This window comes from Pyrococcus kukulkanii (assembly GCF_041647995.1).
GTDB lineage: Archaea > Methanobacteriota_B > Thermococci > Thermococcales > Thermococcaceae > Pyrococcus.
Genome location: NZ_JARRIB010000004.1, coordinates 114529 through 165434, shown reverse-complemented (window position 1 = coordinate 165434; position 50906 = coordinate 114529). Strand labels below are relative to the sequence as shown.

At 44.7% G+C, this 50906-nt stretch carries 73 protein-coding genes, 1 tRNA gene and 2 pseudogenes (2 of these 76 only partly in view); 35 read left to right on the top strand and 41 right to left on the bottom strand.

The window, feature by feature from the left end; translation table 11 throughout:
• Positions 1-495 carry the 3' portion of a DMT family transporter gene (locus tag P8X24_RS09385; protein ID WP_372915628.1) on the top strand. It extends 309 nt beyond the left edge of the window, so the window shows 495 of its 804 coding nt (coding positions 310-804); the start codon falls outside the window, past its left edge; the stop codon is at positions 493-495.
• 2 nt (positions 496-497) lie between these two features.
• Here P8X24_RS09385 and P8X24_RS09380 read toward each other — a convergent pair whose 3' ends face one another.
• Together P8X24_RS09380 and P8X24_RS09375 are read right to left on the bottom strand one after the other, a co-directional pair.
• The gene (locus tag P8X24_RS09380; protein WP_372915626.1) at positions 498-644 is read right to left on the bottom strand and encodes a hypothetical protein; all 147 of its coding nucleotides are present in this window, start codon (positions 642-644) and stop codon (positions 498-500) included.
• Between the two features lie 302 nt (positions 645-946).
• Positions 947-1249: a hypothetical protein gene (locus tag P8X24_RS09375; protein WP_372915624.1), complete on the bottom strand. Its 303-nt coding sequence runs from the start codon at positions 1247-1249 to the stop codon at positions 947-949.
• Positions 1250-1405: 156 nt separating this feature from the next.
• On the opposite strand from P8X24_RS09375, the gene P8X24_RS09370 reads away from it, so the two are divergent.
• Genes P8X24_RS09370 through P8X24_RS09350 form a run of 5 tightly spaced genes read left to right on the top strand, consistent with a single transcriptional unit; the run spans position 1406 to position 4170 of the window.
• Complete coding sequence (locus P8X24_RS09370) at positions 1406-2464, top strand: DEAD/DEAH box helicase (RefSeq protein ID WP_372915622.1); 1059 nt, start codon at positions 1406-1408, stop codon at positions 2462-2464.
• Positions 2461-2589, top strand: coding sequence for a hypothetical protein (locus P8X24_RS09365; protein WP_372915793.1), 129 nt, complete (start codon positions 2461-2463; stop codon positions 2587-2589). The genes P8X24_RS09370 and P8X24_RS09365 overlap by 4 nt, the downstream gene beginning before the upstream one ends.
• A gap of 10 nt (positions 2590-2599) precedes the next feature.
• Complete coding sequence (locus tag P8X24_RS09360; protein ID WP_372915620.1) at positions 2600-3595, top strand: hypothetical protein; 996 nt, start codon at positions 2600-2602, stop codon at positions 3593-3595.
• A 39-nt stretch (positions 3596-3634) separates the two neighbouring features.
• On the top strand, positions 3635-3853 hold the full coding sequence (locus P8X24_RS09355) for a hypothetical protein (protein WP_372915618.1): 219 nt from the start codon (positions 3635-3637) through the stop codon (positions 3851-3853).
• Positions 3841-4170, top strand: coding sequence for a DNA-binding protein (locus tag P8X24_RS09350; RefSeq protein WP_372915617.1), 330 nt, complete (start codon positions 3841-3843; stop codon positions 4168-4170). Before P8X24_RS09355 ends, P8X24_RS09350 begins: the two co-directional genes overlap by 13 nt.
• A 2-nt stretch (positions 4171-4172) precedes the next feature.
• Here the strand turns inward: P8X24_RS09350 and panB are convergent, their stop codons facing one another.
• The 3 genes from panB to P8X24_RS09335 are packed head-to-tail and all read right to left on the bottom strand — an operon-like array spanning position 4173 to position 5579.
• A complete protein-coding gene (gene panB / locus P8X24_RS09345) occupies positions 4173-4970 on the bottom strand; it encodes a 3-methyl-2-oxobutanoate hydroxymethyltransferase (protein ID WP_372915615.1) in 798 nt (265 codons plus the stop codon).
• A gap of 1 nt (position 4971) precedes the next feature.
• Entirely contained in the window at positions 4972-5403 is a 432-nt protein-coding gene (locus P8X24_RS09340; RefSeq protein WP_372915613.1) for a type II toxin-antitoxin system VapC family toxin, read from the bottom strand.
• 20 nt (positions 5404-5423) lie between these two features.
• On the bottom strand, positions 5424-5579 hold the full coding sequence (locus P8X24_RS09335) for an antitoxin AF2212-like protein (RefSeq protein WP_372915611.1): 156 nt from the start codon (positions 5577-5579) through the stop codon (positions 5424-5426).
• Positions 5580-5635: 56 nt separating this feature from the next.
• Here P8X24_RS09335 and P8X24_RS09330 point away from each other — a divergent pair, with 56 nt between their 5' ends.
• Together P8X24_RS09330 and P8X24_RS09325 are read left to right on the top strand one after the other, a co-directional pair.
• The gene (locus P8X24_RS09330) at positions 5636-6502 is read left to right on the top strand and encodes an MBL fold metallo-hydrolase (protein WP_372915609.1); all 867 of its coding nucleotides are present in this window, start codon (positions 5636-5638) and stop codon (positions 6500-6502) included.
• Complete coding sequence (locus tag P8X24_RS09325; protein ID WP_372915607.1) at positions 6489-6683, top strand: type II toxin-antitoxin system HicB family antitoxin; 195 nt, start codon at positions 6489-6491, stop codon at positions 6681-6683. Before P8X24_RS09330 ends, P8X24_RS09325 begins: the two co-directional genes overlap by 14 nt.
• A 403-nt stretch (positions 6684-7086) precedes the next feature.
• Here the strand turns inward: P8X24_RS09325 and P8X24_RS09320 are convergent, their stop codons facing one another.
• Positions 7087-8061, bottom strand: a complete 975-nt coding sequence (locus P8X24_RS09320; protein ID WP_372915605.1) for a 1-deoxy-D-xylulose-5-phosphate synthase — start codon at positions 8059-8061, stop codon at positions 7087-7089.
• A 41-nt stretch (positions 8062-8102) separates the two neighbouring features.
• A complete protein-coding gene (locus tag P8X24_RS09315) occupies positions 8103-8903 on the bottom strand; it encodes a hypothetical protein (RefSeq protein ID WP_372915604.1) in 801 nt (266 codons plus the stop codon).
• A gap of 214 nt (positions 8904-9117) precedes the next feature.
• Between P8X24_RS09315 and P8X24_RS09310 the strand changes: the two genes are divergently transcribed.
• Both P8X24_RS09310 and P8X24_RS09305 read left to right on the top strand, forming a co-directional pair.
• Positions 9118-9450, top strand: a complete 333-nt coding sequence (locus tag P8X24_RS09310; RefSeq protein WP_372915602.1) for an ASCH domain-containing protein — start codon at positions 9118-9120, stop codon at positions 9448-9450.
• 83 nt (positions 9451-9533) lie between these two features.
• Positions 9534-9671 (top strand): hypothetical protein, encoded by a 138-nt coding sequence (locus P8X24_RS09305; RefSeq protein WP_372915600.1) that lies wholly within the window; start codon positions 9534-9536, stop codon positions 9669-9671.
• A 673-nt stretch (positions 9672-10344) separates the two neighbouring features.
• On the opposite strand, the gene P8X24_RS09300 is transcribed toward P8X24_RS09305, so the two are convergent.
• Entirely contained in the window at positions 10345-11160 is an 816-nt protein-coding gene (locus P8X24_RS09300; protein WP_372915598.1) for a hypothetical protein, read from the bottom strand.
• Positions 11161-11534: 374 nt separating this feature from the next.
• Between P8X24_RS09300 and P8X24_RS09295 the strand changes: the two genes are divergently transcribed.
• From P8X24_RS09295 to ndk, 3 genes are read left to right on the top strand one after another with little or no spacing between them, the layout of a single operon-like run.
• Positions 11535-13457: a helicase C-terminal domain-containing protein gene (locus tag P8X24_RS09295; RefSeq protein ID WP_372915596.1), complete on the top strand. Its 1923-nt coding sequence runs from the start codon at positions 11535-11537 to the stop codon at positions 13455-13457.
• On the top strand, positions 13447-13737 hold the full coding sequence (locus P8X24_RS09290) for a hypothetical protein (RefSeq protein WP_372915594.1): 291 nt from the start codon (positions 13447-13449) through the stop codon (positions 13735-13737). Before P8X24_RS09295 ends, P8X24_RS09290 begins: the two co-directional genes overlap by 11 nt.
• On the top strand, positions 13697-14182 hold the full coding sequence (gene ndk, locus P8X24_RS09285; protein WP_372915592.1) for a nucleoside-diphosphate kinase: 486 nt from the start codon (positions 13697-13699) through the stop codon (positions 14180-14182). Before P8X24_RS09290 ends, ndk begins: the two co-directional genes overlap by 41 nt.
• Here the strand turns inward: ndk and P8X24_RS09280 are convergent.
• The 6 genes from P8X24_RS09280 to P8X24_RS09255 all read right to left on the bottom strand — a co-directional run bounded on the left by P8X24_RS09280 (position 14179) and on the right by P8X24_RS09255 (position 18874).
• Positions 14179-14826: a hypothetical protein gene (locus P8X24_RS09280; protein ID WP_372915590.1), complete on the bottom strand. Its 648-nt coding sequence runs from the start codon at positions 14824-14826 to the stop codon at positions 14179-14181. The genes ndk and P8X24_RS09280 overlap by 4 nt on opposite strands.
• A complete protein-coding gene (locus tag P8X24_RS09275) occupies positions 14826-15104 on the bottom strand; it encodes an iron-sulfur cluster assembly protein (RefSeq protein ID WP_372915589.1) in 279 nt (92 codons plus the stop codon). Before P8X24_RS09275 ends, P8X24_RS09280 begins: the two co-directional genes overlap by 1 nt.
• Positions 15091-16086, bottom strand: coding sequence for an ArsA family ATPase (locus tag P8X24_RS09270; protein ID WP_372915587.1), 996 nt, complete (start codon positions 16084-16086; stop codon positions 15091-15093). The genes P8X24_RS09275 and P8X24_RS09270 overlap by 14 nt, the downstream gene beginning before the upstream one ends.
• A gap of 9 nt (positions 16087-16095) precedes the next feature.
• Entirely contained in the window at positions 16096-16362 is a 267-nt protein-coding gene (locus P8X24_RS09265; protein ID WP_372915585.1) for a hypothetical protein, read from the bottom strand.
• Between the two features lie 39 nt (positions 16363-16401).
• Positions 16402-18111, bottom strand: coding sequence for a carbon starvation CstA family protein (locus tag P8X24_RS09260; RefSeq protein WP_372915583.1), 1710 nt, complete (start codon positions 18109-18111; stop codon positions 16402-16404).
• Between the two features lie 73 nt (positions 18112-18184).
• Positions 18185-18874 (bottom strand): 6-hydroxymethylpterin diphosphokinase MptE-like protein, encoded by a 690-nt coding sequence (locus P8X24_RS09255; protein ID WP_372915581.1) that lies wholly within the window; start codon positions 18872-18874, stop codon positions 18185-18187.
• A 61-nt stretch (positions 18875-18935) separates the two neighbouring features.
• On the opposite strand from P8X24_RS09255, the gene metG reads away from it, so the two are divergent.
• The gene (metG, locus tag P8X24_RS09250) at positions 18936-19259 is read left to right on the top strand and encodes a methionine--tRNA ligase subunit beta (RefSeq protein WP_372915579.1); all 324 of its coding nucleotides are present in this window, start codon (positions 18936-18938) and stop codon (positions 19257-19259) included.
• A gap of 62 nt (positions 19260-19321) precedes the next feature.
• Here metG and P8X24_RS09245 read toward each other — a convergent pair whose 3' ends face one another.
• Together P8X24_RS09245 and truA are read right to left on the bottom strand one after the other, a co-directional pair.
• Positions 19322-19792: a hypothetical protein gene (locus tag P8X24_RS09245; RefSeq protein ID WP_372915577.1), complete on the bottom strand. Its 471-nt coding sequence runs from the start codon at positions 19790-19792 to the stop codon at positions 19322-19324.
• A 32-nt stretch (positions 19793-19824) separates the two neighbouring features.
• Entirely contained in the window at positions 19825-20613 is a 789-nt protein-coding gene (truA, locus tag P8X24_RS09240; protein ID WP_372915575.1) for a tRNA pseudouridine(38-40) synthase TruA, read from the bottom strand.
• A 49-nt stretch (positions 20614-20662) separates the two neighbouring features.
• Here truA and P8X24_RS09235 point away from each other — a divergent pair, with 49 nt between their 5' ends.
• Positions 20663-21166: a hypothetical protein gene (locus P8X24_RS09235; RefSeq protein WP_372915573.1), complete on the top strand. Its 504-nt coding sequence runs from the start codon at positions 20663-20665 to the stop codon at positions 21164-21166.
• Positions 21167-21217: 51 nt separating this feature from the next.
• Positions 21218-21607, top strand: a complete 390-nt coding sequence (locus P8X24_RS09230) for a methyltransferase RsmF C-terminal domain-like protein (protein WP_372915791.1) — start codon at positions 21218-21220, stop codon at positions 21605-21607.
• 200 nt (positions 21608-21807) lie between these two features.
• Here the strand turns inward: P8X24_RS09230 and P8X24_RS09225 are convergent.
• Both P8X24_RS09225 and P8X24_RS09220 read right to left on the bottom strand, forming a co-directional pair.
• Positions 21808-21921, bottom strand: a pseudogene (locus tag P8X24_RS09225) (HEPN domain-containing protein); the annotation flags it as partial.
• 130 nt (positions 21922-22051) lie between these two features.
• Positions 22052-22213 carry a hypothetical protein gene (locus tag P8X24_RS09220; RefSeq protein ID WP_372915572.1) on the bottom strand — a complete coding sequence of 54 codons (162 nt, stop codon included), beginning with the start codon at positions 22211-22213 and terminating at the stop codon, positions 22052-22054.
• A gap of 175 nt (positions 22214-22388) precedes the next feature.
• On the opposite strand from P8X24_RS09220, the pseudogene P8X24_RS09215 reads away from it, so the two are divergent.
• The 4 genes and pseudogenes from P8X24_RS09215 to P8X24_RS09200 all read left to right on the top strand — a co-directional run bounded on the left by P8X24_RS09215 (position 22389) and on the right by P8X24_RS09200 (position 24751).
• A pseudogene (locus tag P8X24_RS09215) lies at positions 22389-23219 on the top strand (ABC transporter ATP-binding protein).
• Positions 23209-23784 (top strand): ABC transporter permease, encoded by a 576-nt coding sequence (locus P8X24_RS09210; RefSeq protein ID WP_372915570.1) that lies wholly within the window; start codon positions 23209-23211, stop codon positions 23782-23784. The pseudogene P8X24_RS09215 and the gene P8X24_RS09210 overlap by 11 nt, the downstream one beginning before the upstream one ends.
• Positions 23772-23963, top strand: a complete 192-nt coding sequence (locus P8X24_RS09205) for a hypothetical protein (RefSeq protein ID WP_372915568.1) — start codon at positions 23772-23774, stop codon at positions 23961-23963. Before P8X24_RS09210 ends, P8X24_RS09205 begins: the two co-directional genes overlap by 13 nt.
• Positions 23960-24751, top strand: coding sequence for an ABC transporter permease (locus P8X24_RS09200; protein WP_372915789.1), 792 nt, complete (start codon positions 23960-23962; stop codon positions 24749-24751). The genes P8X24_RS09205 and P8X24_RS09200 overlap by 4 nt, the downstream gene beginning before the upstream one ends.
• A 2-nt stretch (positions 24752-24753) precedes the next feature.
• Here P8X24_RS09200 and P8X24_RS09195 read toward each other — a convergent pair whose 3' ends face one another.
• Positions 24754-26046 (bottom strand): RNA-binding domain-containing protein, encoded by a 1293-nt coding sequence (locus tag P8X24_RS09195; RefSeq protein ID WP_372915566.1) that lies wholly within the window; start codon positions 26044-26046, stop codon positions 24754-24756.
• Between the two features lie 128 nt (positions 26047-26174).
• Entirely contained in the window at positions 26175-27563 is a 1389-nt protein-coding gene (locus tag P8X24_RS09190; protein ID WP_372915564.1) for an ATP-binding protein, read from the bottom strand.
• 115 nt (positions 27564-27678) lie between these two features.
• Between P8X24_RS09190 and P8X24_RS09185 the strand changes: the two genes are divergently transcribed.
• The 5 genes from P8X24_RS09185 (at position 27679) to P8X24_RS09165 (ending at position 32045) form a co-directional block, all read left to right on the top strand.
• Positions 27679-28398 carry a cytochrome c biogenesis protein CcdA gene (locus tag P8X24_RS09185; protein WP_372915787.1) on the top strand — a complete coding sequence of 240 codons (720 nt, stop codon included), beginning with the start codon at positions 27679-27681 and terminating at the stop codon, positions 28396-28398.
• Between the two features lie 74 nt (positions 28399-28472).
• A complete protein-coding gene (locus P8X24_RS09180) occupies positions 28473-29165 on the top strand; it encodes an FmdE family protein (RefSeq protein WP_372915562.1) in 693 nt (230 codons plus the stop codon).
• Positions 29162-30268: an iron ABC transporter substrate-binding protein gene (locus P8X24_RS09175; RefSeq protein ID WP_372915560.1), complete on the top strand. Its 1107-nt coding sequence runs from the start codon at positions 29162-29164 to the stop codon at positions 30266-30268. The genes P8X24_RS09180 and P8X24_RS09175 overlap by 4 nt, the downstream gene beginning before the upstream one ends.
• The gene (locus P8X24_RS09170; protein WP_372915558.1) at positions 30265-31299 is read left to right on the top strand and encodes a FecCD family ABC transporter permease; all 1035 of its coding nucleotides are present in this window, start codon (positions 30265-30267) and stop codon (positions 31297-31299) included. The genes P8X24_RS09175 and P8X24_RS09170 overlap by 4 nt, the downstream gene beginning before the upstream one ends.
• Positions 31296-32045 carry an ABC transporter ATP-binding protein gene (locus P8X24_RS09165; protein WP_372915556.1) on the top strand — a complete coding sequence of 250 codons (750 nt, stop codon included), beginning with the start codon at positions 31296-31298 and terminating at the stop codon, positions 32043-32045. The genes P8X24_RS09170 and P8X24_RS09165 overlap by 4 nt, the downstream gene beginning before the upstream one ends.
• Here P8X24_RS09165 and P8X24_RS09160 read toward each other — a convergent pair.
• The 6 genes from P8X24_RS09160 to P8X24_RS09135 are packed head-to-tail and all read right to left on the bottom strand — an operon-like array spanning position 32028 to position 37177.
• Positions 32028-32879, bottom strand: coding sequence for a TatD family hydrolase (locus tag P8X24_RS09160; protein WP_372915554.1), 852 nt, complete (start codon positions 32877-32879; stop codon positions 32028-32030). The two genes, P8X24_RS09165 and P8X24_RS09160, sit on opposite strands and share 18 nt — an antisense overlap.
• 20 nt (positions 32880-32899) lie before the next feature.
• Positions 32900-33235 (bottom strand): tRNA-binding protein Pbp11, encoded by a 336-nt coding sequence (gene pbp11 / locus P8X24_RS09155; protein WP_372915552.1) that lies wholly within the window; start codon positions 33233-33235, stop codon positions 32900-32902.
• Position 33236: 1 nt separating this feature from the next.
• A complete protein-coding gene (locus P8X24_RS09150; protein ID WP_372915550.1) occupies positions 33237-34691 on the bottom strand; it encodes a hypothetical protein in 1455 nt (484 codons plus the stop codon).
• Entirely contained in the window at positions 34691-35452 is a 762-nt protein-coding gene (locus P8X24_RS09145) for an ABC transporter ATP-binding protein (protein ID WP_372915548.1), read from the bottom strand. The genes P8X24_RS09150 and P8X24_RS09145 overlap by 1 nt, the downstream gene beginning before the upstream one ends.
• Before the next feature lie 43 nt (positions 35453-35495).
• On the bottom strand, positions 35496-36215 hold the full coding sequence (locus P8X24_RS09140; protein WP_372915546.1) for an N-glycosylase/DNA lyase: 720 nt from the start codon (positions 36213-36215) through the stop codon (positions 35496-35498).
• Entirely contained in the window at positions 36212-37177 is a 966-nt protein-coding gene (locus P8X24_RS09135; protein ID WP_372915544.1) for a beta-ribofuranosylaminobenzene 5'-phosphate synthase family protein, read from the bottom strand. Before P8X24_RS09135 ends, P8X24_RS09140 begins: the two co-directional genes overlap by 4 nt.
• Before the next feature lie 98 nt (positions 37178-37275).
• Between P8X24_RS09135 and P8X24_RS09130 the strand changes: the two genes are divergently transcribed.
• The 8 genes from P8X24_RS09130 (at position 37276) to P8X24_RS09095 (ending at position 43352) form a co-directional block, all read left to right on the top strand.
• Positions 37276-37363: transfer RNA gene (locus P8X24_RS09130), tRNA-Leu, on the top strand.
• Positions 37364-37465: 102 nt separating this feature from the next.
• Positions 37466-38737: an ATP-binding protein gene (locus P8X24_RS09125; protein WP_372915542.1), complete on the top strand. Its 1272-nt coding sequence runs from the start codon at positions 37466-37468 to the stop codon at positions 38735-38737.
• Positions 38738-38806: 69 nt separating this feature from the next.
• A complete protein-coding gene (locus P8X24_RS09120) occupies positions 38807-39580 on the top strand; it encodes a LamB/YcsF family protein (protein WP_372915540.1) in 774 nt (257 codons plus the stop codon).
• A 1-nt stretch (position 39581) separates the two neighbouring features.
• Positions 39582-39779, top strand: a complete 198-nt coding sequence (locus P8X24_RS09115) for an antitoxin AF2212-like protein (protein WP_372816710.1) — start codon at positions 39582-39584, stop codon at positions 39777-39779.
• On the top strand, positions 39766-40146 hold the full coding sequence (locus tag P8X24_RS09110) for a type II toxin-antitoxin system VapC family toxin (protein ID WP_372915538.1): 381 nt from the start codon (positions 39766-39768) through the stop codon (positions 40144-40146). Before P8X24_RS09115 ends, P8X24_RS09110 begins: the two co-directional genes overlap by 14 nt.
• A gap of 7 nt (positions 40147-40153) precedes the next feature.
• Entirely contained in the window at positions 40154-40837 is a 684-nt protein-coding gene (gene pxpB, locus P8X24_RS09105) for a 5-oxoprolinase subunit PxpB (RefSeq protein WP_372915536.1), read from the top strand.
• Complete coding sequence (locus P8X24_RS09100; protein ID WP_372915534.1) at positions 40830-41819, top strand: biotin-dependent carboxyltransferase family protein; 990 nt, start codon at positions 40830-40832, stop codon at positions 41817-41819. Before pxpB ends, P8X24_RS09100 begins: the two co-directional genes overlap by 8 nt.
• A gap of 465 nt (positions 41820-42284) precedes the next feature.
• Entirely contained in the window at positions 42285-43352 is a 1068-nt protein-coding gene (locus tag P8X24_RS09095) for a DUF1464 family protein (RefSeq protein WP_372915532.1), read from the top strand.
• Positions 43353-43362: 10 nt separating this feature from the next.
• Here P8X24_RS09095 and P8X24_RS09090 read toward each other — a convergent pair whose 3' ends face one another.
• The 3 genes from P8X24_RS09090 to P8X24_RS09080 all read right to left on the bottom strand — a co-directional run bounded on the left by P8X24_RS09090 (position 43363) and on the right by P8X24_RS09080 (position 44470).
• Positions 43363-43587 (bottom strand): hypothetical protein, encoded by a 225-nt coding sequence (locus P8X24_RS09090; protein ID WP_372915530.1) that lies wholly within the window; start codon positions 43585-43587, stop codon positions 43363-43365.
• Positions 43588-43845: 258 nt separating this feature from the next.
• The gene (locus tag P8X24_RS09085) at positions 43846-44109 is read right to left on the bottom strand and encodes a hypothetical protein (protein ID WP_372915529.1); all 264 of its coding nucleotides are present in this window, start codon (positions 44107-44109) and stop codon (positions 43846-43848) included.
• 10 nt (positions 44110-44119) lie between these two features.
• Entirely contained in the window at positions 44120-44470 is a 351-nt protein-coding gene (locus P8X24_RS09080) for a hypothetical protein (protein ID WP_372915527.1), read from the bottom strand.
• A gap of 118 nt (positions 44471-44588) precedes the next feature.
• Between P8X24_RS09080 and P8X24_RS09075 the strand changes: the two genes are divergently transcribed.
• Positions 44589-44897, top strand: coding sequence for a DUF424 domain-containing protein (locus P8X24_RS09075; protein ID WP_372915526.1), 309 nt, complete (start codon positions 44589-44591; stop codon positions 44895-44897).
• A gap of 25 nt (positions 44898-44922) precedes the next feature.
• On the opposite strand, the gene P8X24_RS09070 is transcribed toward P8X24_RS09075, so the two are convergent.
• A complete protein-coding gene (locus P8X24_RS09070) occupies positions 44923-45225 on the bottom strand; it encodes a ferritin family protein (RefSeq protein ID WP_372915524.1) in 303 nt (100 codons plus the stop codon).
• Positions 45226-45384: 159 nt separating this feature from the next.
• On the opposite strand from P8X24_RS09070, the gene P8X24_RS09065 reads away from it, so the two are divergent.
• Positions 45385-45852, top strand: coding sequence for a hydrogenase 3 maturation endopeptidase HyCI (locus P8X24_RS09065; protein WP_372915522.1), 468 nt, complete (start codon positions 45385-45387; stop codon positions 45850-45852).
• Here the strand turns inward: P8X24_RS09065 and mobA are convergent.
• The 11 genes in view from mobA to P8X24_RS09010 are tightly spaced (at most 10 nt apart) and all read right to left on the bottom strand, a layout consistent with a single transcriptional unit that may run on beyond the window.
• Positions 45832-46404: a molybdenum cofactor guanylyltransferase MobA gene (mobA, locus tag P8X24_RS09060; protein WP_372915521.1), complete on the bottom strand. Its 573-nt coding sequence runs from the start codon at positions 46402-46404 to the stop codon at positions 45832-45834. The genes P8X24_RS09065 and mobA overlap by 21 nt on opposite strands.
• On the bottom strand, positions 46401-46802 hold the full coding sequence (locus P8X24_RS09055) for a nucleotidyltransferase (RefSeq protein ID WP_068321889.1): 402 nt from the start codon (positions 46800-46802) through the stop codon (positions 46401-46403). Before P8X24_RS09055 ends, mobA begins: the two co-directional genes overlap by 4 nt.
• On the bottom strand, positions 46799-48259 hold the full coding sequence (locus P8X24_RS09050; RefSeq protein ID WP_372915519.1) for a proton-conducting transporter transmembrane domain-containing protein: 1461 nt from the start codon (positions 48257-48259) through the stop codon (positions 46799-46801). The genes P8X24_RS09055 and P8X24_RS09050 overlap by 4 nt, the downstream gene beginning before the upstream one ends.
• 10 nt (positions 48260-48269) lie before the next feature.
• Complete coding sequence (locus tag P8X24_RS09045) at positions 48270-48752, bottom strand: Na+/H+ antiporter subunit E (protein WP_372915517.1); 483 nt, start codon at positions 48750-48752, stop codon at positions 48270-48272.
• Positions 48749-49078 (bottom strand): sodium:proton antiporter, encoded by a 330-nt coding sequence (locus P8X24_RS09040; protein ID WP_068321900.1) that lies wholly within the window; start codon positions 49076-49078, stop codon positions 48749-48751. Before P8X24_RS09040 ends, P8X24_RS09045 begins: the two co-directional genes overlap by 4 nt.
• Positions 49071-49778 (bottom strand): MnhB domain-containing protein, encoded by a 708-nt coding sequence (locus tag P8X24_RS09035; protein ID WP_372915515.1) that lies wholly within the window; start codon positions 49776-49778, stop codon positions 49071-49073. The genes P8X24_RS09040 and P8X24_RS09035 overlap by 8 nt, the downstream gene beginning before the upstream one ends.
• A gap of 1 nt (position 49779) precedes the next feature.
• A complete protein-coding gene (locus P8X24_RS09030; RefSeq protein ID WP_068321906.1) occupies positions 49780-50022 on the bottom strand; it encodes a hydrogenase subunit MbhD domain-containing protein in 243 nt (80 codons plus the stop codon).
• A complete protein-coding gene (gene mnhG / locus P8X24_RS09025) occupies positions 50019-50363 on the bottom strand; it encodes a monovalent cation/H(+) antiporter subunit G (protein ID WP_372915513.1) in 345 nt (114 codons plus the stop codon). Before mnhG ends, P8X24_RS09030 begins: the two co-directional genes overlap by 4 nt.
• Positions 50360-50626, bottom strand: a complete 267-nt coding sequence (locus P8X24_RS09020) for a monovalent cation/H+ antiporter complex subunit F (protein WP_372915511.1) — start codon at positions 50624-50626, stop codon at positions 50360-50362. The genes mnhG and P8X24_RS09020 overlap by 4 nt, the downstream gene beginning before the upstream one ends.
• Positions 50619-50873: a hypothetical protein gene (locus tag P8X24_RS09015; protein WP_372915509.1), complete on the bottom strand. Its 255-nt coding sequence runs from the start codon at positions 50871-50873 to the stop codon at positions 50619-50621. Before P8X24_RS09015 ends, P8X24_RS09020 begins: the two co-directional genes overlap by 8 nt.
• On the bottom strand, positions 50860-50906 hold the final stretch of the coding sequence (locus P8X24_RS09010; protein ID WP_372915507.1) for an NADH-quinone oxidoreductase subunit B family protein. Its footprint extends 769 nt past the window's final position; 47 of the gene's 816 nt are visible here — the last part of the coding sequence; the start codon falls outside the window, past its right edge — the gene reads right to left on this strand; it ends in the stop codon at positions 50860-50862. The genes P8X24_RS09015 and P8X24_RS09010 overlap by 14 nt, the downstream gene beginning before the upstream one ends.

Sequence of the window (50906 nt, the reverse complement as noted above, 5' to 3'; positions counted from 1 at the left end):
CTCGCCTCAATATTTTTAGGGGAGAAGATTACAGGGAAAAGGTCTTTCTATTCCCTCTTGGTGCTTTCAGGAGTTACTATGGTTATAACCCAGGGTAAAGGTCTAGAAGTGCGCGTTGGAGATCTCCTTCTCCTGCTCGTTCCACTGTTCTGGCAGATCGGGCACGTCATTGCGAAGAAAACTAAAGCAGGCCCTCAGACGATAGCCTTCCTCAGGAACTCTTTTGGCTCGCTCTACCTGCTCCCCCTTGCCGTGGCTACCGGTTTAGAGTTCACCCCCTATTCGGTAGCGGAGGGCTTCATAATAGCGGTTGGCCAGCTGGTATGGTACGCCTCGATAAAGAGAATTGATCTATCCCTCGCGACGGCAATAATAACTCCAGCTCCAGCCGTTGCTATTGGCATTGCACTCTTCATGGGCGAGCCAATAACTGCATGGCATCTCTTCGGGTTTGCACTTATAATCCTGGGAACTTTAGGGCTTAGCAGGGAGTGAATTCACTGTCTATACATTGCAATAAATTCCCGGGGTGTCAGGATGTAGAACTCGTGGTCATTGAGCTTGAATCTCTTGTTTTTGCCCCTGATCTTCAGAAGGTGCTTCCTGTCGTAGGTTATCAGGAACTCGGCTTTTGCGTTATACACAACATCAAGGAATGGAATATCCTCGGGATCTCCAACCTTCTCAAGGAGGGCCTTGAATTTTGAAAGGAGTGCTTTATTGGAACTATCTTGGAGTGGCTTCTTATGAGATGATATACCCCTCAGCTTCTTCAGGGGATAAGTACTTGAGAGCCTTCTTCGAAGTTAGTTTCCCCTGATATTCTCTGAGAACCCACTCCGAAACATAGTTCACGATGTGACCCTCTGCTAAGGGCTCCAATACCTCAAAGGCATAACCCTTAGTTGAGATTGCGCCTGAGAAAAAAGTACAGATGTGTTAATGACTACTCGAGGCCTAGCTCCTTTAGCCTCTTTTCTATTAGCCTCCATTTCTTGATTTCCTCCTTAACCTCATAGTATAGTTCGATTGCTTCTTCCTCGCTTATTTCCCTTTTCCCTTTTTGAGACTGCAGGAATTTAATAGCTTCTTCCCTCGTCATTTTCTTCATTCCTGTCTTCTCAAGCTTCTCAAGGTTGGCCTTCCACTCATAGTACTCAATAAGCTCTTCGGGAGACACTCCAACGGCCTTTGCAACCTTTTCAATGAGCAACTTAACACCCTCTGAATCTTTTACGCTAATTGCCATCTCCTGCACCTTATGATAAATTCCTTTGAGGGTTATTAAATTTGTTTGGGATCAATTTGAGCTTTCGGTTCATTTAGCTGGTAGGTTCCCGGGAATGTTAAAATTATAAGTGAGGGGAAGCAAACTTTGTAAAGATTAATGTGAATATACTAACTGATGAACGTTAGTAATAGAGCAATTTCAGGAGCTCTATCTGACTTTGAGTTATCTTTAAGCAGAAACTTTGGTTTAACGTTGAGAAAGTATCAAAGAGTAATTTCTGAGGCCGTTTTAGAACATGCGTTTGTACATGAAGATGGCATCAAACTAAACATTATTACAATGCCAACTGGGAGCGGAAAGACCTTTATTGAAATGGCGATAGCGTACTTCATTGTAAAGCTTCTGGGAGGAAAAGTACTTGTCTTAGAGCCAACAAGATTACTGTGTGACCAGATGGAGAAAATATGGAGTGGAATTTTTGAGGATATAGCAAAGGGATACGAAGGAAGATGTGAGGCTTTTCAAAGACAGCCTTCCGTGGTTATAACAACTCCCCAAACCGCATTGAAGTGCGTAGAGACGTTGAAGGATTATAAGTTCGTGATAATTGACGAGGTTCATCATGCATTTGGGAACAAATTCTATGTGGAATTAATAACAAAACTCAGGCCAGAATTTTTGTTTGGGTTCTCAGCATTAATACCTAAGCGCAAAAAGTTTAGAATTCCTCAGGAATTCGTCATCAATGTAGGTGAGCCAAAGTACTATGAATATGACTATGCAAAGCTCGTAGAAATAGATAGGGAGTTTAAGCTTCCAAACGTTATCCTTGATATGTTTGATTCAGAGTTTAATGAAGCCGAAAAGGAATTATACGAGAGATTGCTTTTTGAAGACATTGATGGAAGAACCAGATATCACTTAGAGAAAGCCCTGGCGAGCTATGGCATAAAAGCTTTTCTTGAAAGCTATGAGAATGTTTTGAGGAAAGGAAATGTCACAGACATCTTGGAGGGAATACATCAGATTAGAGGTTTATCTCATAAAGCAAGGACAGTTCTAGAAGTTCTGGAGGCATATGATGTTCAAAATTCTCCAGAGCTATGGCCAATTTTAATCTTCACTTCGAGAAAAGTTACCGCGAGAGAAATAGAAAAGGCCATTAGAAGCAACTTTAACTTAAGAGTTGCTGTAATAACTGGTGATACGTCAAAGAGGACAGACTCAGAATAATTAGCAGGGCCAAACGTGGAATTTTCCAAATTCTTGTTTTAACAATTGTTGGAGAGGAGGGATTAGATGTACCCACTGCAGGATTGCTCATAATGACAGACATCAGGAACAAGAGAGTACAATGACCTTGAAATTGTGCTAGAGAAGTTGAAAAAGGAAGGCGTTGATATAGATTCAGTTTTTCAGAGGAGACTGGAGGATATATTAGAAAAAGGGCTTAGCAAAACAATCTACGAGAGAATTGAAAGTGTTTATGAGAAAAAGGGGAAGCCTGTGTCTTTTTGTGAAATTATTGCTGGAGATGAAATTAGCGCTCCTGAAGACTGCCTGAAAACTGTAGTTAAGCATCTGATGGCCGACAAGCATATTAGGGAATATTTAGGAGAATATTTAGAAGCGTTCCGCGCTTTGATGGCTCCATTTATAGAGAGAAAACTTAATCTCGAAACAATTCTCCTCTTTCTTTTATCATTCTCTCCAAATGAACTTAGGGATATCTACAGCAGTAGCATTTACTGGGCGTTAGCCAGGGTTCCATTTAGAAGGGACATAAAATTTAAGATCAAGCTTGGGAGAAGACGCCTTGAATCAGATGTGCTGGGATACTACGTTCTTCTAGAGTCCTATGCACGGACAGTAGAGAATATAAGGAGAGAAAGGAGGAAGGAGAGGAATTCTATGCTTCCCAATTTATATAATATTCCGAAATATTTGTTGCATGAGAAGTTGTACACATTGCATTCAAACATCATAAAAAGGGCACCTCAAATGCTTTTCATTGAAGAATTATCTCAATTGCTGTTCACAAACAAGGTAAACAAATATTTAGACACTAAGGTTTTGAATTGTTTTCTGCAGAAACTGTCCAGATCCCAGGAGATTTTAGTGTTTCTATATTCAAGGTCTTTAAATAGACGCATGCTCCCAAGGTTAAATCCCTTCAGCAAGAATGGAGGCAAAGGAGGATCCATAGAAATTCGATATTTCATCCAGGGGCCTCTTAGCCATATCTTAAGCGCTTATATTCCAACAAAATATGGAGAATGCTACAAAGGTTATGGATCCCAAATCATGAACATCAACGTGTATGGAGTAAATGTTCATCTAGAAATCATCCTTAAAAAGATATAAACCAGAATTGTCCAATAACTTCATTTGGAGGTGTCATTGTTGAGCAAGGTTATCACCATAGAAGTTCCAGATTGGGTGGATGAAAAAAAGTTAAAGGAGGTAATAAACAGGGCATTAGCTGAGATTTCACCAAAGGTTATGTCAATAAATAAACTAAGGGAGATGCTTGGGATAACAGAAGATGAGTTAGAGGATGAAATATTACAGGACTTTTATGTGAGGAATAAGGAAAAGGAGAGGATTAAATGGTTGTATTAGATACGAGCATCGTTATTGAAAGGGTGAAAAATAGGCAGGAAATTAATGAAAACATAACAGGTGTCACCTTTGTCGAATATCCTGGAATTGTCAGATACAAAAGATTCTATGGAAATGTCTTGTTTCCTACGTTTGAGGATATTCTACTCGCTCATACTATCCAGATATCACTTCTAAAGATTGGGAAACCAAAGTCATTCGCTGATTTGCTAATAGCGTCAATCTGCATTAATAATGGAGAAGAATTAGTAACAAGGGATAGCGACTTCTTAGATATCGCAAAAGTTTCCGACCTAAAACTTAAATTCATCCCCTAAATTTACTCCCTCGTCCAGTAGTGCTCCTTCCCTGGGAACTTGCCCTCCTTAACTTCCCGCTTAAACTCGCTTATTGCCTTGAGTATCTCCTCCTTTAAGTTTGCATACCTCTTCGCGAACGGCGGTGAGAAATCTATTAAGCCGAGGACGTCGTGCCAGACTAAAACTTGACCATCAACCCAGGGACCAGCTCCAATGCCAATGGTCGGTATTGAAACTTCCTCGGTAACCATCTTAGCAACATCCGCATAGACGAACTCCAAAACCACTGCAAAGGCCCCTGCCCTCTCCAAAGCCTTTGCATCCCTTATTATCTCCTCAACCTCTTCATCAGTGCCACCCATTATCCTGTAGCCCCCAAGCCTGAGGTACCTCTGCGGTGTTAAGCCCGTGTGGCCCATGACGGGGATTCCCATCCTAACGAGCTTCCTCACAAGCTTTTCATGATCAGCCCCACCTTCTATTTTTACGGCATCTGCTCCGGCCTGAATCAGCTTTATCGCATTCTTAACTCCCTCTTCAACGCTGACCTCGTAGCTTCCGAAGGGCATGTCCGCCAAAACAAGAGCCCTCTTTACGGCCTTTGCTACAGCCCTAGTGTGAAAGACCATTTGCTCCATCGTCACATTTAGGGTGTTCTCATCACCGTAAACAACCATCCCCAGGGAATCTCCTACGAACACGATATCGAAGCCGGCCTTATCTGCCAAGAGTGCCGAGGGATAGTCGTAAGCTGTGATCATGGTTATCTTTTCCCTGCCCTTCATCTCCATAATCTTCTTAGGTGTTACCTCCCTCATACTACCTCCTCCCTTTAAGAAAGTCCACTCTCTCGAAGTCCTCATCGAAGGTTGCAATTTTATCAATTCCGTAGTGCCTGCAAGTTGCAGCTATTATTGCATCGTTAGGTAGCAGATCATACTTTTTTATAACAGCATCAAGATCTGAGAGCACCTCCCCACTAACGTTAAGGATCTCAAATATCGAGAGTAACTCAAACACGGGCGTCAAGTTAAGAGCTTCAATGATAGATGGATTTCTCTTGATATCGTAAGGTCTCATCTTGATTTTAGTCCTTATATAGTAGAACAGAACTTCAGAAGTAACGATTGGATTTATTAACCCTTTTACCTCCCCAAGCTCAACCATCATGATTAACTCCTTTGCATCTTCGATGCCAGAAAGATGATAAATTAAAACGTTAGAATCAAAGAATACCTTCCCCCCAGCCATCTTCTATCTCCTCGATTATCTTATCGACTTCCTTTCTGTCTAGTTTTATTACTCCGAAGGTCTTCTCGGTAATGCTCGGAAATACATGAATTATTACTTTCTGCCCGTTTTTTTAAGTTCACCTTTTTCAGGGGCTTAAACACGCCATCCTCATAGATAGCCTCTATTTTCTGCATAAGTTCCACCATAACTTAATAGCGCGCTCCTTTTATTAACGGTAACGGTGGGGGAAGTGATAATCGAGTATGGTAATCTATACTTGATCGAACTCCCCCTTGAGTTAAAGGGCTACAGAAAGTTCATTGGCTCCTGGGTGATAAAAGATCTCAACGCGGTGGTTGACGTTGGCCCAGCATCAACGGTGAAAACCCTTAAGCGGGCCCTGGATTCTCTAGGAGTTAAGGTGGAGTACGTTTTGCTTACTCACATCCACCTCGACCATGCGGGAGGGATAGGCCACTTCCTCAGGCTGTACCCTAAGGCTAAAGTCGTCGTTCACGAGAGGGGAGTCAGGCATTTAGTTAATCCCGAGAAGCTGTGGGAGGCGAGCAAGAGGGTTCTCGGTGAAGTAGCTTTGGCATATGGGAGACCTCTCCCAATTCCAGAAGAGAACATCGCGAAACCGCCCGAGGGGATTGAAGTTGTTGAAACCCCTGGGCATGCCTCGCATCACCAGAGCTACCTCTTTGGCGAGTACCTCTTCACTGGGGATTCTGCGGGAGTGTACTTAGACGTTGATGGTGAAGTGTACCTCAGGCCGGCAACCCCTCCAAAGTTCATTAAGGAGCTCTACATTGAATCCCTCGAAAAGATGATCTCCTTAGGGAGCAAGAAGATATGCTTCGCTCACTTTGGCATGCTTGAAAATCCAAAGATACTGGAAAGGCATAAGAAGCAGGTGGAGCTGTGGGTAGAGGTTGTAAGGGGGAACATGGGAAAGGGCATTGATTCGATAATCGAAGAACTCTTGGAGAGAGATGAGCTCCTAAAGCCTTACGAGAAGCTTGAAGAGGACATAAAATTTAGGGAGATGCAAGGAATAGTAAATTCAATTAAGGGGATTATGGAGTATTTAGGTGAAAGAAATGAGGGGCATTGAGCTTTTTGTCGAGTCAAGGAAGTTCCAAGTAGTTCTTGAACCTCAGCCGGAGGGAGGGTACGTTGCCTATGTTCCAGAGCTCCCAGGATGTTTGAGTCAGGGAGAGACCGAAGATGAAGTCCTTAAGAATATAAGAGAGGCGATAGAGCTGTACCTTGAAGTGAAAGATTCAAGACACTAGGCTTTTCCTTACAAAGTGCTATACTTTCAACTTCTTCAATTGATTTGCAGGCTACATTCCAACAGTCAATTAAGAATAAGAATTCTCAGAATTGTTTATGCGATCTAGTATGAAAGCGCGACACATCTTCTTAGCGATGATTTTCGCCATCTCATAGCTATATATTGGCTGAGGCGTTGGATCCTCTCCCCGGAATTCTAACATATGTTCCAAGATTATATCTCCCTGCTTGAAATACCACCCCACTGCATCACTCACGTATAAAGACGTTATCGGATCTTGAGGGCAACTATTTAGCAAAGTCAGAGCCTCATATCTTAGATCAAGGACCATCTTCACTCTATCCATGGTGGTTCTCGTACTGTTAAAGGCTAGATCTAGAGTTTTAAATTCACTTATATGTTCATTTTGCAATTGCGTATAGGAGATAATAAATTGCCGCAGAATAATACTCCCTCTCTGCCCCCATAAGCCCCAATTTTTTATTATACTCTTTCCAGTTGCACGCCACTGCAGCCATGAACTTCGTGGAATTGCATGGAATGTCAATACTTAAGAGGTAGCCCCTGAGTGCATATACATCCTCCTGTAATTCATTTGGACTGAAGTTACCGGAGTTAACACGAGTCATTAGCACTCGCGCATCTTCCAAGAAACTTCTGGCAAATTCCAGGTAACCTCCTACCCAGCCTCCTAATATAGTGACGTTTTCAATTTCTTCTGGAGTTTGAGGGTTTGGCATTTTTTGAAGTCTTTTCAAGAAATTACGTGAATCGTTCATGAAGATTTCTGGCTTGAGAATGTCTTCTTCTACTATGAGGCCAACTACCATGTAATCGGTAAAATTAACTCCCCTCTCCAGTATCTTTTTCCACTCTTTCTCGACTTCATTTTTCATGATGGTAAGGTTTCGAAGCTCTTCCTGGGCATACTCTATTAGTTTTATACGATCCGAAACTGCAAGGATTGAGCCAAGTGAATCTGAAGCGATAATGGCACAACTTCTACTCTGCTTTAGAGCAGTGTAAAATTTGCCCTCCTCTTGAAGGGTATATACATCCTTAATACAATTATCAACGCTCTTTATATCTTCCTTCGAAGCATTTAATTCAATGAGCTTATTTTTAAGAAACAACACTCTTTTAATGGCATTTTCAATATCTTCTCTGCTCAATTTTTGATTGAGGTAACTCCTGTAAGTGCGGTTATACTCCAACTTATAGGCCTGAAGATCAGACTCTATTAACTCTAGGGTTTTGTTGAGCTCTATTTCTTTTTGTTTTATCCTCTCATATTGTGAGTATTTCAAACATGCTACAAAGATAGAAATAGAAAGAATAATAATGATTAGAAGTGTTTTCAAATTTTTCACTTCCATCCACTCCTCGTAACTCTAGGTATAATAATATATTCTTGTTTTTACAATAATACTTGCACTTCTCGTTGTTTCCCAAGAACTGAATATGGAATCACGTGATTCCTTCCTAGTATAGGAGTGGGAATGCTATTGTGAGAATACCGAGCTATATATAAGGTTGCCCCTCCACTTACCTTGAATTTATAGTCACCTTCCTTAGGATTGGTTATTATCCAAGTTAGCCCGGCTCCATAATCTGTACCTTTAAATGTAGATATTCCGTAGAATTTGATTGTTATCTTCTTAACGTCAAGGAACGGTTTTTGATCATTCCATGAAATCTGGATTGTATAGCTATCTCTCTTACTCTCCCCTAAACTAGATATGATATCACTAAAGCTTGGGATGCCGAGAATATCAGCTAGAAGATCTATGGCTTTCTTGAAAAACCCTTTGTATTTGTCTTCTAGACCTGACGTATTATGTCCTGAATCTACAATAAAGATACCTTCCCTGCCTCTTACGATCCCCACATAAGTATCAGGACTAGGTTTGGTAATCTCGATTGAGATCCAATGCCCAGAGCTCGTGGGGAAATAATAGTGGTTCCACCTATACTTCCAACTATTTCCGAGTTTCACCCTAAGGAAGAAGACTTGTGGGAGTGTCACAGTATCATCTTCATTTACCGCAACTGCCTTAGGCAGATACGTTGAGGCAACGCCCACTTTACCTACAAAGTGCCTATTCCAATAGTAGGGAGATGACGAAGCAGCTTTTGTTTCTGGTTCTGCAGCGCTACTAAATCCGCTCGTTAGTCCTAGGACTAATATTCCAATGATTAAACTAAAAATCCTTTTCAAGCATAACACCTCCATAGAGATATTTTTATTATGTATTAGGTTAGGGTATATATTATAAAACTTATGCCGTATAAATAATACGTGGTTTAAATAATATATCAAGACACTAATAGTTATGATAATTTTACTAATCAAAGTTAAATATAGGAGAACAAAATTATACTAAAAGGTTCTTAAAAACATGAGGCCAAACTTGAGGCAAGGGGTGGTTAAAATGGAGTGGGAGATGGGGCTTCAGGAGGAATACCTTGAGCTCATAAAGGCCGGGAAGAAGAAAATTGAGGGGAGGCTTTACGACGAGAAGAGGAGGCAGATAAAGCCTGGGGATATAATCTCCTTTGAAGGAGGGAGGTTAAAGGTCAGGGTCAAGGCAATTAGGGTCTACAAATCATTCAGGGAAATGCTTGAGAAAGAAGGATTGGAGAACGTTCTCCCTGGGGTCGAAAGCGTTGAGGAGGGAGTGCAAATATACAGGCAGTTTTATGACGAGGAAAGGGAGAAGAAGTATGGGGTTGTGGCGATAGAGATTGAGCCTCTAGAGGAATAATTTTTGGTGAATTCAAAATGGAAATTGAAGGAAATACCCTGAGAACAATAGATAAGGGTAGAGGGACTAGGTGAGTCACTTATGTGTATCTCGTTAGAGATAACATGCTCGTTCCGCTCAGGTTACTGTTCAAGCCTGAGAATCGTTCAGGAATTCTTGAATTAGAACCTCTCAGGGAAATTAAACTGCTCGAGTTCAAGTTTGATGAGATGGTTGGCTAAAATTGAGGTAATATGAAGTCAAACAAAATAAATTGGAAATGAGACACCTAACAAGAATCGATATTAGGGAGTATATCCACTTATTTAGAGAGGAAACGGAATATTTAGAGTATTACATGAGGACTGTGATCCGTTTCCGCTACCAGTTATAGTGTAACTGGTGCGGTTGGCTTTTTACGCCTGTCCACATTGAGGCTACCAGGTCAAACGGGAGGTCATTAACCTTCAGGCTGAACGGAAACAGCCCGGTAAAAATCCTGTAAAACACATAAGAATTATCATTAGGAAGGGTGCACTTGGAATAGCAGTAAGCGAAGCCATAAAAACGTGGATTAAAAAGTCAAAGAAGCTGGTGAAGAAGAGTGAAAAGGAGCGTGACAGTAAAACTACAACCCTCAAAAGAGCAGGAAGAATTTTGTTAGAGTTAGCCCATGCTTGTGCAATAATATAGAAAACGCTTGAAACAATTTAAAGAATTTGGCAAAAACGGTAGGTAAGGGGAACTGGTCTAAGACCCAGCCAGAGAGGCTGATCTCATAATGAAACCCCTCAAAACCTCCTTGCCACTGGCAAAGGGTTAACTCATTAGAGCCCCCACCCAAGGGGCGGAGAGGAAGTCAGATTGCAAGTTTTCCATAATTATGCCCTCTTAAGCCTTTCGGCCCTTTTGTCACTATTTAACAATGACCAAGGTTTTGTCCGAGAGCAACCTTATGACATCGTTGTAACTCGGAATGATTTCAAACCTGTACTCCCCTAGAGGCATTTCTATGGTCTTACTGTCAATGGTATACAGGAGAAGTGGTCTTATAAACACGATGTTCGTTTTCGTGGACCTCTCATCCTTCAGGGCAAATGTTAGAACCCTCGAAGTTTTCGGGGGAATTTCAAATGGAGAGAAATCCACGACCCTTATCCCGGGTATCTCCACTCTTACCCCCTTTATATACACGGTTGAGTTCGTTGGGTTATATATCTCATACTCTAGCCTGCTACCATCTAGCTTGCCCTCACTTCCAATCTCCGCTACCTTAGAAGTATCTACCCTCAGTTTGCCGCTCTCCTTCACGCCGTAAGCTACTATCCTCATTGGTATCTTAACTTCAATATTGCCCGAGCGAAGAACGAACTTCGCATCATCTGCGATGCACTTGCCTTCCTTCCTAAGCTGTAGCAGAATAATGAACTTGTACTCTTCAATCCCTTCCCCAATAATATCGTGAGAGGGTACTATTGTCAGAAGGTTCAAGCACTTAGGCAGATCTCTCACACCGTAGACTGCTGACATATTGCCCATCTTTCTGATCCAGTAAACATGAAGCTCTATAACATCCCCAGGATAACCAGCATAGTATATATCCTGCCTTCCTATGAACATCTGCCCATTGATTTCTGGACTTTTAGTAATGGTCTTTGGCACTAAGAACACTCCACTCCCAACTATCATACCTAGGATAAATGCAAAAATTACCTTCCTCATTTCGATCACTAAAAATTAGGAAGTAGTAAAAATATATAAGAATTGCGTTAGAACTTATAAACTGCCCCCTGTGTTTGAGGATGTAACTAACTTCGAGATACAGTTTCCGTTATCAGTTGTCTTTTTTCTTTGAAAGGTGGGGAGGAGGTTAGTCCCCTTCACATCAGGGCACCTTAACCCAGGCTGAAGGGAAACGACCCAAACAAAACCACAAAATCTACACACAAACATAACAAAGGGAATAAACAGACTATTCATCTATAAAAAACTTTTCGCTCATGTTCATTTGCAATCACATGTTTTTATCTGCCCTCTTATTATACAGTAGCCTATATAGCCTCGGTAGATTTTTGAGGAGTTTTACTTAGAGAGAGGCGATAGCGATGCCGGAGTATTTTCCATACCAGAGCCTTCGACCCCATCAGGAGGAGTTCATAAACCTAGTTAAGGAAGCCGTTAAAAGCGGAAAGAACTTAATAATAGAAGCTCCTACGGGCTTTGGAAAGACAATAAGCGTTCTGGCCGGAGTATTGCCCTATGCAATTTCCCTGGGGTACAAGGTGATCTACCTAGCGAGGACGCACAAACAGATGGATAGGGTTATAGAGGAGCTCAAAGCAATAAGGAAGGTAGGAAACGTTAGTGGAGTCGAGTTTAGAAGTAGAAAAGACTTGTGTCTTCACAAGTATATTCAGACGTTCTCCCCAGATGCTTACACGAGCATGGTCGTTTGTAAAAGCCTGAGAAAGCTCGGGAAGTGTAAGTTCTATGAAAACCTAAAGGAGAAGAAAGATAGGGTAAAGGAAATCGTTGAATTCTTCCTGGAAAGGCCGTGTTTTCCCTGGGAAATTCTTGAATACTCTGAATTACTGGATCTGTGTCCGTATGAGGTGACGAGGAAAATCGGTGAGAAAGCTAACGTAATCGTGGCAAGCTACCTATATATGTTGAATCCCCGGATAAGGCAGGCCTTTATGGACAGCCTTGGAGTTGATTACTCCGATTTAATAGTGATATTTGATGAGGCCCATAACGTTCCCGATCAGGCAATATCAACGTTAAGTGACAGGCTGAGCGTAAGAAGCATAGAAAGGGCAATCAGGGAGGCTCATGAGTACGGAGAAGACGAGATTGAAAACTTCCTCTCGATATTCTTGAGGGGACTAGAGGTACTGTACAAAAAAAGGCTTGAAAATTATGAATCCTCCGAGATCCCTATAAGGCCCCAGGAGGTCTTTGAACATCCCATGCTTGTCCTCTCTTACTCTCCCAGGGATCTAACTGAAATCATAAACTACATGATAGAAATTGGGGATGCGATAAGAGAGGACAAGATCGAGAGGAATCTACCTCCAAGGAGCTACGTTGGAAGGGTAGGAGAGTTTCTGTGGAATTGGCTCTCCGTTGGAAATAGAGAGGACTACATCCATCTTTTTAGCAGGGAAAGAGGGCTCGCTCTGGAGCTCGTAGCCCTTGATCCCTCAGTGGCCTTGGAGTTCGTTAACGAGGTTCACTCTGCAATCTTCATGTCGGGAACTCTAAGCCCTCTCGAGGCATTTAGGGACATCATAGGAGTAAATGCTGAAGTAAAGAAGTTCCCCAGGATGGTAAAAAGGGAAAACGCAATAGTTTTAGTTGCGAGGGATGTTTCGACGAGGGGAGAGGAGAGGAGTCCCAGTCTATACAGGAAGATCGCCGAGTACATTTTTGAGGCTGTGAAGATAATTCCCAAGAACGTGGGTGTTTTTACGGCTTCATACGAGGTATTGGAGGGAATAATAAGTACCAATGTTCACGTAAAGATCGAGGAGGAAATAGGGAAGAGGGTATTCATAGAGAAGAAGGATGCAAGCTCAAGTGAAAATGATGCCATGGTTAGAGAGTTCAAATTGCACGCAAAGAAAAACGGAGCAGTTCTCTTTGGCGTCATGGGAGGGAGGAACAGTGAAGGTCAAGATTACTCAGGAGATGAAATGAATGGTGTTGTTCTAGTGGGCATTCCCTATGCTCGGCCAACTCCGAGGGTTCAAGCTCAGATAAGGTACTTCGAGAAGAAGTTTCCTGGGAAGGGAAGGTACTACGGCTACGTTCTACCTGCCCACAGGAAGCTCGCTCAAGCCGCTGGAAGGGTTCATCGCTCTGCTGAGGAAAAGGGGAGCATAGTTATCCTTGATTACAGAGTCCTGTGGAATAACGTTAAAAAGGATCTCCCCGACTGGATGGTTGAGACCATGAGACCAGTGACTTTGCCCCTCATGAAGATCAAGCTTAGGAGGTTCTGGAGGTCTGGTGGGGGTGGAGTTTGATATATTTGTGAAAAAGTGGAAGGATGTTTTAATAACAACCATTGAAAGCTTAATCTTGATGTGGTTCGTCTATGCTTTTCTCTACCAGAATTACCTCCTCTACAAGTGGCACAGAGGATTGCCCCTTCCGTCAAAAATGCCATTCGTCTTGGTGGGGGTTGCAAGTGGCTTGACATTCTTCATTTTCGAGATAGATAAGTTAATTAAATCCTCCCAAGAAGGTATTAGTGGTGTCGCTGATGGAAGAAGTGGAGAGGACTTTGGTGATAATAAAGCCTGATGCTGTTGTTAGGGGACTAATTGGTGAAATAATAAGTAGGTTCGAAAGAAAGGGACTAAAGATCGTTGGGATGAAGATGATTTGGATAAACAGAGAATTAGCAGAGAAACACTACGAGGAGCACAAAGGTAAGCCATTTTTCAATGCCCTCATAGAGTACATTACAAAGGCTCCCGTAGTTGTAATGGTCGTTGAAGGGAGACATGCAATTGAGGTTGTTAGGAGAATGGCCGGAGCAACTGATCCAAAAGATGCCGCCCCAGGAACTATTAGGGGGGATTATGGTCTAGAGATTGGCGATGCCATATACAATGTAATCCATGCAAGCGATTCAAAAGAGAGCGCTGAAAGAGAGATCAACCTGTACTTTAAGCCCGAAGAGCTATTTGAGTACTGCAAGGCTGCTGACTGGTTCTACAAGGAAAAGAGAAAGGCAAAGTGCTAACCTTTCATCCCTTTTGGGAAGTTTCTTACAAATCTTATCACGTTCCTTACATCTTTTTCTATTGTATCTGGCTCTGGTTTCATAAAAATGTAGATTACATTAGTCTTTGGAACTATCGCGACATGCTTGATGTTCTTCACATTTGAAAACCCTTCAATGAACTCTTTCACCTCCTTAACATCCTCATAGTTATCAAAGAGCGTCTCAAACTTTACTCCATTAACCTCCTCCTCCCCCTTAAGTAGCTCAATTTCCCTCTCAATCCCTGGCCTCATTCTGAAGTACCCCTTCTGGAGGAAGTGGACTTCTCTCTCTATTTCAAACGTCGGCCTGACAACAATGTAAAGCTTGTCATGCCTGTTTATTAGGAGGGAGACTGGGAAGTAGAGGATGCTGTGCCTTGGGAGAAGTGTCAAAGTGTACTCGAACTTTAGTACATCTGGGTCGTCAAGCTTGTAATAGGCCCTAAAACCTACGTATCCCCCTAACCATATGTAGTCCTTATCTTTGGGCTTCACTATGTCTTCTATGCTCCTCAGGTAATGTTGCATAAGCATCAGGTTGAGCTTTCTCCCCTTGTAGAACTGCAAGGATGAAACAGCGGCGAGAACCATTATTATGAAGATAATCATTGAGACCTCCATTATACCTCCTCCACCGGGTAGTACCTTTGGAGTGTTAGATCATCTAAAATCTCAACCTCATAATCTTTTAGGACACTCACAATGTCCTTCACTATCTTCGCCTGAATGGGCCAGACCATTGCCATCGCCGCAGGCTTTCTCGGCGTATTTCTAGCAAAGGCCATGTAAATAATAATCTTATTGTCCTCTTTATCAACCCTAGTTACGAGGCCCTCACTGACTATATCTTGGCCCGTGAACGGATTTTTGACTTTCCTCAGCCTCTCAAGAACTTCCAACTATCATACCTCCAACCCTCTTCAGCCACTCGATCCCCCTTGGCTCTTCTTGGAACATTGGTACCTCGACTACATCAACGCCTTCGAATTCTTTTCTTACCTCCTCCATAACCTTCTTCTGAGCTTTAATTTTGACCTTTATCTCAGGAACTTCATGTTCAAGCTTAATTACCTTGTTCATGACTACTAAGTTGAAGGGAATCTTGAACTTTTTCAAGCTCTCATAAGCTCTCTTGGTTTCATAGAGGGGAAGCATCTCCGGATTCATGACCGCAACGACTGAGGTCTTCTTGGGATTGGTTATAGTCTTGTACACGAATTCAATCTCGTCCCTGTAGGCCTTCAGCTCCTTCATTACTCCGTCCTCTTCCTCCTCCGTTGGGAGCTTTATCTCCTCTCCCTCAACTACAAACTTCTGCTCTCCTTGAATCTTTGCTATTGCCCTTCTTCTCTCGAGTATCTTCCTTCTGATCTCTATTAGCTTGTCCGCCCATATTAAAGAGATCCTCGGCAAGGCGAGAACCCTCAGCGTGAGGCCTGTTGGAGGAGTGTCAAACACTATGACATCCCAATTATTTCCTTCACTGAGTATTTCTCTTATAGCCTCAAGGGTAGCATACTCCTCTATCCCAGGGGAGTACCTGAGAACTTCGAAGTATTTCTCAAGGTTTATTACTGTTAAATACTTATACATGTTCTTCAAGTTCTTCTCAAGGTGCTCTAAGTACTCCTTAATCATTCCCTCCATGTCAAGTTCGCTCGCGTGGAGGTTTTCCATTATCTCCTTTGGCTCGTCTGAAAGCTTCTCCATTAAAACATCTCCAAGGTTGTGGGCTGGATCCAGAGAAACTATGAGAGTTTTGTAACCTGCTTCCGCCAAGGCAACCGCAAGGGAGGCTGCTGTGGTTGTTTTCCCCACCCCTCCCTTCCCAATTACGAATACTACCCTAAACTCATCCTGGGGAAGTAAGTACTCCTTCATGCTCCCACCTCAGTCTATGTCAAACATTCCTGCAACTTCCGCGAATACGTCATCTAGATCAACTGCCCTCTGTTGCATTACCTTTATCTCTTTCACCATATGAGGCATGAGCCTTAGGACGAGGGTGGTTGGTGGAGAGGGTATGCCGATAAAGGAGGCCATCAAAATTAGGGCAAACACATTCTCAAGCTCTCTCAGCTCAAACTCTATATATTCTGTAGAGCTCTGCTTGAAGTATCCAAAGAATCCCCTGAGAAAGTTCTTTATGGGCTCCACTCTAGTCCCCTCCTAAATACAAAAAGAAAAGAAAGAAGCTCAAGCAGTGGCAGCCTGATATTCTTCCGCCGGCTTCTTCCAGGCGTGGTACCAGTCAATGACAAGCAGGAAGTTCAGTGCTAGGCCTATGATTGTTATTAAGCTAACCCAGATGTTTTCCTTTCCTACATAGATCAAGAACCATGCCAATGCCGCGGTTACCGTGACCCAGAGGAACAGTGCTGGGATAACTACTGCCCATTTCCACGCCCCTGCAGGTCTCTGAATCTTTGCTACCCAAAGTGAAGCTGTCATCATTGCTATGCTCGCAAGCATCTGGTTCATTCCACTGAATGCTGGCCATATGACTAACCACTTGCCTACCCACGCAAGTCCTATTCCAAAGACGACCAATATTGCTGAAGCAATCCACTTGTTTTTGAGGATCTCTGGTCCTTTGATCATCTCGATAACCTCTTGCCATGCAAACCTTCCAAGCCTTGTCGCCGTGTCTAGGGATGTTAGTGCAAACGCTGAAACCCAGAGGCTAGCAAACAGGGTTCCGAGCTTTACATCAATGCCAAATGCATCATGTAATCCATAAGCGTAGCTCTTTGAGAATATTGTGACCTTCCCTATCTTGCTTGCGACCATTGGGGCATAGATTTGAGCCCAGTTTTGGAAGTTTATTACAACTCCTGCATCCTGAAAGACCTTTATTCCATACACTGCTATTGAGGATATGACTATTGTTGAGAGAAATCCCTCAGTAAACATTCCACCGTACCCTACAAGCAGACCATGGAGTTCATTGTCTAGTTGTTTTGAGGAGGTTCCTGAACCAACTAAGGAGTGGAACCCGCTTAAGGCACCACATGCTATAACTAACGGTATCGTAGGCCAGAAGGGTGATGGTTTCCCACCTACAACATGGGCGCTCCAAGTGGTGTACGCTGGAGCTGTGAACGTTCCCATGCCTTTAAGACCGACAATAAGGAACGCCACACCTCCAAGTATCAGACCAAACCACAGGATGTAGGCATTTAGGTAATCCCTAGGTTGCAGGAGAACCCAAACTGGTAGGGAAGATGCCACTATTATGTACAGCCCTAGGAATACATACCATACCTGCTTGCTTGCCACTATTGGGAACTTAAACCCTATGTATATTGCTAGAGCTAGTAATATTATGCCTATTATTGTTCCAATCTTGAAGTCTATCTGCACTTTGTAGAGCAACCATCCCAAAAGGACTGCAATCAGTAGGAATAATATTGATGCCGTTGCAGCTCCCGGCGTATTGACGAATATTCCAGCAATAACAGCCGCAAATGCTGCTATCACAAGTAGCAATGCAAACCAGACGTAAAGCTCAAAGGCCATGCTCGTTCTCTTGCTCATAAGCTTTCCGGCAATCCACTGGATAGACTTGCCATCGTAGCGAACGGAAGACATCAATGCTAAGTAGTCGTGAACAGCTCCGATGAAGACGTTTCCGAACCAGACCCACAGCAGTCCTGGGAGCCATCCCCAAGCCATTGCCACGGCTGGACCTACAATTGGCCCCGCACCAGCTATTGAAGCGAAGTGGTGGCCGTAAAGGACTAATGGGTGCGCTGGGACGTAATCAACTCCATCGTAGAGCCTGTGTGCTGGCGTTGGCCTGTTTGGATCTGCCTTTACTACCTTGTTCTGGAGAGCCTTACCATAGGTGTGATACAGGCTAACATAGATGAGACCCGCCAGAAATATGACAACGGCGGAATTCATAGGATCACCCCGGCATTTTAAAGGCGTCATCTCATATAAATCATTTTTGGACAAAAATTTGAACTATTTACAACTAACGAAAAGTTATTTTTGCCTTACCATTGTCTTTAAGCCATTGTAGAAGTTCCCTCGCAAAACCCAGCTTCTTCCTTTTCTCTTCCCATGCAGTTGTATGTTGCTTTAACCAAGGTTTACTCCACTTTCCAACCAGGCCTGAGAAGTCAAAACCCACAAGGATTATCTCTCTAGCCCCAAGCTCCTCTGCCAAAAACGCTGCCCTATCTCCATCGGTAAAGCCTCCAAAGTTGTATATTATGTCAAGGGGTTCAGTTTGGCAAGTTCCCAGAACTACGGGGAAGTGCGTTATGAGGGGGAGCTTGTCCATATTGTCACCGTGGGCATGAACTACCATAATCGCCCTTCCAGATGCCTTAATTAAATCTCGAATTCTCCCATCGAGATCCGTAACCACGATATCTGGGATTATTTGGTACTCTAAAAGGGCAGTAGTAGCTCCATCTGCTGCGATCTTTGTGCCATCTGAGAAATCGTATTTCCTCAGAGAATCTTCAAGATTAGGACCGGCACCGAACACGTAAACCTTTTTCATAATTAGGGCTTCAAGTTCTTCTTTAATTATGTAATTATCGTTTTCAATAAGGATTGCCCGTAGCAGTTCAGCTGATCTTCCATCTGCTTCTATTGAGTACCCCATCTCTCTGGCTATTCGCTCGTAAAACGGTTTCCACTCTTCCCACTTCATGTCGATTTAATATGGGAAATTAGGATATATAAGTTAATGCAACATGAGTTTGGTGGTCTTGATGTACGACGTGGAGGAGTTCTGGAAGTTTGATATGAGAGTCGGTCTCGTGAAAGAAGCCGAGAGAATTCCTAGGACGAAAAAGCTGATAAAGCTCGTCGTTGACTTTGGGAAAGAGGAGAGGACAATAGTCACCGGAATAGCAGATCAATACTCTCCAGAAGACCTAAAAGGAAAGAAATTTATATTTGTATTAAACTTAAAGCCAAAGAAATTCTCGGGAGTTGAAAGTCAGGGAATGCTCATAGTTGCCGAAACTGAAGAAGGGAGAGTCTTCTTAATCCCAGTTCCCGATGAGGTTCCCGTTGGGACAAAAGTTTGGTAAAGGGATCCGATGAAGAGCGAGCCCGGCACTGAATGGTGATGAGAGCTACCACTCCTGAGGAGCTACCCAAAGAATGCCCCCATTCCCTCCATTTCTTCCTCACTATAGCCCCTAACCTTGAATTCAGGCATCTTATCCTTAAGCTCCTCATACTCTTCTTTGCTTATCTCCTTGCCCTCACCACCCTTCACGTGAAAGTAAGCTCCGGCATCCTCGCCCTTATAGGCGAGCACGAATTCCTCCGCCTCGATGTTTTCGTAGTCGACGAAGATCAAGTTACCTCCAGTGAACGGCTTCTTGCACTTGAATGGAACGCTTGAAGCGTTGAGCATTGCATCCCCCAAGGCCATGTTCGCCTTTAGACCGTTGATTTCGGTGTAAAACTGCTTCCCTTCAAAGTCACCCTCGACTATAACGAGCTTCTTCATGCCCTCAAGATCCATAACCGGAGCGCCCTTCTTTTTAAGGATGGAGAACAACTCTTCTATTGTTTCCGCGTTCCTAAGGCTCGAAACCAAACCTTCAACCTTCATGCTTTCACCCACTGGGCTTGATATAAGGCCCTTTAAACTTTTATCATGTCTAGGGTTAAATAAGAGAGCATCATCCTGGCCTTCGCCCTCTCCTCGACTTCCTTCCTAAACTTTTTCAGGGATCTCTCGTCGAGTGGGAAGGTAATTGCCTCATACTTAACCTCCACGAGCAATAAGCCCTCCGGGGGAGCTGGAGGTACCTTCCTGCTCTTCTCGTACGTTCCTTGTAGCATCTCCTTTATATCCTGGGATCCAAGTTTGCCCGACCCGCAGAGCTCAAGGGCCTTGACTATCCTCCTCACCATCTCCCAAAGGAAGCTCTTCGCCTCAACCTCAACCACTAAAATTGGCCCGCTCTCCCAAACTTCAATCCTGTCTATGCTCCTAACCGTGTCCCTTCCATCAATCCTTGCGAATGCCGAGAAGTCGTGAATCCCCACGAAAAGCTTTGAGCACTCCTTAACCTTCTCAACGTCCAGATCCCAGGATGGGAGGTAGTACCTATATACCTTCGATTTGGCCCAAAACCTGGGGTGGAAATCCTGGGGAACCTTCACAGCTGAAAGAACCCAGATGTCTTCAAGTCTACCGTTTAGAACCATTGGATTGAGAATCCTCTCATCCTCCGTCGTTAAGGCAACAACGTTCCCTAAGGCACTCACACCCTTATCGGTTCTTGAAGCGCTCTTAAAATCCGAGAATTCTATGCCTGCATCGTTTAATGCTTTAATGATCTCACCCTCGACGGTTCTAACGTTTGGTTGCCTCTGAAAGCCATGGAACCTTGTACCATCGTAGGCTATTTTAAGGGCGATCCTCATATTTAAAAATCGGGATGTTCACTTTAATAATCCCACGGGAGGTTGCGAGATGAGGGGTAGCGTGAGTAAGGTTGTGAGTTTTGAAGACGAGGAGGAGTTTATAGAGGAGATGCAGGCCATATTTGACGTGTTCAGCGAGCTCTCCCAGAGGTACGGTGGGGGAAACGTGATAGAGGGAGTGATACTCTGGGATACAGTTGGAATTAAGGATAACGATGACGTTAAGGTATTTAGGGTAGGTGAGTTCCAGTTCATAAAGGGAACCCTCAACCTGCCGGTCGAGAAGATTTTCACCTTAGAGAGATTCTTTGACGAGCTTGAGAGCAAGTGGGATGAGATCAGCGTTGAGGACATAAAGTACTTTGTTGACCTGATGAATGAGGCCCTAGGAGAGGAAAGGGTCTACTACGATGCATATGATCTCGGCCTTAGGAGGGGAGAGGCTTATCTCGTGATAAACCTTAGGGCCCTCCAGTACTTGGATCATGTTATAGACGTTGATGATAGGGATGCATTCGAATGGGCCCTGAATACGCTTATGAAATATGTTTAGCGATTTTGAAAATATTTAAATTGCCCCCAGGATTAAAGCATGGGAACAAAAATGGACGTCAGGAAAATGCTCGAAGAGCAGTATGGCTATGCTCCAGATGATTTAGTTCTTGAAGTTAGGGGAAGGAGAATATACGCTTACAAGAGGTGCGAGTTTCCAGAAAAAGGCCACGAGGGAGTGTACTTTGGAAAGATAGAGGCTGATGGCATAAGGCTGACAATTGAGGGGGCGTTCATAATAGGGCCCAAAGCCACGAAAAATGTCATAGAGGTCGACGATGAGAAGGCGAAGGCATGGCTTAGGGGGGAGGACATAAAGGTTGATGAAGAGGGGAACAGGTGGGTTATCCTAAAGTGGAGGAACTATTGGCTCGGCGGCGGAAAGCTGATCAATGGCGTTGTTAAGAACTATGTTCCCAAGGAAAGGAGGCTTGTGCTCTAGTGCTTTCCTCACTTACCCCGATCATTTAGCTAGCAATTTTCTGGAGATGAAGTCTTGCAATTTCTACAGCTCTTTTTGCTTCCTCCAACATGGGCTCAAAGAGGGTGGATACCTCGATTCTTGAATAAGTACGCCAAAAGTTCTGTCAATATTTAAGCACAATCTAATCAAGATTTTAATGTCATGGGTTCTTGGAATCTCTACTTTGAGACAAGAAATGCCTTAAGCATCTTTTCAACTGATTGTTGAGCATGAAAACATATAACTAAGGAAATTGGTTTGGGTAATTCCAAGGTAATAATCGCAGTTTCTAAATCATCCTCAGCCTATTTTAACCATGCCTTAACGTCTTCCCTCATATCTTAACTCCATCTCTTGCAGCATAGTAATAGATGAATCCCGGGAGATCCTTGTACTTCTCCAAGATTTCCCTTGGCACTATTATTAGGTCAAGCGGAATATCAGCCCTCCTATAAACACTGTACCAGAGCTCATTATGTTTCCCTTAGCCCTAGATCCAAATAGGATAATTTCACGAACTTTAATTTCCCTCCTTTCAAACTCTTCAATTATTATTGCTTTCAGATCCCTGAGGATCTTTCCCATGGTCTTCGCCCTCTTATAACATAAACATGTTCAATTAACACAACCCAAGCTTACTTTGCGGGGAGCGTGGTTAACTGATTAACAACAAAGACACAACAGCGGATGTAAGTTAACACGTTAACAGGAAACCTTTGGTTTAGGAAGTCCTTTTAAATTCTTAAATCTACCCGGAACCATGACAATTGAGCTAAAAGAGGTCTGGAAGGGCTTCAATGATACTCACGTTCTCAAGGATGTGAACCTCAAAATAAGGGAGGGTGAGTTCGTAGTAATTGCTGGGGAAAACGGTTCAGGTAAGAGCACCCTTCTCAAGATTATTTCTGGCCTTCTAATTCCGGATAAGGGGGAAGTTAGAGTCTTTGACTACGAGATGGTGAGGGAGTGGAAGAAGGCTTCAAAAATTCTAGGTGTGGTGCTTGCAAACGAGAGAAGTCTATACTGGAAGCTCACGAGGATGGAGAACCTCGAGGTGTTTGCGGGCCTCTAGGGGGTTAAAAACTGGAGGGAAAAAGCCGAGTACCTCCTCAAAAGGGTTGGCCTTGGGGATGCCAAGAACAAGCTCGTCGAAGAGTATTCAACGGGAATGAGGAAAAAGCTACTCTTAGCAAAGGCCTTAATTCACGACCCAAAGGTTCTCCTCCTCGATGAGGTTTTAAACGATCTAGATCCAAGGGCCGTAACCGAGGTTATCTCCTTCCTTCAAGAGCTCAACTCCCAGGGAGTTACGATTGTGTTGGTAAGCCACATTCTCCACGACCTTCCCGGGAACGCGAGGCTAGTCGTTATGAGGGAGGGGAGGATAATAGCCGATGACAGGCTTTCAAGGTTCTCGTTCGACACCCTAAAGATCACCGCAACAATCAACGGAGAGGAGGTTGAGGTAATAGCCAGGGAGGAGGAGCTCGACGAGAAGCTTAGGGAGCTCATAAAGAGGAATGCCCAGAATATAAGGGTCGAGAGGGATGATCTGTACTCCATTCTGAGGAGGCTCCTCAATGAGCCTTAGAAAGGTATTAACGATAGCGAAGAAGGAGTTCAGGGTTCAGAGGAGGTACAGGGTAGTCTGGCTTAACTTCGCCCTAACTCCTTTCTTCATTCTAGCCCCTTGGGTTCTTACCGCGAAGTTCCTCTCTCCAAGCTTTGGAGAATCCGTGTTAGTGGGTTCTATAATGTGGTACTGGCTGAACCAGTACTTCTTTGGCCTTCAGGAGGCGTTTGAGGATGAGAGAGAGGAAGGGACTCTGGTGAGTGTTGCCCTATCCCCCGTAAGTCTTCTGAGTTTTTTGGTTGGCAAGGGCCTCTGGATGATTGTCGAGTGCTCCTACATCACGGTTGTTACCATAACCATCTTCAAGTTAGCCGGAGTTTCAGCTGGATTTAAGCTTATTCCCCTCTATATAGCTTCTGGCTTTTACATGTTCGCCTTCTCACTTCTGTGGGCTGGCCTCGTCCTCAGGTTCAGGAGGATAGGAGGAGTGAACCTCTTAACCCAGGGAGCACTCGCAGTTACCTCGGGTGTTACCGCCGACATTAGGGCTTACCCAGGATCGTTAAAGGGGTGGCATATCTGATACCGCTAACGTACACCATAATAGTGGGCAGGAAGGTCCTCCATGGAGACCTCCCCTGCTTATCCTACTACCTCCTGGGCTTAAACTTAGTTACACTTGCATACCTTCTTGTTGGGATATGGATGATAAAGAAGGGGGAAGAGTTCCTCAGAATTAGTGGGGAGTGGGAAGCTTGGTGAGGTTTTTGGCACTCGCCAAAGCGTCCCTGCTGACGGCGAGAAGGTACAGAATTGACTGGTACGGAAACGTCCTAGTTCCAGTGCTCACGGTAGTTCCAGTTATAATTGCACTCTGGTACGGGAAAAAGATTGGCTTAGGGAATATTTTGGGAACCGAGAACTACTTTGAGTACTACATCCTTGGAATAGTGTACTGGAACTACGTCGAGGTCGTGTGGTCATCTATCTTTGCCCTAAGGTACTACATGAGGACGGGTCAGCTTGAGGGCATGTTGCTAACTCCGCTCACTCCCCTCGAATACATCCTAGGCTGGTCTCTCCTTGGGATTGCGGTAACAACTGTTACTTCCCTACCCCTGGTTGCCTTGGCAGTTATTATGGGGGTTATTGGGGCAACGGTTTCTGGAGTTGCCGTTTCAGTTGTAGTGTTTCTCCTGTCTATAACTGCCTCCTTCGGTCTCGCCTACCTCATATTTGGACTGACCCTAGTGATTAGGGAGGGAGATGAGGTTATATCTTTGATTGGAAACATGGCCCCTCTCATAGGAGGTCTTTACTTCCCCATAATCCCCCTCCCGGGGCCCTTAAGGTACCTCTCGTATGCGTTCCCCTTCACATGGGGAGTTGACGTTCTAAGGGCCCTTCTCACTGGGTCAAGACCCATATTCGGGGTAAGAGAGGAATTGTTGATACTCTTCGTGTTAACGTTGCTGTACCTAATGCTGGGCGGTCTCTCATACAAGTTCCTTGAGAGAACCATGAGGAGGAAGGGAATTCAAGGATTCTAAGGCTATTCACCTGCAATGTACTTCCTGTGCGCACCTCTTCCAACAGCCCTCACGAGTCCTAAGGCCTCAAGCCTCTCTAACCTTTTGAGTACTGCGGGCTTTGACAAACCAACGTATTCGCTGATTTCTCCAGTTCTCCTTGGTATTGCAAGAAACTCTAATATTCTCTTGTCAATATCATCAAGCAATTCTTGACCTTTTTTCCTAAATATTACCTCGAACTTATTTGCGGAGCTTTTGAACTCGACCTCAACGAGGCTATGTTTCTTACACTCCTCTCTTATTAACTTTAACCCATAACCGTACTTTTCTATGTATCCAGTGTCATACAGGAGCGTGCAGAGGTTTGGATTTCTCGGCACGTGCTCAGGATCTTCCAGATCGACCCCAGGCATTAGACCCCCAGGATTCCGAACTATCAGCTTATCCGAATGGATAAAAATCTTCACGTCGGAGGGAATAGCATAATTCCTGTGAGCGAAAGCGTTCACAATAGCCTCTCTAATGGCCCTCGGCGGATATTCAGGGATCTTGACTCTTCTCGTTCCAACGATTACTTCAATGACCTTGAACTGAGACATTAGTTCATTGTACATTTCATCTATGACCTTCCATATCGGCCCTTCGAATTCCCTGCTCCACACCGGCTCCCCTTCAGCAACCTTTATTATCCTACCCCCTGCATAAGGAATGAACTCTTTAACGTCTGTAAAGAACAAGACTCCGGCATTTGTCAACTTATTCCCCTTGATTGCCCTAACACTCCTTAAATACCGATTCCAGTTTTCTCTGGGGATCTCCCTACCTCTCGCGCGCTTCATTGAATTGAAAAACCATTCTACATATTCTTCCTTGATTTCTGAAATTTCAGCAACTGGAAATTCATCCCATGTTATAGTTCCAAGCTCCGAGGAGAGCATAACTATCTCTTGGATTGAAAGGGGCCTTATTCCTGTTCCTACCCTTATGTATGCGACCCCTCCAATGGAACATAAAACACTCGATTTGGGAACCTCAACCACTAGGATATCTCTTCCCTCAAGATTAACCACGTGCATTTTTACCTTTAGAGGAGGTGTAACATTTTGTAGAGCAGATGTTATGGTCTCTTTTGCTTTTTTAACGTTACACCCCGCGATCTTTCCTTCGTCTGTGACCCCAATTAAGATGTATCCTCCCTCAGCATTTGCCATTGCGCATATTTCCCTCGCTATGTCAGGTGTTGCCGTCTTCTTGAACTCTATCCGCTCATTTTCACCTTCCCTAATTACCTCGAGAAGCTTATTTATGTCCATATTTACCGTTAACTACCGTTAACCTCAAAAACTTTACGCTACCGTTAACTTTCCAGGGTTTACGCAACTTAACGATAACCAAGTTATAGAGACTTGAGACGATCCTCCTGCCTCCTGATAGATTATCACTAGGCTTGAGAAATTAACTTTATGATATCCTCCTCCCCTATAACCTCAACATCTCCAGGGACGTTCTTAAATTTCCTACCGACTAAAACAAACTTCTTCTCTCCCTTCCATCCGCTCATTTCCGCCTTCCACTTCAGTTCCTCAACTAGTTTCTCTGCATCAATGGCCTTTTTCCGCCACTTAAACTCAGCGAATATGGCCCTCCTACCATCTATTCCCACAAAGTCTATCTCGTATACCTTCCTCTTCCCCTCCTCCCTGTAAAAGCCAAAGTGCTTTCCAAATTTAGAAACTTGGTACTTTAAAGTTAAGATTTCTGCTCCAATTAAGTCAAACCTATTCCCAACGTAGTCCTCTAAGTCCTTCTTAACCTTCCTCCAAAGCTTTTCCCTGTTGATTTCATACTCCGATTGATTAGGATAAATGAACCTAAACCAGAACGCTAGGTACGGGTGAGCAACATAGAGAAGGCATCTCTCATTTATTGGGGAACACGTCCTCCCAACAAGTTCAAAGTACTCCCTGAGCTCATTTAACTGCCTCGTTATACTGGTTTCCTTTCTCCTCAAATGGCTGGCTATTTGAGAAATCGTTGACTTTCCCTCCGCTATTGCTTGGAGTATTGAGTAGTAAGTAGATGATCTACCTCCAAGCTCAAGCGAGAGTATGATCTCAGCCTCGTTCTCAAGGGGAGGAAATTCGGAGAATATAAGTTCCTTCAGGATTTTTTCTGCGCTTTCACCTATTAGCCCTTCATCCTCAATTGCAACCCAGTACTTGGGGTAACCTCCAAACACCGAGTACAGGGTTATGAAATCCGCTATGTCCTCTATTTTAAGCTCTAAGGAAAATCTATATGCCTCTCTAATTCCCAACGGTTTAAGCTTCATAAACTTCTTTATTCTCCCATAAAGAGGTTCCCTTCCATCCTGGAACGTTCTTTTTATTAGCCCCAACGTTGATCCGGTAAGGATTAAGAGGACTTTGGCTTTATCCTCAAACTCGTCAATTTTCCTTTGCAATGTTGAGAACACCGATTTATCCACGAAATGAAAGTCTTGAAATTCATCAAAGGCCACTACACCCTCACACCTAGATAATAGAACGTCAAAGAATTGATCCCATGTTTCGATAACCTCATATTTTCCCAGGAGCTGCTTTTCTTTTAGGATCTCTACAAATTCTTTGAGCAACCTCTCGGAGTTTTTACCTCTATTCACGAAAAAGTAGAGATCATTTTTATTTAGAAACTCCGCAAGTAATCTTGTTTTACCCACTCTCCTATGCCCATAAATAACGAGAACGTACAATCCCCTTCTTGCCCTCTCTCTGGCTTTATTTAACTCCTTGATTTCACGTTCCCTATCTATGAATCTCACTATATTCACCAACTGAATTATTCACCGGCTGAATATATAAGTATTTTTGAGACACTTTTAGTTTTCAACCAAAAATTTTAGAAAGCCCTAAAAACTTTGAAAACTCTCAATAATTGTGCCCAGGATGAAAACTGAGTTCAAGTACCTCCTCCTGATAATTCTCCTGTCCTTTGGTCTAAGTTCAATAACGCTGAGCTTAATTCACCTCCAAAGCTTCATCCCTCAGTTCTTCACCCTCGCAATAGTCGATTCAGTTAATCCCTGCACCTTTGTAGTGTACACCATATTCCTCATAGCACTCTCCGTCAAAGGCCTTCCCAAGAGGGCTTTATACACCGTGGGCCTTGCCTTCATATTCGCAGTCTATGCTTCATACTACACCCTCGGAATAGGCTTAATGATCCTAACCGGAAAGATCCCGACGAGTTGGGCTGGCTATTTGGCAATTGGATTTGGGGCTTATGAGATAATAACGGGACTCCTTGAGAAGTCTAGAACCGTTGGTAAGGGGAGGTTAAGGAAACTTGCCTTTTCAACTGAAGCTACAATAGTTGGAGGCCTAATTCTTGGCTTTACAGTATCAACTACTCTTCTTCCCTGCTCCATGGGGCCCTACATAGTTTTCAACACAATAATATCTAAGATGAAGGCCTTAGCCTACCTACTTTTAGCCTTGTACAACTTGATATTTGTGCTCCCACTCTTCATAATCCTCTTCGCAATGGGGAGCTTGAGCGAGAGCAAGGAATTCTCGAGAGCTATGGTTAGGCACTCTAGGGAACTCTCCGTAATTGCCGGGATTCTCTTAATAGGGATTGGGATATGGGTCTTGTTCAAGTTCTAAACTCATGGTTGATAACACCTACTTTAAAAAACTGTTAAAAATCGTGTTACTCTTTTATTAATTGGTGTGAAAAAGTGCTCAAGTTAAACGAACTCGTTGCAAAGAGAGAGGCTGAGGGAATCCTCGAGTACGCAAAGGAATTCCACGGTCACATCTGTCCTTACCTTGCCCTCGGAATTAGGGCTTCGCTAATAGCGATGGATGAGTTGGGAGTTGGAAGGCTTGACTATTCCGGAAGCGTTGATGAATCAATCCTAGCCATAGTTGAAACGAACAGTTGCTTCACCGACGGTGTCCAAGTAACGACAGGTTGCACCCTCGGGAATAACTCCCTGATTTACATTGATATCGGAAAGACAGCCCTAACACTAGTTAAAAGAGGAAGCTGGGAAGGCGTGAGAGTTTATGCAGATGCTGAGAAGCTCAGAGAGCTTTATCCTTCTAGGGCAACTGAACTCTTCAACAAAGTGGTCAAGGAAAGAAAAGGAACCCTAGAGGAAAGGAAGGAACTATGGAAGTACTGGGAGGAGACTGCGAGGAAGTTTTTGCACCTCCCAAAAGATTACTTCAAGATTGAAAGGGTAAAAGTTCCACCAATAGAGCAAGCCCCAATTTTCGATAGCATTCGCTGTTCTAAGTGTGGTGAGCTTGTAATGGCTCCCAAGATTGTCTATGTAAACGAAAAGCCTTACTGCAAAACCTGTGCTGGGGAGGAAATTCTGGCGGTTGTTGGGAGAGGGATAATTAGCTGGAGGTGCAGTGAATGAGGAAGCTACTAGTTTTTGCGCTCGTGTTTCTAGTTCTTGGTTGTCTAGGTTCTTCAACTCCAACTCGGACTTCCAATATGGTGAAGGTTACAGACATGCTTGGAAGAGCAGTTGAGGTTCCCAAGGAAGTTCACAGGATAGTTGCCGCGGGCCCTGGCTGTTTAAGGCTGATAGTCTACCTCAACGCGAGCTATATGATAATTGGTGTTGAGGACTTCGAAAAGAGGTTCAACTTTGGAAGGCCTTACATCTTAGCTCACCCCGAGCTTAGAAATCTGCCAACGATAGGCCCGGGAGGCCCGGGCAAGTTGCCAAACTTGGAGGAGATAATGAAGCTCAAGCCCGATGTAATATTCATGACGTACGTTGATAAGAAGACCGCAGATGAAATTCAGGAAAAGACGGGAATCCCAGTAGTTGTTCTGAGCTATGGAGAGTTAGCAACTTTCAGGGATGAAGAATTGTTCAAATCACTTGAGCTCGCTGGCAAAATCCTGGGTAAAGAGGAGAGGGCCAAGGAAGTAATTAATTTCATAAAGTCAATTCAAAAGGACTTGGAGGAGAGGACAAGGGACGTAACCCCTAAGACCGTGTACGTTGGTGGGATAGGTTATAAGGGAGCCCATGGAATAGAGAGCACCGAGGCCGATTACCCGCCATTCAAGGCTGTACATGCAGAGAACGTTGCCAGTGTTCTTGGGAAGGGCCACAAGTTTATAGACAAGGAGAAGTTGCTCGAGTGGCAACCTGAGTACCTCTTCATAGACGAAGGAGGGTTAAAGCTTATCCTCGAGGACTACAAGAAGAACCCAGGATTTTACAAGTCCCTAAAGGCAGTTCAAGAAGGTAAAGTGTATGGTCTACTACCATACAACTTCTACGCCACCAACATCGGGACGGCGATGGCCGATGCCTACTTCATAGGTAAGGTTCTGTATCCAGAGAAATTCAAGGACATTGACCCGACGAAAAAGGCGGATGAGATCTATAAGTTCCTAGTGGGTAAGCCAGTCTATTCAATCATGGCGAAGCAGTTCGGTGGATTTGGGAAGATAGATCTTGAGAATGGGAAAGTTACATATTCCCTGCCGGTGAACCCATGATGTACGAAGGATACGTTAGAAAGAGGATCCTCACAGCTCTGGGCCTTCTCTTCCTAATTTTCTTGGTTAGCTTATTTTCCCTCATGAAAGGAGCTTACCCCCTCTCTCCACAAGAGGTTTTGAGTGCCCTGGCGGGTAAAGGTTCGAGGGCGGCAATCTATACGATATGGAACATAAGGCTTCCAAGGATAATTGCGGCAATCCTGGTTGGGGCTTCTCTGGCATTAAGTGGTGCAGTTCTACAGGGGATACTGCGAAATCCTTTGGCAACCCCCTTTACCATGGGAGTTTCTCACGGGGCAATGTTTGGGGCCTCTTTGGCGATAATCCTCGGAGCGGGCTATGCTGAGAGCTCTGGGAGGGTAATAATTGACAACCCTTATGCAATAGTCTTATTTGCATTCATGGGAGCGATGCTGTCAACGATAATCATCGTATCTTTGGCGAAGCTTAAGGGACTGAGCCCCCAGGCGATGATACTTGCCGGAGTTGCCATGAGTTCACTTTTCATGGCCCTAACAACATTAATTCAGTACTTTGCCAACGAGCTTCAGCTCGCGGCCATGGTTTATTGGAGCTTTGGTGATCTGGGAAGGCCCTACTGGAGGGAAGATATAATCATGCTGGTTTCGTTTGTACCTGCAATCGGCTATTTCCTAGCGAGAAGATGGGATCTTAATGCTACATCCATAGGGGATGAAGTTGCGCTTTCCGTAGGTGTTGAAGTTGATAAGTTCAGGATGATCTCCGCTGTCTTATCAGCTTACATTACAGCCGTTAGCGTTGCATTCGTTGGTGTCATAGGCTTCATAGGGCTAATCGCTCCACACGCGATAAGATTGGTATTTGGAGGGGACTACAGGTTCTTAATTCCCCTTTCAACGCTACTTGGCTCCTTAATACTCTTAACCGCGGATACTTTTGCGAGGCTTGCGTTCTCCCCAATGATCCTACCCGTTGGAGTTGTAACTTCATTTTTAGGGGCCCCAATGTTCCTGTACCTCCTGATAAAGATGGAGGGGGTAAGATGAAGGCTTTAGTCCTAGAGGACGTCTCCTTCTCGTACAATGGCCGTTCAATACTCAAGGGGGTAAGCTTTGACGTTGGGGAGGGAGAGTTCCTAGTGATTCTGGGTCCTAACGGGGCAGGAAAGAGTACCCTTCTTAAGTGTATCCTGGGCATGTTGAAGTGCTGGGGGTCAATAAGGATTATGGGTAGGAGCGTGGCAACGCTGAGGAGAGATGAGTTAGCTAGACTAATATCCTATGTTCCTCAGAGGGTTGAGCCGAACTTTTTAAGGGTATTTGATTTCGTGCTCTTGGGCAGGAAGCCGTACATGGGGCTAAGGCCCAGTAATGAGGATATAAAGTCAGTGATAAACGCTCTAAAAACCATGGGCATCGAGAAGCTTGCAGAGAGGCCAACAAGAATGCTCAGCGGAGGAGAACTTCAGAAAGTTGCGATAGCTAGGGCCTTAGCCCAAGATACTCCTATACTTATGCTGGACGAACCAACAAACAACTTGGACCCGAAAAGTCAAATTGAAATCATGAGGCTATTAAGGGAGCTCTCATTGGCTGGTAAAACTGTTATTGCCGTTATGCATGACGTTAACTTAGCTCTAAGATTTGGAGAGAGGTTTATATTCATGAAAAAGGGGGAGATACTTGGGGATTATAGAAAGAACACCATACGGAAAGAAGTTTTCGAAAGAACATTTGATGCAAAAGTTGAGCTCATTGAGACCAAGCACGGGCTGTTATGTTACTTCCTCTAGATCTATGCCATAGACTTTCTTGGGATTCTCTACATGTATCATGTAAACGTCCTCCTCTGTAAACAAGCCCTTTTGCAGGAATTCCTTCGTTCTCCTAGGCACTGTTTTTGGTCCTAAAACTGCCCCCGGCCTCTTCTTGTCATCTATGTAGTCTGTCTCCATAAGGAACCTGTTTCCCTGTTTTATCGCCTCCTCTATGTTCTTCCTGCTGGCTATTATGCTAGGAAATACTCCCACTTCCTCCGCGATCTTCACGAGGGGAGGTGAGAAGTGCTTAACTACCCTATAGGGCTTAATTCCAACTTCCTTAATGTACTCACCTAACTCTTTAAACTTCTCCTCGTTGAAGCTCTCGGTATGAAGCTGAACGGCACAGTCGGCATCTCTGGCTAGGGCCATCGAGTACTTCATCACCTCTATGCTTGCATCCCATATATCCTGGGGAACCTCGTAGTGGGGTCTCCCCACCTCTCCAATTCCGATGGCCTTTCCCTCTAGGCACAGCTTTTGAGCGTATTCTAGGGCTTTCATAACCTCATTCTTAGCGTGCTCCAATCCTTTATTTCTAGCAAGGTAATCGAATTCCGCTGGATGAACTCCGACGACAGCGAAGGCCCTAACTTTTGTCTCCCGGTTTATTCTCTCCACTAACTTAACGTGAAAGTCCATGGCCTTCATGAAGTCCTCCGCTCTAATCCCAGGAAACCCATAATCGTGAGCGCTCTTATAGACCACGATTAAGTGAGTACCTCCTGCTCTATAGAACTGCTTGACGGCCTCAAGGAATATCCCGTTATTAGGATCTACGTGAAAGTGATTGTCGAGAATTATCATTCCTCTTATCACCTCCCTCTCTAGACCGAGTATACTTCAAGCATTTCCCCTTTTTCAACTTCTATTGAGCCATCGAGTACCAGTGCAACTTTGTCCCCAGGAATTGCGAACTCTATCTCCTTCCTTTCTTTTTGGATCTTCATTATTGGAACTTTTTTCCTGCCCTTCTTGAGCTTGTACCCAACCCTCACTATTCCATCCTCAACCCTACAGATCACAGCGTCCCATGAACCAACCTTGAGTTTTCTCTCTACTTTAACTTTACCAACTAAGTACTTTTCTGCTCCCCTCTCCTGAAAGTCAAGTTCCTCGCTTTTACTCTTCTTGAATATCTTCTTTAAGATTTTCTTCAGCATATCAAACCCTCCATAGGACTGTTAAAGCTACCATGATGTATACAACTCCCAAGCCAAGGTACACATAAGGGGATCCAGCGAAGAAGAGTATTATACCGGCTAAGGCTATGGGCACTGCCATTAAGAGGATAAGCAATAGGCTATCAGTAACTCCAAAGTTTGGCATTTCAACTTCCCTGATCTTCATGCTAGTGTATCCAACGCCGATGGCAGCTCCTAATAAGGGTGAAAATACGTAAGGAGTTAGATAAAAAGCCTCTTTTCCCTTAAGGATAAGTACAACTACGAGCATTATGACTTCAAGTACCAGAGGGAGGAAGGCCATTGTAAGAGCTTTCGACTTAAGGTACTGGCGTTTAGTTATAGGAAGAGACCTTAGGACTTCAAATGCTTCCATGTCGACTTTAAATGATGCATCTAAGGATACCATGCTGAGCATTCCTATTGATAGCATAAGGAGGGCTCCTTGAAGGAGGGGAAAACCAGATTTAAACGCCATATATATAAACCATATAGTCATCGTCACGGGAGCAAGGAAACTACCCAATAGCTGAGTTTTTCTGAATATTATTTTGTAGTCCTTCTCAAATAGGGCCAAGCTTGGCATCCTCGTTAGTAGTTTGTACTTGGTTTTAGCTTTTCCATAAACTTTGACTCCTTCGATGCTCTCCCAAAGCTTCCTCATTGAGTACAGGTACAGTAGTCCAAAGGGGACTCCATAAGCTAGCAACATTATGAAAGATTTCAATGGATCGTAAACCGTTGAAGCTACCATGGGGAATGCAATGTAGTACTTCCTGAAGAGTGGGGCAATCACCCTTATATTTTCCTCTATAAACCGGGCGAGGAGTTGGACAATTAAGTAGATTCCCACCATAAACAAGAGGCCGAACACCTTAGCCAAGTTCCTGATTATACTTCCCCTTCCGACGTGAACACCTCCGAACTTAACTTGGATGAACAAGCCTATAGCGTGCCCCATTACGAGGGTCACGAAAACCCATGCAATTCCCATAACTGTGGCAATAGCATCATCCAGGAAGAATGCCGAGGGAAGCATTAAGAATAAAGCTGGAAGCACTTCAATAAAGATTGCTAGCGAAACGAGCAGATTCAAGTTCTTTATTGGCAGGGGTTTTAGTGGCTCGAACACTCTTCCCGACTGAAGGTAGGAGGCGGTTAGACCAGTTGAGTAGATTGAATATATTAGGGGTACTGGAAGGAGTGATGCAAAAGCTATTCCCTTAACATCCTTGGGAGCAAGTGCAACACTTATGCCAAGGAGGATTCCCATTATAAGCATCCAGAGGGCCTGAAGACCTAAGCCGAGTTTTATGTTGGCTTGCCACTTTAGTGAGTCCTCAAACTTCTTTTTATTGGAGGATACAGTGACGTTCTCTTTTAGCATTCTGTAGTGAACCTCCCTGTAGATCACCTTTATCATTTCCCACAGCATCATAGCGCCTCCTTCAGTGCTGAAACCAGCAGTACCACTTCCTCCTTTGCTTGGGTGAGCTTTAGGAACACATCCTCTAAGCTCTCTTCTTTTGCCAGCTTTTTGAGGTCATCAACCGTTCCTTCTGCGATTATCTTTCCCTGATAAAGCAAACCTATTCTATCACAGATTATCTCCGCTAATGCGAGAACGTGGGTGGAGAATACTATGACTTTTCCTTCCTTTTTGAATTCCATTAAAAGTTCCCTAAATATCCTAGCGCTTTTAGGATCAAGCCCATTCATGGCTTCATCAAGTATGAGAACCTTTGGATCATGCAACAACGCGGAAATTAGGGACACTTTCTGCCTCGTTCCAAAGCTTAGAGTTCCTATGAGCTGGTTCATATACTCCTCAATGCCGAAGGCTTCCACGAGTTTGTCAACCCTCTCCTGCAGAATATCCTGTGGAATTCTTCTTATGCTCCCTATGAGGCTGAAGAATTCTGCGGGGGTTAGACTTTCATACAAAGCTGGAGTCTCGGGGACATATCCTGTGATCTCTTTAACTTTGAGCTGATCTTTACTTACATCAATTCCCTCAACGATGACCCTTCCGCTTGTGGGAGTAATTATTCCAGCCAAAATTTTCATTGTAGTTGATTTCCCGCTCCCGTTTGGTCCAAGCAGACCGTAGATTTCACCATTGTCAACCTTAAAGCTTATCCCCCTTACCGCTTCATTTGAACCGAAAACCTTCCTAAGGTTCTCAACTACTATCATGCAACTCCCCAAGAATAATTCCGATTGAGGTTAATAAGTTTAATTATTTAATGAGCTTGTAAAGCTTGAGAAGCTTAAGGCGGAGAGGTTCTGGAGCTTTGTGGACATCAGCACCCCCAAGTACCGGCCAGATTATCGAGTCTATGTGTAGGGGAGGCACACCTGTCTGCCTTGCAATCTTTCCCCAGAACTTCCTGGGACTTTCTTGGGTTAGCTTTCTGGTGACCCTAATTATTCTAACGTCTTCCGGAATTGGTATCTCCATTGGGTAGGGGATGAACTCTGAGAACACAATCCTCGAGGCATACCCAAACATTTTCACGGCAAAGACCACCGTCTTCTTCTCTCTTTCAGATCCTACAGCTTTTGCAAGGGCAATCCAAAAGCCCCTCATATTCTCATAATATCTACTAAGTTCCTCCAAGGAGAGGGGATTCAAAAAGCCTTCCAGCCTTTTTATCCGCCTCAGCTTCTGCTCTACTAACCTCTTGTTGTATCTCGAAGTAGGTAGGAAAGTTGAATAAGCCTCATAAAGGGAGGTAACTTCAACGTTCGAGAAGTGCCTAGCAAACTCCCACCACCACTGCTCTCCCCTTCCGGTGAGCTGATAGCTAATTAATGCGTTGGCTACTACGAGCTTTATGAAGACTTCACTATCTTGACGTTCGCTTAAGTATTTTAAGGCTTGAAATTGCTCGTCAAGGTTCTCCTCTATGTACCTAGCTCCCCCTATTCCGATTTCCCTTATCAGCTCAGCTATCATCTCACACCACTTATCAGCCTCTCTAGGAACAAGTTCTCTCCTAGGACTTCGGCCCCCTTGTTCCTTGGAACTCCGAGCTCTACCTCAGCTTTTATTCCCTGATCTTTAAGGAAGTCCAAAAGCTTCGCCTTAACTTTGGTGAACTCCTCCCTTCTTATGAGGCCATAAACCGTTGGCCCCCAGCTACTTTGACCCGCTCCATATGTTATCCGATTTAACTCGTCAACTATCATTCTTATATCCTCCCTGAACGTTCCTCCCTGAAAGGCGCTGAAGTGCTTCCCTACGAGCATTTGGATTTCGCTGAGATTTCTTCCAAACTCCTCTATGTCCCTCTCCACGAGGGCTGGGAGAAGGCCAAAGATGATCCTATATGTTATCTCCCTTCCAGCTTGTGGATCCCCAAGCTTCTCGGTGAGTATTTCATTCTCCTCCTCTTCACTTAAGCCCCTCTTCATCCTGGGAATCACGAGAACAAAGGCCCAATCTTCAGGGAACTCGTGCCTTATAATTAGGGGGGGAATTGAGTCCCTAACGCCTCCATCTATTACCAATCCTCCGTATTTGAAGGTATACAGCCCAGCTCCGCTCTCCTTAGCCCTTCCCAAAACCTTTGCAACTTCCTCTATTGGAACATCCTTTTTTGCAAGCTTTAAAATCCCAGAAGCAATGCCTAGAGCAAGCTGTGTGGTTGAGCCGAGGCCAACGTGCCTTGGAATGCTTCTCCTAACCTCTATGTGAAAGTCCACACCGATCTCGTAGTGGAGGTTAATCTCTTCTACGACCTTTTCTATTATTTTTCTGTCTTCTTCATTAGCCTCGATGCTTAGGCCGCCAGCGGGAGTTATCTTTATTTCATATCCTTCATCCAAAGCCAAGCCTATACTCCCAAATCTCCTTCCTAAATCGCCACTCGGATCTATAATTCCAAGATGAAGTCTTTTTGGTGTCCTAACTATCATTTTTATCCCTAGGAGATCTAAAAGGAATATCTCTTAATGCTTTCGTTAAAGTGCGAAAAGTTTATAAGATCCATTTTAAGGAGTATTGACGGGACGGAGCGGGGGTTGCCGAGCCTGGTCAAAGGCGCGGGATTGAGGGTCCCGTCCCGTAGGGGTTCCGGGGTTCAAATCCCCGCCCCCGCACCAACTCTTCTCGAAAAGTTAAAGGCTTGGGTTAATATCTTGATGGCATGAACTATGTGAATAGTAACCACAAAGTTTTTAGTGAAATATGTGGTTAATAATCACATGTTTGATGTTGAGTCATTGAAGAGGATAGTCATTACCCAGAGGGAAGAAATTGAAGAGTTTATGGAGAGGGAGAATATCATTGAAAGGGAGATCGACAAGGAGGCTTTGTTGAGCTTCCTCTCTTATCCAAATATACTTGCAATTCTCGGGGTGAGGAGATCGGGAAAATCTGTTCTTACGTGGCTACTTATGAGGGATAAGAAATTTGCTTACATAAACTTCTTTGATGAAAGATTACTTTCCTTTTCTCCTAATGATTATGAAAAGCTGATGCAGGCATTCTATGAGCTGTATGGGGATGTTGAGTATTTTGTTTTCGACGAGATCCAGAGCGTAAAAGGTTGGGAGAGATTTCTTTCAAGGATAAGAACCACAAAGAAGATCATAGTTACTGGAAGTAGCTCCTCTTTACTTTCAGGCGAGCTTTCAACTTCCCTAACTGGGAGATATGTAGGCTTCACGCTGTATCCCTTCAGCTTTAGGGAGTTTTTGAAATTCAAGGGAGTTGAGCTGGAAAAAAACTGGGTGTATTCAACAAAAAGCATCGCGAAAATAAAGCGGCTTTTAGAAGAATACATAAAAATTGGAGGTTTTCCTGAAGCACTAAAGTTTGGTCGGGTTTACCTGCAGACTATATACAGGGATATAGTTGAACGGGACGTTATCATGAGACATAATATAAGGGAAGTTCAAGCTATTAAGGAACTTGCCCTCTATTTACTTTCCAACTTTTCAAGGGAAATCACCTATAGTAAGTTAAAGAATGTGATTGGGCTGAAGGATGTTCACACGATTAGAAACTTCGTTGGCTACTTAGAGGACGCTTATCTGATTTTCCAACTAAAAAGGTTCTCTCCCAAGCTGAAAAGTCAAATATTATCTCCTAGGAAAGTTTATGCCATTGATAGCGGAATTATAAACTCCGTTGCATTTAGGCCTACTAGGAACATGGGCAGGCTTTTAGAGAACATAGTTTTTGTGGAGATCTTAAGAAGAATTAGTTATTCCTTCTCAAACAGGGAAGTATACTACTGGAAGGATAGGGAAGGTGAAGTTGATTTTGTTATTAAAGAAGGCAACAAGGTCATTCAACTTATTCAGGTAACATATGAACTGAATGATGAGAATTATAGGAGGGAAGTTGATGCCCTTCTTAGGGCGTCGAAGGAACTCAAATGTAACAACCTCTTGATAATAACCTGGGATCAGGATGAAACTCTCGAAGGCAACATTAGGGTCGTTCCCCTATGGAAGTGGCTTCTTATTTAATTCCTTAATTGTTTAATTATGTAATTTAACGTTAAGAACTCCTTGCCTTAACTTTCCTTGGGGATTCCCATGAAAGTAGATCTAAACTCCGACCTTGGAGAAAGCTTTGGAAGGTACAAGCTTGGCCTAGATGAGGAAGTAATGAAGTACATAACATCAGCAAACGTTGCCTGCGGATGGCATGCTGGAGATCCACTAGTCATGAGGAAGACTGTAAGGTTGGCAAAGGAGAACGGAGTTGAGGTAGGTGCCCACCCAGGGTACCCCGATCTAATGGGCTTCGGCAGGAGGTACATGAAGCTGACCCCTGAAGAGGCTAGAAACTACATCTTGTATCAGATAGGTGCATTATATGCATTCGTTAAGGCCGAGGGGCTTGAACTTCAGCATGTAAAGCCTCACGGGGCTTTGTACAATGCCATGGTTAAGGAGGAAGACCTAGCGAGAGCAGTTATCGAGGGAATCCTCGACTTTGATAAAAATCTCATTCTAGTCACACTATCAAATTCAAGGGTTGCAGAGATAGCGGAGGAGATGGGTCTTAAGGTTGCACATGAGGTCTTTGCCGACAGAGCCTACAATCCTGACGGAACCCTTGTTCCAAGAGGTCGACCTGGAGCAGTGATCCACGACAAGGAGGAAATAGCGGAGAGGGTAATTTCGATGGTCAGGGATGGAGGAGTTAAGGCAATAAACGGGGAGTGGGTCGAGCTAAAGGTTGACACGATATGCGTTCACGGAGATACTCCAAAGGCCGTGGAGATAACAGCGTACATAAGGAAAAAGCTCGAAGAGGAAGGTGTAAAAATAGTTCCCCTTAGAGATATCATTGGAGGGGTCTAATATGATCACACTCAAAGCAATTTATGAGAAAGGGGTCCTAAAACTTGAAAAAAAGCTCAACATCCCGGATAAGAGAACTGTTAAGGTCATAATTATTGACGAATTCGCCAAGGATCTTGAAGATGTCTTTGGACTTTTTAAAGAAGAAATAAACCTGGAGGAACTTCGAAAGGAGTGGGAGAGAGATGTATCTAATTGATACGGATGTACTAATCCACGTCCTAAGAGGTATGAAAGAGGCTAAGGAATTTTTGTTAGAAATAGCTGATGAAGGACTTTTTATTTCAGTTATAACACTTTCGGAACTGTTATCTGGAAAAGAGACTAGAGATCCCGTGAAAAAGGAAAAGCTCCTCAGATTTTTGAGGAAGCACTTTCAGATACTCCCCATTGACGAAGAAATAGGAATCCTCGGTGGCGAAATTAGGCGAGATTACAATATAGGGCTTGGTGATGCCATTATTGCAGCAACTGCTATTGTGCATGGCTTATCGGTAGTTACGGGAAATATTAGGCACTTCTCAAAGGTTGAAGGTCTGCGCGTGATAAAACCACCCTACAGGTGATATTGTAATGTTAACCATAAGGTTACTCGGTGACTCTGGCGTTCTAATTTCCTTTGGGGAGGTGATAGATGAAGAGATCAATAAGAGGATTCATGCAATCGCTCAGGCGATAGAAAAGGATAAACCGGGGTGGCTCGTTGAAGTTGTTCCAGCTTATTCCTCCCTCGCAATCTACTACGACCCAACCCTGATAACGCACGAAGAAGTTATCTCGTACGTTTCCGGTTTAAAGTTCAACGTGGAGGATGTAAAGGGCAGGAAGATTGAGATTCCAGTGGCTTATGGAGGAGACTTCGGGCCCGATATAGAGTTCGTGGCAGAGCATAACGGCCTCACGGTTGATGATGTCATTGAGATTCACTCCAAGCCACTTTACAGGGTCTACTTCCTGGGCTTCCTCCCTGGGTTCGCGTACTTGGGGGGCATGGACGAGAGGATAGCTACCCCAAGGCTCGAGAAGCCCAGAACCAAGGTTCCCGCCGGAAGCGTTGGGATAGCAGGAAAGCAGACCGGATGGTATGCAATAGAGAGCCCGGGAGGATGGAGGATAATTGGAAGGACACCCTTGAGGACATTCAACCCCGAGAGAGTTCCGCCAAGCATAGTCCTCCCTGGGGACTACGTCAAGTTCGTTCCCATAGACGAGAAGGAGTTCTGGGAAATCTATAGGGAGGAGTGGGGAAATGATTGAGATAGTTGCAACCCCAAGTCCTGTGATGATCCAAGATCTTGGGAGAGTTGGCTACCAGAAGTTTGGAGTTCCAGTGAGCGGTGTCATGGATGAAGTATCCGCGAGGCTAGCGAATTATCTCGTCGGCAATCCCGACAATTACCCAGTAATAGAGTTCACGGTCGGTGGGCTTATCCTGAAGTTCCACTCTTCCTCGGTGTTTGCGGTAACTGGAGAGGCCGAAGTCATCCTCAATGATTATCCCCTCGAGCCATGGAAGAGCTACTGGGCGAAGAGTGGTGATGTGCTAAAGGTTAGGCTCAGGAAGGGGATGTATGGATACATAGCCTTTGCGGGAGGGATAGAGTGCCCCAGGATCTTGGGTAGCTGTTCAACGTACGTAAGGGCAAAATTCGGAAGGCCACTGAAACCTGGGGACAGGCTTTCCTTGGGATATGCAATACTAACAGGCAAAGCCGGTAAGTCCATACCGAGGGAATTCATTCCCAATCTATGGGGTGACAAAACCGTTAGGGTGGTTTTGGGACCAAATATAGAGCACTTCACAGCCCAGGGAATCAGAACTTTTCTTTCATCTGAATATGAGGTTACCCCAGAATCGGACAGGATGGGGTACAGACTTGAAGGACCCAGAATTGAGCACTCTGAGAGGGGGGCTGGGATAGTCACTGAGCCGATTCCTCTCGGTGCGGTTCAGGTGCCGGCGAACGGAAAGCCGATAATAATGCTCGCCGATAGGCAGACGACTGGAGGCTACGCTAAGATCGCCACCGTCATAAGGGCTGACATTCCAAAGGTCGCACAAACGAGGCCCGGAGAAAAGCTGAAGTTTAGGCCTATCAGCGTTCAAAAGGCCATAGAGGATCTGAGAAGGAGAGAGATAACTATGAAAGCCCTAAGAAAGGCACTCAACGATGAATGGTTTCTCTACAGGATAAAGGTTGTAGGGAAGGAATTCCTTGCTTTCTCTGGAGAGGATTAATCATCAGGCTCACCTCCTTAATACAAGGGCCAGTTCCAAGGACATGAAATTTTGAATTGCCCCCAAATACAAAAGAAAAAATAATAACGATCTAACCTATTGTAGCTTTCTCAAAGCCCACCATTGCAATCCCGACGAGTATGAATGCTAAAACACTGAGCACGCCGAGGTTAACAGCAAGTGAAAACTTTGCCACACTAGGCCCAACAACGAAGTGCCTTGCTCCATCCACTGCATACGTGAGAGGATTAAATGTAGGCGTCGTCTCGGAGAAACGCTTGAGGAAGAGGGCGTTGAGGAAGTCTCGCTCTATGGCATGAGCGGGCGGATTGGGTTCGTACCTCTTGCAAAGTGGCTTTTAAAGGGAAAAGGCTTATTTCCAATGAAGCTGAAGTTTGAAATTAATGTTCAAGTCTCGGTTAGTATTTTAAATAGTTTATTCCCTTTCTTTTCTTGGGAGAAGAAATGAGGAGTGTAGGTGTTGACCCAGGAACGAAAAGCTTTGATGTTGTTGGGCTTGAAGACGGAAGAGTAAAGCTTGACCTCAGCTTCCCAAGTGAGGTTGTTGCAGAAGAACCAAGTAGAATAGTCAAGGCGATAGAAGATTTCAACGCGGACATTATCATTGGACCCTCCGGATATGGCGTTCCCCTTAAGCACATAAAAGACCTCACTGAGAGAGACCGCTTTGAAATGACGCTTGTTAGAGAAGATGAGATGAAAGAAATACCTGTCCTCATTGGACTTCAAAAAATGATTAATGAGATGGCAGAAAAGAACATGAACGTGTGGTTCATTCCCGGCACTATTCACCTTCCCACGGTTCCTGAGTGGAGGAAGTACAACAAGATTGACATGGGGACAGCAGATAAAATGGCAATCACGGTTCTTGGCATCTATGATCAAGCAAAAAGACTGGGAATAGAGTACAGTGAAGTGTCCTTCGTTCTGTTGGAGGTTGGGTTCGGGTACAACTATGCCGGAGCCGTTAAGAACGGGAAGATAGTGGATGGAATTGGGGGAACAATATTTCCTGGGCCCGCTTATGTCAACAGTGGAGCGTTAGATGGTGAAGTTGCTTATCTAATGAAGAGTGTCAAAAAGAAACACTTATTCTGGGGAGGGGCTTCCATAATAGCCACTGGGAAAATTTTACCGCCAGAAGAGTTTGCAAAGCGTTTGGACGAAGAGCCTTTCGCAAAAGCATGGGAAGCAATGAAAGACGGGTTTCTTAAGGCAGTTGCTAGTGAGCTTGCAGTTGTAGGTGATGCAAGGGAAATAATCCTTTCTGGCAGGCTTATGCGCATCGAAGAGCTTAGGAAAGATGTTAAAGACCTCTTCGAGGACAAGTTTGGCTTTCCAGTGGTTAAACTCAAGGGATTAGAAGGAAAAGCAAAGGAGGCAGCCCAGGGGAGTGCAATAATCGGCGACGGACTTGCCGGTGGAGAATTTAGGGAACTTGTCGAGCATGTGGAGATAAAGAAGAGTTATGGAAGCATTCTCGACTACGTGAAGCTTCCCTTGAATGTTTAACTTCTCCCTTTTATGTTCTAGCAAGCTTTAGCGCATCCCTACAGTCAAGAACTTCCACATTTTCTGGAACTCTCGGCAATACTCCCTTATTTGGAACTATAAGAAGCTTCTTTTTAGCACTGATGCTTTTAAATTTCTCTTCAGCCTTTCTGACATCCTTCTCTTTAACTTTCTCCTTCCACTTATTTTTTACTAGAGCAATGCCTATCTCTAAATCAGGCATTTCAATCCTCACTGACTGAAGGGAGTAGTACTTTGCCAGCAGTCTTTCAAAGAACCTCTCAACGTAGTGCGATATTCTCTCCCTAAGTATCTTTTCACCGCTTCATCTGGAAGTTCTGTTTCAAAGAACCCATATTTAGCATTCAGGTAATGTGCAAAATCTACCACTGGAGATAGATGTCTGTACCTGAATATCCTTTTCCTCTTTCCAAAGAGTTGTATCCGCTCAAGAATCCCATGTTTACAAGTGCTTTAAGAAGGAGCAACTGCACTACTGGTTTCCTTTTCTATGAGTCCCCCTTGAGTAGAGTTTATTAGTTATTTCTCCTGAAGTTGACTTTCCATCCGCAACGGCCTCAAGTATCGCGGAATATCTCATTGTTAACTCCCTACCCTCCTCTGTGAATATTTCGCCAATTAAACTGGGAACATTGCCCTTCAAGGTTGTCCTAGAGGTTGAAAAAACTCTCTTCCCCAAGCTTTCAAGGGCTGGAGCCAACCAAGGCTCTTGGACAAGAACGGCAAGCTCTATCATAGTTTTTCCACTAATACCCTAACTCACTAACGAAATTAATGGCATCCCTTGGATCAACCAAACCTAACTCCCTTAGATAGAACAACCCGAGCAGTGGACTGTTACTTCCTACAACCTCCCTGAAATAGTATCTTGTTGAAGCTATTAGAATAAGTTTCCTCCCTCCAGGCAGTCCTTGGAGAGCTGAGAAGAAGGGCTCACCGAGTCTGTGGAATTCATCGATAACGATCCTTCCTCGCTCTAGGAGAAGATTTCTACCACTTGTTACAATAAAATAATGAGAGTACTTAGCCCTTATCTCTGATGTAGAATGTTTTCCCTGTTTTTCTTCTCCACAAACTAACAACCATCTTGCATACAAAACATCTTTAAGCTCGTATTCCTTAATTTTAAGTCTAAGTTAAAGTATCTAAGACTTAGTTTGTGCTATGCCGTCAAGAAGGACTAAAGTTATAATATAATCTTGGAAGGGATTGTCGATGTCAGGGAAAATGTACGTTAAGGTGTATAGAGTTCAAGGTGAAATTTTGGTAGCAGCATGTGATGAAGAATTGCTGGGTAAAACATTTAGAGAGGGTGAACTCAAGCTTGAAGTGAAGGAGAGGTTCTACAAAGGGGAACTTATGGACGTTGAAGAGCTAGGTAAGTTGTTAGAGGAAGCCACAATAGCCAACCTAACTGGCGAAAGGGTTGTTAGCAAAGCAATTGAGCTCGGCTATATAGATGAGACCAGGGTTCTCAGAATTCAGGGAGTTCCACATGCTCAGATGGCCAAGATGCTGTTCTAGTTAGAGAAAAGGGATAATAAAATGTCTAAAGCTTAGCTTTTATCCCGGTCTCTTCCTCTACTTCCCTAAATCCTTTCTTTATGTACTCTGCAAGCTCAGGATCAATTTCCAGCAGTAGGGCGAGAAACTCTCCAACGTGCTCCTTCTCTTCATTTGCTACATCATAAAAAACGCGCTTCACCTTCTCATCCTCTATCAGCTCAGCAAGTTGCTCGTAGAAGCTTATGGCATCAAGCTCAGCCTCTATTGCCCAGCGCAAGGCTTGGGCTATCTCCCTCTTTGAAAGGGGCCTGTCCCTACTTAACAAGAAAGGTTTTTCAGCCAGCATGGAATCACCTATGTTAGTATGCTTTGGGGCTTAATAACTTTCCTGTTTTAGGACTATTTCAGATTTTTGCCTTTAAGTGCCAATTTGAGCTAACTTCTCTCAGCTTCAAAGACCAGTGCACTAACAAAGCTTATTAAAGTTTAAACAAAATGCTCCTACATGGATGAGTTAAAACACCTAATAGAAACTTCAACGAGAATAGTTATTTGTGGAATTGGGAATGATGTAAGGAGTGATGATGCCTTTGGAGTTGCATTTGTAGAAAGGCTCAGGAAAAAGGTAAAAGGTAAAAACATTCTAATCCTCAACTGCGGCCCGGTTCCCGAGAGCTTCCTGGGAAAGATAATTGAGTTCAATCCTGATTTGATAATATTCGTTGATGCGGTACACTTTAATGGAAAGCCCGGGGAATTGATTATCGCTGATCCCGAGGGAACGCTTGGCGATACTATCTCCACCCATGGGATGCCCCTAAAAATTTTGATGAAGTTCATAAAGGAGCACATAAATGCCAAGGCAATTCTGATTGGTTGTCAGCCAAAGAACTTAGAGATGTTCGGAAAAATGAGTCCAGAGGTTAAAGAGGCATTAGAAAAATTGCTCTCCCTATTTTTTGAGATTCTTTAAGTCCTCCTTCCTGTTAACGTTAAAGAAGCTGATACGCCATTCCTGGGGCAGGACCTCTATGTTGATGTAACATACATTTGAGGAAGTTATCGCATCGTACAGCTTGTACCTACCCTCATTTATCCTCTTCCCCAGGATATCCCGGAATTCCTGGGCGTAGGCTGAATGGAGAGGTTCAAGGTAGCCGTTGCTCCACCTGGGAACGCACGCAATTTTTCCAGAATTATTGAATTGTTCAATTATGTAATCAATGAATTCTGGAATTAAAGAAGGCATGTCCCCGCCCACAACGAAGGCATCTCCCAACGACAGTGCGGTGAAAATACCACTTATTGGGCCCACCATTAGCTCATCAACCACGACGCTGTATCCAAGGGTTCTGAGCTTCTCGGCGTTGAACTTAGATGCAACGATCACAATTTCATCGATCAGTCTACTCTCCTCTAACCTCTCTATAGCGTAGAGGATCAAGGGCTTCCCGTTGATCTTGAAGAGTAGCTTATCCTCACCAAATCTCCTAGCCCTTCCTCCGGCTAGCACTGCCCCTATCATCCCCTAACGACCTCTATAGTTGTTAGGTACTTCATCCTTTTCAGGTTTTTATAGGGATCCCTTACCTCCTCGGCAAGTCTCCTGAAGTACCCTTCGGGATCGTAGGCAACCTCATGGCACTTCAAAATATCTAAGAGGGAAGCGTGAAAGTTCTCCATCTCCTCCAGCGTGTAGAGCTCAAAGGCAAGCTTTATGCCAAGCTCGCGCTCCACTGGATCCTTCACCTTGGTTATAAACTCTGCAAGCCTGTTTACCTTTACGGGATCTTCATGCTCCCTTAGTATCACCAGGACATCTATCTCATCGATTAGCCCCTTTAAGTGGCCCCCATAAAAAACTATTGAGAGGACGTTGTCTCCATATACCTCGAGTATCCTCTTAACTATCTCCTCTTTCATCCTCCCAGCCCTCCCGCGACGTAGCTCTCCCATCCCTGGGCAACGGCTGGGAGTGCTATGCCCTTGAATATCCACGGGCCGACTAGTCCCAGGACTATGACCGCTATTGAAATAGCCACGACCACACCAGTCATTACCGGCATCCCTACGCTCTCCTTCTTTCCGCATCCAAGCCACAGCACCCTCATCATCTTGACGTAAGCTACCAGGCTCATTATCGACGTCACAACGAGAACCCCTGCAAGTGCTGGATTCCAATCTAGGAAGGCCGTGAACAGCATGACTTTACTTGAGAACACGTTCAATGGAGGTATTCCAGCCAAACTCAGGGCTGCAACTGCGAAGGAAAACATTGCAAGCGGATTTGCCCTCCCAACTCCCGCCAAATCTCTGAGGTCTCTAGACCCGCCGATTTGGATCATTATTCCAGCGGAGAGGAATAGCAGGGATTTCGCAACGGCATGGTTGAAGGTGTGGAATACTGCGGATGCCAAGGCTAAGCTACTCCCAATCCCGAGGGCCATTGACAAGTAACCCATGTGCATTATCGTCGAGTACGCTATGATCCTCTTAATGTCTGAGTGGACGTTCATCATGATCGCACCTAGGAATGCCGAAATTGCCCCCAGGATAATTAGCAGGATTCCCAAGGACTTAACCTCGGGAAGGCCTGAGTACAGCGTGAAGTAGAGTCTCGCTATTGAGTAAATTCCCACGTTGACAACTAAACCAGAGAGAACCGCTGAAATTGGACTTGGGGCCGCTGGGTGCGCGTCTGGAAGCCAGAAGTGGTTGGGGAATATTGCCGCCTTTATCAGAAAGGCCCAAGTGGCTAGAAGGAGGATGGCGAGGGAAGCGTTGACTACGTCGGAGGAGTGGACTATCTCAGCCAGCTGAGCCATGTTCAGCGTCCCGTACGTTCTATAGAGGAGGCCCATTGCGATGAAGTAGAGGGTAGTTCCAATGGCCCCTATGAAGGCGTACTTCAAGCCGGCCCTCAGGGATTGAGGATCCCTATTGAACATTACGAGGGCATAGGCAGCGACGCTCGTTACCTCGAGCATTACGAAGAGGTTGAAGAGATCTCCAGTATAGAGGACGCCGATCAGCCCGGCCTCGAGGCCGAGATAGAGAGTGAAGTACCAAACTTCCCCACTCTTAATGTACTCGAGGCTATAGATGGCTATGAGGAAGAGGAGAGTTGAGGTTACGAGGCCAAGGAACGCGCTCATTGTATCTACTTCATAAACTATCCCAATTGGAGCCCTCCATCCTCCGAAGGTGTACGTTAGTGGGCCACCCTCAGATGATTTGAATACCTCAAACGTGAAGAGCATCGTAAGGAAGGTTCCAAGTACGGCGTACGCCTTAGCAACACTTTTTGACAGCTTTCCAATGAGGGGCAGTGTGAACGCGAAGGTTATTGGGGTTAAAACTGCCAAGGGAATCGGATTCATTTCCACCACCTCACTCAAAAATCTTCGAGGCGAACTTCTCAAATTCCTTGGAAATTCTCTCCCTGGCCTCTTCTGGCCTATCCGTAGTTGCATATATCCAATTCACGTAGAGGTACTCATCATCAACGTCAACGACGACCGTTCCTGGGGTGTTTGTTATGGAGTTTGCAACGAGCATTTTTGAGTAGTCGGAGGATAAATTAACGGGAACCTTGACTATCGCAGGCTTGACGTTTCCAGTGAATATCCTGACTATCACGTCAATGTGAGCCTTAACCTCGGCAACAACCATGTACCACAGGAAGTAAATCAAAGCCCAGAGCCATCTTAACGGGTTCAGGGCCTTTCCCGGCCTCTTAACCAGGTATTTAGATGTAAGAACTGATACCACTAGGGCCACGAGGGCTCCAGTAACTAAATCGTACGGTTTTGCAGAGCCTGTGAATATTAGGTAAGTCCCCAGGACTAAGAGAAACACGGGCAACTCCCTCATGCTTCAACCCTCCTTAACTGGATTATCGCGAATGCCAAGAGCACGTTTATCGCCATCCCAATTACAACAGCAGTTATAACTAAGGCCTGAGGTAACGGATCTACCGCGGTCTTCGCGAACGTTGCTACGGATTCTCCAGATGGAAGAATAGGTGGCTTGCCGTTGATTCTATATCCCAAAGCCACGACAAAGGCGTTTGCTGAATCTCCAAGTATCGTTAGGGAGATCAACTTCTTCACGAGATCTTTCCTCGCGGTAACGCCATAAATACCCACTATCATCGTGAGCACTAGAGAAACTATCGCCACTCCCCAGAGGTCAATCATTCCTACCACCTCCTGCCACCGCTAGAATCAAGAACACCGCCGTGAATCCAGCCCCTACGGCCAAGAACTCAAATATGTTGTACCATAGGAGGGATCCTCCGAGGAGCGTCCCCAGGAACTCGCTCGGAAAGTACGGCTGGTTTTGAACCGCGTAGCCTCCGAGGGCAAGTGGAATAAGTGCGAGGATTACAATTCCCGTGAGGCCGAGGATTCTAACTAGCACGGCCCTCTCCAAGGTTATCCCAATTTTCCTGAGGGATGCTAGCGAGACAGCCCCGATAACTAGGAGCGGAGCAACTGCTAACGTTGACCCTCCTTGGAAGCCTCCTCCTGGGGTAAGCTGTCCGTGGAGTGCGAGGGAAGTTGCGACGGTTACTATCAAGACTGCCGTAACCTTGGTGACAACTTTAACGGGCAGTGGAAACTCCTCCCAGGAGGGATATTCAAGCTTCAGCTCCCTAAATATTGCCAAGCCCCCCATTATAGCTAAGAAGAACACCGCTGTCTCAAATATAGTGTCCAGACCACGGTAGTCCCATAAGATCGAAGTAACGACCTCCGGGCTCCTAACTGAAGTCAGGCTGTCCTTAAGGTAGAACTCACCAAGGGAGTGGATGGAGCTCGGGGCCGAGATGGGATAGAGGTAGGTAACGACGAATGGAATTACGATGAGTATAATTCCAAATATCAGCCTCCTCATTTCAGCTCACCTCGTACCTCCCAGTTTTCATGATCACGAACACCAAGAGGGCCGTGTATATTCCCACGGAGATGGCAACGTAGGCTAGAACTATGTCAGGGGCCATCAAGAGGTAGAATATTCCGGCATAGGCTATGGCCTGGAGGGCAGAGAAGCCCACGGCCTTTATGAGATCCCTCTCCGTTACGGCAAGGTACGCCATAATGAGACCAACTAGGGAGAAGAAAGCCAGAAGCGGTATCATCTCTCCTCACCCCTTAGATGGTCAAAGTGAAAGTTCCCTTCGACTCCTGAGCGGTGGGCGGCATAGGCTAGTGCTGTACTGCCTGCAGGTGCAACTAGCAGGATTATTAAGGCCGTTATGAAGCTCGCCCCAGCTATAGCTAACCTCCCGGGTAGGCTAGGCATACCTAGGGCCGCCAATGCAACGCCGATTAGCGGGACAACCGCACCGCCCACCGTACCCACGGTGGCAGCGTGTAGCCTTAGATAGAAGTTCTTGAACCTTAGCATACCTATTCCTGCTAAGAGGTCGCAGAGGGCACCAATGACCATGAGACCCGCACCGATGTAGAGCAGGATCATCCTCCCACCTCCCTCAGGAGGTACCTCGAGACGTAGATGTCAAGGAGGTAGGACCAGAGAGCTAAGACGATAGCCCCAGAAATCAGGTAGGGAGACTTGAAGTAGAGGGAGAGAATCCCCATGAACGCCGCTAGATCGTACCCTATGCAGTCTATTGCGAGAACTATATCCGGAATCGTGGGCCCTTTAACGGCTCTTATTAAGTACATAATTATCGCAAGAGAAAATATCGGAACTATCAATTTTACAACAGTCTCAATCATTTCTCTCCCTCCTAACGACCTTTAAGGCTTTCCACTCTCCCGATATGGCTCTCTCGATGACCCTTCTGTCTTTATCAGGTAACTCATCAAGGTTCAAGGCTGAAAGTGTTTCAGGAGTAACTTCTCCCATCTCGAGGATCTTCCTTGCAGTGGGCTCGCTTACTTCCCCAATTTCCTCCATGACAAGCATGTCCCCCGCGAAGTGGGAGGTTACCTTTGAGAGGTAGATGTCGCTAAGGTACCTCAACCTTAACAAGACCCACGTGCCTCCTTTCGTACT

Bases quoted from the DNA above. Each gene is read 5' to 3' on its own strand.
- P8X24_RS09375 (WP_372915624.1), bottom strand. From the start codon at position 1,249: ATGGCAATTAGCGTAAAAGATTCAGAGGGTGTTAAGTTGCTCATTGAA.
- P8X24_RS09370 (WP_372915622.1), top strand. From the start codon at position 1,406: ATGAACGTTAGTAATAGAGCAATTTCAGGAGCTCTATCTGACTTTGAG.
- P8X24_RS09350 (WP_372915617.1), top strand. From the start codon at position 3,841: ATGGTTGTATTAGATACGAGCATCGTTATTGAAAGGGTGAAAAATAGG.
- panB (WP_372915615.1), bottom strand. From the start codon at position 4,970: ATGAGGGAGGTAACACCTAAGAAGATTATGGAGATGAAGGGCAGGGAA.
- P8X24_RS09340 (WP_372915613.1), bottom strand. From the start codon at position 5,403: ATGGCTGGGGGGAAGGTATTCTTTGATTCTAACGTTTTAATTTATCAT.
- P8X24_RS09335 (WP_372915611.1), bottom strand. From the start codon at position 5,579: ATGCAGAAAATAGAGGCTATCTATGAGGATGGCGTGTTTAAGCCCCTG.
- P8X24_RS09325 (WP_372915607.1), top strand. From the start codon at position 6,489: ATGAGGGGCATTGAGCTTTTTGTCGAGTCAAGGAAGTTCCAAGTAGTT.
- P8X24_RS09320 (WP_372915605.1), bottom strand. From the start codon at position 8,061: ATGGAAGTGAAAAATTTGAAAACACTTCTAATCATTATTATTCTTTCT.
- P8X24_RS09310 (WP_372915602.1), top strand. From the start codon at position 9,118: ATGGAGTGGGAGATGGGGCTTCAGGAGGAATACCTTGAGCTCATAAAG.
- P8X24_RS09295 (WP_372915596.1), top strand. From the start codon at position 11,535: ATGCCGGAGTATTTTCCATACCAGAGCCTTCGACCCCATCAGGAGGAG.
- ndk (WP_372915592.1), top strand. From the start codon at position 13,697: ATGGAAGAAGTGGAGAGGACTTTGGTGATAATAAAGCCTGATGCTGTT.
- P8X24_RS09280 (WP_372915590.1), bottom strand. From the start codon at position 14,826: ATGGAGGTCTCAATGATTATCTTCATAATAATGGTTCTCGCCGCTGTT.
- P8X24_RS09270 (WP_372915587.1), bottom strand. From the start codon at position 16,086: ATGAAGGAGTACTTACTTCCCCAGGATGAGTTTAGGGTAGTATTCGTA.
- P8X24_RS09260 (WP_372915583.1), bottom strand. From the start codon at position 18,111: ATGAATTCCGCCGTTGTCATATTTCTGGCGGGTCTCATCTATGTTAGC.
- P8X24_RS09255 (WP_372915581.1), bottom strand. From the start codon at position 18,874: ATGAAGTGGGAAGAGTGGAAACCGTTTTACGAGCGAATAGCCAGAGAG.
- metG (WP_372915579.1), top strand. From the start codon at position 18,936: ATGTACGACGTGGAGGAGTTCTGGAAGTTTGATATGAGAGTCGGTCTC.
- P8X24_RS09245 (WP_372915577.1), bottom strand. From the start codon at position 19,792: ATGAAGGTTGAAGGTTTGGTTTCGAGCCTTAGGAACGCGGAAACAATA.
- truA (WP_372915575.1), bottom strand. From the start codon at position 20,613: ATGAGGATCGCCCTTAAAATAGCCTACGATGGTACAAGGTTCCATGGC.
- P8X24_RS09235 (WP_372915573.1), top strand. From the start codon at position 20,663: ATGAGGGGTAGCGTGAGTAAGGTTGTGAGTTTTGAAGACGAGGAGGAG.
- P8X24_RS09230 (WP_372915791.1), top strand. From the start codon at position 21,218: ATGGACGTCAGGAAAATGCTCGAAGAGCAGTATGGCTATGCTCCAGAT.
- P8X24_RS09220 (WP_372915572.1), bottom strand. From the start codon at position 22,213: ATGGGAAAGATCCTCAGGGATCTGAAAGCAATAATAATTGAAGAGTTT.
- P8X24_RS09210 (WP_372915570.1), top strand. From the start codon at position 23,209: ATGAGCCTTAGAAAGGTATTAACGATAGCGAAGAAGGAGTTCAGGGTT.
- P8X24_RS09195 (WP_372915566.1), bottom strand. From the start codon at position 26,046: ATGGACATAAATAAGCTTCTCGAGGTAATTAGGGAAGGTGAAAATGAG.
- P8X24_RS09185 (WP_372915787.1), top strand. From the start codon at position 27,679: ATGAAAACTGAGTTCAAGTACCTCCTCCTGATAATTCTCCTGTCCTTT.
- P8X24_RS09175 (WP_372915560.1), top strand. From the start codon at position 29,162: ATGAGGAAGCTACTAGTTTTTGCGCTCGTGTTTCTAGTTCTTGGTTGT.
- P8X24_RS09170 (WP_372915558.1), top strand. From the start codon at position 30,265: ATGATGTACGAAGGATACGTTAGAAAGAGGATCCTCACAGCTCTGGGC.
- P8X24_RS09165 (WP_372915556.1), top strand. From the start codon at position 31,296: ATGAAGGCTTTAGTCCTAGAGGACGTCTCCTTCTCGTACAATGGCCGT.
- P8X24_RS09160 (WP_372915554.1), bottom strand. From the start codon at position 32,879: ATGATAATTCTCGACAATCACTTTCACGTAGATCCTAATAACGGGATA.
- pbp11 (WP_372915552.1), bottom strand. From the start codon at position 33,235: ATGCTGAAGAAAATCTTAAAGAAGATATTCAAGAAGAGTAAAAGCGAG.
- P8X24_RS09150 (WP_372915550.1), bottom strand. From the start codon at position 34,691: ATGCTGTGGGAAATGATAAAGGTGATCTACAGGGAGGTTCACTACAGA.
- P8X24_RS09145 (WP_372915548.1), bottom strand. From the start codon at position 35,452: ATGATAGTAGTTGAGAACCTTAGGAAGGTTTTCGGTTCAAATGAAGCG.
- P8X24_RS09140 (WP_372915546.1), bottom strand. From the start codon at position 36,215: ATGATAGCTGAGCTGATAAGGGAAATCGGAATAGGGGGAGCTAGGTAC.
- P8X24_RS09135 (WP_372915544.1), bottom strand. From the start codon at position 37,177: ATGATAGTTAGGACACCAAAAAGACTTCATCTTGGAATTATAGATCCG.
- P8X24_RS09125 (WP_372915542.1), top strand. From the start codon at position 37,466: ATGTTTGATGTTGAGTCATTGAAGAGGATAGTCATTACCCAGAGGGAA.
- P8X24_RS09120 (WP_372915540.1), top strand. From the start codon at position 38,807: ATGAAAGTAGATCTAAACTCCGACCTTGGAGAAAGCTTTGGAAGGTAC.
- P8X24_RS09115 (WP_372816710.1), top strand. From the start codon at position 39,582: ATGATCACACTCAAAGCAATTTATGAGAAAGGGGTCCTAAAACTTGAA.
- P8X24_RS09110 (WP_372915538.1), top strand. From the start codon at position 39,766: ATGTATCTAATTGATACGGATGTACTAATCCACGTCCTAAGAGGTATG.
- pxpB (WP_372915536.1), top strand. From the start codon at position 40,154: ATGTTAACCATAAGGTTACTCGGTGACTCTGGCGTTCTAATTTCCTTT.
- P8X24_RS09100 (WP_372915534.1), top strand. From the start codon at position 40,830: ATGATTGAGATAGTTGCAACCCCAAGTCCTGTGATGATCCAAGATCTT.
- P8X24_RS09095 (WP_372915532.1), top strand. From the start codon at position 42,285: ATGAGGAGTGTAGGTGTTGACCCAGGAACGAAAAGCTTTGATGTTGTT.
- P8X24_RS09085 (WP_372915529.1), bottom strand. From the start codon at position 44,109: ATGATAGAGCTTGCCGTTCTTGTCCAAGAGCCTTGGTTGGCTCCAGCC.
- P8X24_RS09075 (WP_372915526.1), top strand. From the start codon at position 44,589: ATGTCAGGGAAAATGTACGTTAAGGTGTATAGAGTTCAAGGTGAAATT.
- P8X24_RS09070 (WP_372915524.1), bottom strand. From the start codon at position 45,225: ATGCTGGCTGAAAAACCTTTCTTGTTAAGTAGGGACAGGCCCCTTTCA.
- P8X24_RS09065 (WP_372915522.1), top strand. From the start codon at position 45,385: ATGGATGAGTTAAAACACCTAATAGAAACTTCAACGAGAATAGTTATT.
- mobA (WP_372915521.1), bottom strand. From the start codon at position 46,404: ATGATAGGGGCAGTGCTAGCCGGAGGAAGGGCTAGGAGATTTGGTGAG.
- P8X24_RS09055 (WP_068321889.1), bottom strand. From the start codon at position 46,802: ATGAAAGAGGAGATAGTTAAGAGGATACTCGAGGTATATGGAGACAAC.
- P8X24_RS09050 (WP_372915519.1), bottom strand. From the start codon at position 48,259: ATGAATCCGATTCCCTTGGCAGTTTTAACCCCAATAACCTTCGCGTTC.
- P8X24_RS09045 (WP_372915517.1), bottom strand. From the start codon at position 48,752: ATGAGGGAGTTGCCCGTGTTTCTCTTAGTCCTGGGGACTTACCTAATA.
- P8X24_RS09040 (WP_068321900.1), bottom strand. From the start codon at position 49,078: ATGATTGACCTCTGGGGAGTGGCGATAGTTTCTCTAGTGCTCACGATG.
- P8X24_RS09035 (WP_372915515.1), bottom strand. From the start codon at position 49,778: ATGAGGAGGCTGATATTTGGAATTATACTCATCGTAATTCCATTCGTC.
- P8X24_RS09030 (WP_068321906.1), bottom strand. From the start codon at position 50,022: ATGATACCGCTTCTGGCTTTCTTCTCCCTAGTTGGTCTCATTATGGCG.
- mnhG (WP_372915513.1), bottom strand. From the start codon at position 50,363: ATGATCCTGCTCTACATCGGTGCGGGTCTCATGGTCATTGGTGCCCTC.
- P8X24_RS09020 (WP_372915511.1), bottom strand. From the start codon at position 50,626: ATGATTGAGACTGTTGTAAAATTGATAGTTCCGATATTTTCTCTTGCG.